Origin of the sequence: Arthrobacter sp. UYCu712 (genome assembly GCF_040547005.1) — a bacterium.
Lineage (GTDB): Bacteria > Actinomycetota > Actinomycetes > Actinomycetales > Micrococcaceae > Arthrobacter.
Window position 1 is genome coordinate 1 of sequence record NZ_JBEPOZ010000008.1, and the last position, 54,080, is coordinate 54,080.

Below are 54,080 nucleotides of genomic sequence, written 5' to 3' on the forward strand. Positions count from 1 at the left end.
TCGTTCGCGGCGAGCTGGAGCAGGCCGCGGGACTCGGGCTCGTCCATTTCGCCGTCGCCCAGGAACGCCCAGACCTGCTGGTCCGAGGTGTCCTTGAGGCCGCGGTTCGCCAGGTAGCGGTTCGACTGCGCCTGGTAGATCGCGTTCATCGGGCCGATGCCCATGGAGACCGTGGGGAATTCCCAGAACTCCGGCATGAGGCGCGGGTGCGGGTAGGAGGAAAGGGCATGCCCTTCCTTGGACTTCTCCTGCCGGAAGCCGTCCATGTCCTCTTCGCTCAGCCGGCCTTCCATGAAGGCGCGTGCGTACATGCCGGGGGAGGCGTGGCCCTGGAAGAAGACCTGGTCCCCGCCGCCGGGGTGGTCCTTGCCGCGGAAGAAGTGGTTGAACCCGACTTCGTAGAGTGTTGCGGCACCGGCGTAGGTGGAGATGTGGCCGCCGACGCCGATATCCGCGCGCTGGGCCCGGTGCACCATGACCGCGGCGTTCCAGCGCAGCCACGCCCGGTACTTGCGTTCGATTTCCTCATCGCCGGGGAAGGGCGCTTCCTGGTCCACCGGGATCGTGTTGACGTAGTCCGTGGTGGTGACCATCGGAACGCCGACGCTCTGTGCGCCCGCCCGCTGGAGCAGACTGCGCATAATGTACTGGGCACGTTCCGTGCCCTGTTCCTGAATCAGGGTATCCAGGGACTCCAGCCATTCGGCGGTCTCTTCCGGATCACGATCAGGCAGCTGGTTTGTCAACCCGCTGAGGATATGGGAGGTATCTTCTCCTGCAGCCACGTCCAACCTCTCTTTGAGCGCATTCATCGGCACCCTCAGCTCCGGCAGGGTAACTGCCTGGCGTGAACGCGACGTGTGCGACATATCGGTTACAACAGCCCGGTCATGTGCGCCGGGCAAGGTCCAATCACAACTAAGCCTGCCTGTATCAGCGGGGCGTTCGCCCTCGCAGGCGTAGTCGTCATCAGCCACTCTAGCCGTGAGTGCAGAGGGATGCGTAGCCGTCGGGTGGGGGCCACGTCGTATTTCACGGGCATACTGGTTGTGTGACGAAGCGCCGCCCAGCGGCCTCCGGATTGCCGTGTGTGACGCAGAATATGGCGGATCGCGCAGCCAACAGCTTGAAGCGCAGGCTCAAAGGGTGTTGGCTTGGAGTAATGGAAATCACTAGGTTCATTGAAATCACTACGCATAGGAGCAACACGTGAGCGAGGCCGACGCCGCCACTTCGGTAAATGTGGCGGAAAAACTGGGTTTCAAAACCGGGGATCTGATTCAGGAATTCGGTTATGACGACGACGTCGACTTCGACTTGCGTGACGATATCGAAGACCTCACTGGCTCGGAACTCTTTGATGAGGACGACCACGAAGTAGTCGATGCGGCCATTCTTTGGTGGAGGTCCGGCGACGGAGACCTCGTTGACACCCTCGTCGACTCGCTGACCACTCTCACTGAGGGTGGCGTTGTCTGGGTCCTGACGCCGAAGTCCGGCCGGGACGGTTACGTGTCCCCGGCTGACATCCAGGATGCGGCCCCCACAGCCGGTCTCCACGTCACCACCTCCGCCGGCGTCTCCCGGGACTGGAGCGCCACCCGGCTGGTCACGCGGAAGAACAAGTGACCTCAGCAAGCGTCACGGTTGCCGGAACCGTGCCCGCCGTCGGCGAGCCTGCTCCCGACTTCGAGCTGGTTAACCAGTTCGGCGAACCGGTCACGCTTACCGGCCTGCGGGGCCGGACAGCCGTTCTGGTGTTTTTCCCGTTCGCATTTTCCGGCATCTGCACAGGCGAGCTCTGCGAAATCCGCGACAACCTGGCTCTCTTCGAGGACGCCGACGCCGTTGTGGTGGGCATCTCGGTGGACAGCAAGTTCTCCCAGCGGGCCTATGCAGAGAAGGAGGGTTACACCTTTGACCTCCTCGCCGACTTCTGGCCGCACGGCGACGCCGCCACCAGGTACGGGGTGTTCGACCCCGAAAGCGGGATGGCCAGGCGCGGCACCTTCATCATCGATGCGAGCGGCATCGTTCGCTATGTGGTGGTGAACCCGCGCGGCCAGGCCAGGGACTTTGCCGAATACCGCGCAGCCCTGGCGGGACTCGCCGGGAGTTGACCCGGTGAGGCAGCGGCGACCCGGGATCGGCATGACTGGCTTCGCCAGCCTGCCGCCCGTCGCCGCTGCCGATCCCGCCCGGGACGAACTCGAAGTATTGCGGGAGATCCGGAGCATCCTGGCTGGACGCCGTTTCGCGTTATTGACCGGCGCCGGCCTCAGCACTGACTCCGGAATACCCGATTACCGCGGACCTGGCGCAGCACCCCGGGCTCCTATGACGTACCAGGAGTTCATCGGCGAAGCAGACAACCGACGGCGCTACTGGGCCCGCAACCACATCGGCTGGTCGCATCTGCGGCGCGCCGACCCCAACGGCGGCCATACCGCCGTCGCCCGGCTGGAACACCGCGGGCTGCTGACCGGACTCATCACGCAGAATGTGGATCGTCTCCATGAGGACGCCGGCAGCATCAATGTTGTGGACCTGCACGGTCGCTTCGACCAGGCGGTCTGTCTGGACTGCCACCGCCGATACAGCCGGAAGCTGCTGGCCGGCGTCCTGGAGGAGCTGAACCCCGGCTTCCTGGAACGGGCCATGGCGGCCGGCGTGGTGGAGATGGCGCCCGACGCCGACGCCACCGTGGAGGACTCCGGCCTGATCGAAACCTTTGTTGTGGCGCGCTGCCCGGCCTGCGGCGGAACCCTTAAGCCGGACTTCGTGTACTTCGGCGAAAACGTCCCCAAGGACCGGGTGGAACGCTCTTACGCCATGGTGGATGAGGCGGGCGCGCTGGTGGTGGCCGGCTCTTCGCTGACGGTGATGAGCGGGCTGCGCTTCGTCCGGCACGCGTCCAAGCACGGCAAGCCCGTCGTCATCATCAACAGGGGGCAGACCCGCGGCGATACGCTCGCCACCATCAAGCTCGATGCCGGGGTCAGCGAGTCGCTGACCTGGCTGGCCGACGAGCTTCCGCCGCTCTGAACCGCTCCTGGCTGATGCGGGGGTGGTTCATGGCGGTTCGAACTGGTTCGATTGGCGTTCCTCGTCCTGCATCCGGTACAGTAACTGTTCGTTGGTTGAAGCGCTGAAGCGCCAAAACCGAGGTTTGGGTCTTTAGCTCAGCTGGTAGAGCGCCACGTTTACACCGTGGATGTCATCGGTTCGATCCCGGTAGGACCCACCGTGTTACGCAGCCCCGTCACTTCGGATATTCCCCGGAGTGGCGGGGTTTTTGTGTGATCCCGGGCGTGTCGAGTTCCGCAAACTTCTTGAGCATTGTTCCTTCGAGATCCGTAGAGTTACAGTCAGGTCAAAGGGCCTGCGGGAGCTGAAGCTCCCTAGAATCTCCCCGGCTGCTCAAGCCGGCAGGAAGCCTGGGGGGCCGGCTGCCCCACCGGACCGTGCGGAGGTGTTCGGGGCATCGCCGGTATTCTTCGATGTCCCATTCGGAGTCGGTGACGCGGCGGACGTCGCCTGCCGGGACCCATGCCCAGTGCGAGTGGTCGTTATCGTCCCGCCAGGCCACGAGGACATGGGATGGGTTCCAGCGTTCGGCATGGGCGTATACATCGAGGGTTCCGCCGCCGGCCAGTGGGACTGATGCCATCACCTTCGGGTACTTGCCGTACGTCCATGAGTGGGTATCGTCCGGCCCGTGGTCCGGGTCAGGCATGAGGTACTCGTGTGTCACGCCGTCGAGGGTGAAGGATGCCATGGCTCAATGGTAGCTAGACGGCTAAACGCCCGCCTCGGCGTGGATCCGCGCGGTCCCGGCTTCAAGTCCGGGATCATCAGGCGGAAGCCGCAGGGGCACGCCAGTACCCGCATTTCGATGTACACGGTTGATGTTTTCCCAGACTCGGCCTCGCCGGGGGCCGGGCCATCGATCCGAACTTCGCCTACTGCGATTTGTTGCATGGACTGGCCGCAGTGGGTGTGCTGGCCGCTGGATGACGACATCGTTTCGTCCCGCCGCGAGGTTCGAGATCCCGATGAACTGGCTGACGTTGGCCAGCTGTTGATAGGACAGCCCGCAAGCGGTGCAGGTCTAGAAAACCTCCATCGTGCCCTTGGAGACTGGCCGTTGGGGCACGATGGAAGTGATGAGCAGTTGGCTGTAGGTGCCGCAGTGGAGGCACGAGATTGGGTGCTCCCGCGGGTCCGGGCCGACGGGTTTGCGACGTTCTGGGTTGTTCGACATGACTATGTTTGCTAACGCGGTGAGACACCAGGCCGAAGAGGTTTATTGCGGCTGCGGCGCGGCACTGTCGGGGTCCTCCGGAGGATTGACTCCGGTGGAGTCGCGGGGGGAGGACTCACCCGTCGGCCGGGCCGCCTGCGTCGGGTCCGTTCCGGTCTCTTCCCGTCCGGGCTCCGAGCCCTCCTGCTTGACGACGTCCTCGCCGCGGCGGGTGGTGCTTTCGCCGACGCCTTCGGGCGCCATCACGGCGTCCCTCGGGGTCTCATCAGACCCTGGCTGCGCGGGCTCCTTGAGCGGCGGCTCGCTACCGAAGGCGCGAGCTGTACCGGGGGCAGTTCCCTCTTCGCGGTCGGGCGCATCGGACGGATTCGTTGGTGACATCGTTTCCTCCTCGTTCTGATTGTGGCGGGTGCCCGGTTGGTGCCCGGGGCGTGTCGGCGGCCCGGGATGGCGGGCACACGAACTAAAAGCTGGTCGGATCCATGCGCAATCGGGTTCACCTTTGAATGTACGCACGGCCTCAAACGCTGTCCAGAGGATGACAGTCGGCGTCCGGGGCGCAACGTCGAGCCGAAGCGGCCGACTGCCGCGAGGGTCGGTGCCGGGACGGGGCTTTTCATCCCGCCCGCCGGTCGTAAGATGTGTGCCATGCAGTCGACTCTCGTGTGCCCCGAATGCTTCCACGGATGGTCTGCTCCCAAGACGCCACGGCTAAGGATGCTGCGTGGGCTCGGTCCGGCGCCGGCTCACAAATGCCTGGAGGTGATCGAGGCTGAGGAATCCGTCGGCGGAGTGGGCGGCCCCTGCTGGTGCCCAAACGACTTTCACCGGCAGAATCGTCCTGGCGGAGACCAAAACGCCCCCGCACCGGTCCGGGCGGAATGGTGAGGGGGCGATCCGGTAGACCGTCCCGCCGGCGACTTGGGTAGTGCAACCAGGCTTGGATAGGATCCACGCTTGGATAGGACAGCCAGCAGAACGCTTTAAGGTAGGACCGCTGCGACAACAAAGTCAATGGCACGCTGCAAGTCGCCAGCGTGCGGGGGTCGGTAAATTCAAGTCGAATGACGGGCTGACGACAAAGGGCTCCGAGGATGCGAAACCCCCGCGGCGGGTTCAGTGACGTCGGGGGGTTTCAGCTGCCCGGTCGCAGCTGGGGAGAGGCGACCGGACATGTCCACGGTACGTCTGGCATGGGTGCCGGTCAGTCAGTTTTGCTAAGGCCCGTCCTCCGCGACCGTACCTGACCTGGGTGCGCCAAAAATGCCCCCGCCATCGTCGTTGAGGCGACGGGTGCGGGGGCATTCTCTTAGGACGTCCCGCCCACATTGGGGGTAGGGCAGGACGGGCCCAACGTCGGTCCGAAGGGGTTTAAAAGTCAAGTCCGGCTATTGCGGGCCTCGCACCCGCCGCTTGGGCTTGCAAAAGGATGTGGCCCGGGGCAACTAAAAGTCGGGGGGCGGACCAAATCCCTTCCGGTCTCCGGAAGCCACGAAAGCGCCCCACCCCGTGAAGGGTGGGGCGCTTTCTTCTTTAGTCGGCTCCGTCCGGGTGAACCAGCGGAGCAGACGGTACTTCCGCAGCCGCTCGGTGACCGCGGGGCGGCTAGGTCGCGCTCCCGGCCGCGGATGAATCTCGTCCATGTCCTCAAGCACGTCGCGGATGGAGACCCCTTCGGCGCCCGCTGATATGTGAGCCGCACGGAACATGAAGGCAGCCACCACGAGACCTGAGATCCCTATGGCGAGGATGGCCGGCCACACCCAGGCGAAGTCCGGCCGCTGGTCGGGGGGAAGTACGCGGTATGCAGGCTCCCAGGACATCGCGCTGAATACCGCAGACACCGCTACGCCGATGCAGGCCCAGCCGAAGGCCGCGAATTCCCTTCGATGCTTCTGCGCTGAATCGATCCTTCTGCGAATTCTTGCCCAGTCTTTTTCGCGCACCATAAACGTCTCCTCCTTCGGCATGGCCAGACAACTGCCGGGGGCGGAGGGTCGTGGATGACCGGCTGGCGGGAGGGCCCCGGCGGCTGGGAAACCGGCGGGGACCCTCTGCGGCCGGGGATGTAACTACGCATCCCTCCATCAGCGCGGTGTCAGTGCCCAAAGCCACATCAGTGACTGCAGACGGGGCGGTCGTGGCGGTGCCGGTGCCGGCGAGGCGAAGCGCCGGATTGGCGGCCTCGGCTGACGTGTCGGCGGTGGTGGATGACGGGTACCGGAACACCGAGGATTCCTGCGGGCGAGGTTGCGGATCGGGGCGCCGGAGGCGAAGCGCCGGCTCTGCCTGGCCCGGGGACTGCTGCCCCGGCCGGGACTCACCGGTGCGTCCCAGCCCCCGGCCCACCCGGAACTCGGCGCCGCCGTGGCCGCCGGGGAAATCGCGTCCCGCTCCGCCTCGATCATCACCGCGGCCCTGGACCGGGTCCGGCACCTCTGCGACGAGGCCACCGCCGCCCGGATGGAACACACCCTGACCCGCACCGCGGCCGAGCACGACCCGGACTTCCTGGCCCGCGTCGCCCGCGGCTGGACCGAGGCCCTGGACACGGACGGCGCCGAACCGTCCGAGGAAGTCCTCCGCCGGATCCAGGGCGCCTTCATCCGCCCGCCCCGCCACGGCCTCCAGCACCTCGAGATCTACGCGACGCCCGAACAGTTCGAACACCTCCTGACCGTCATGAACACCGCCACCAACCCCCGCACCACCACCGCCACCGCCGGAACACGTGACGGGTCTGGTGCGGACGGTGAGGTCTCCGGGCACAGCCCTGCCGCCGATGCGCCAGAGGAGCCCGGGCTGCCGGTCCTGGATCTCCGCTCCCGGCCGCAGAAGCTGCTCGACGGCCTGGTCGGCGCCTGCAAGGTCGCCCTCGCCGCCGGAGGCCTGCCCGCCGCGGGCGGACTGCGCCCGCAGATCATGGCCACCATCGACCACCGCGACCTGCTCACCCGCCTCCAGGACCCATCCGGCACCACCGGCGCCGCACCAGATCCCGCAGAACCGGCCGATCCCGCAGATCCGGCAGGTACCGCGACTTCGGGAATCCGTCAGTCACCCCGCCGGCCGGGCGCGGGGACCGGGTCGCTGCTGTTCACCGGACCCGTCACCGCCGCCACCATCCGCAAGATCGCCTGCGACGCGGACATCATCCCGGTCCTGCTCGGCGGCGACGGCCAGGTCCTGGACATCGGCCGGGCCTCCCGGGTCTTCCCGCCGCACCTCCGCAAAGCCCTCACCGCCCGCGACCAGGGCTGCGCCTTCCCCGGCTGCACCATCCCCGCACCCTGGTGCGAAGCCCACCACATCGCCTACTGGTCCCGCGGCGGCACCACCGGCACCGAGAACGGAACCCTGCTCTGCTCCCACCACCACCATCTGATCCACAAAGAACACTGGACCATCCAACTCAAAACCGGGATCCCCTGGTTCAGCCCGCCACCACACCTGGACCCCCAACAACACCCCCGCCGCAACCACTACTTCCACCCCGCACACCCAGAACCATCCGTATAGCCGCGGCGCCCGGATGGCCGCCTCGCCAGCCCCACAACCGGCCCATCAATAACGTCGCAGCCCGGCCCTAATGTTGTGGGCATGGAACACGTGATGGTGAGGACGGGCCCGGATGGAAGGCCCCTGGCCGTGGTCCGCGGCGGCCGCGAATGGACGGTCGGGGCCGAGCCCGTCCGCTGGTTTGAGCGGGTGAGCTGGTGGGAGGCGGAGCGGCGGATGCCGAAGGGCCTGAGCCGCGTGGACGTGGAAGTCTGGCAAGTCCAGGCACGGTTGGGCCGCAATCACGGATCGGCCCTGACCACCATGGAACTGCTTCGGGACGGACTCGGCGGCGGCTGGAGACTGCGCGAATCGATAGCGGACGCGGCCTAGCCGGAAACATGACGGCGCGACTGACTCAGACATCCTCGGGGCAATGGGACGCGTGCTCCGGCGGATCCGGGACACGTGCTCCGGAGGACGGATCTAACACGGGGAATCCGGGCATGGAAAAGCCTTCCACCGCGACTATTGGGGGATGCCGCGGTGGAAGGCTTGTAACGAATATACCGTGATTGAACCGAAATGGGAAATATGTCGAGGTGCCTCACGAGTGCCGGAACTGCGGCGCACAAGGGCACAAAGTCCCTGACTTCGGCATCCGCACCCCGGCCTGGCACATTCCACCCCCGCTCCGGCCGGGCACCTAGGATGTCTTGATGACCACCACGAGTGCCCGCCGAATTGCCCGAGTCCGCCCCGTCTCCCATGTGTCCGAGGCCGAGCACTTTTTTGTCACCAACGATGCCCCGGACTTTGAAAGCGAATCAGGAAGGGTGTGGACGGTGACCACCACGCCGTTCCCCGGGTCGTTGGCAAACTCAGCCAGCGCACCCCGCGCCGGTTGGGAGATCGGTGCCCATGTTGAAGAAAGCACATTCACCTTCCTGGCGCCAAGCGCTCCCGCCAATGTCCTGGGCATGGCGCACAACACGGGCCAGGCGGGCCGAAATCTTCCTCCGCAGGCCTTCCACAAGGCTGCGACCAGCGTGGTAGGTCCGGGGGAGGCAATACAGCTGGGTCCCCGAGTGGGCCACGTTGACCCGGAAGCGGAACTGACAATCGTCGTCGGAAGCAGAGCCCGCGGACTGACACTCCGCAACGCCCGGACGGCCATTCTGGGATTCACTATCGGAAACGACGTCTCCGCCAGGGACCTGCAGAAATCCGACGAGTTGTGGATCAGCGCCAAGAGCCAGGACACGTTCACTCCGGTGGGGCCCTGGATCGTCACCGATCTCGACGATGCCGACCTGGCGATCGGCATCAACCACAACGGGACACATCTCAAGGCGGCCAGTTCGGCGGATCTCGGCTGGAATGTGGAGGAAATCCTGGTCTACCTGACTTCGTTCATGACCCTTCACCCCGGGGATCTGGTGCTCACCGGCTTCCCCGCCGAGTGTGCGCGCATCGCGCCGGGCGACACTGTAACCTGCCTCGTTCAGGGGATCGGCGAGCTGACGAATCCCGTGGTGGCCGGAGCCTGACCCAATCCGCCGGTGAAAGAGGCTATCCCGCCGTTTCTCCCACCCTCAGGGCGCGCTCAGGGCGCGCGCTTTTCGGCACCAGCCATTATGATGGTTAGTGTTCAACGGACTGAACAGCGCCCGAATAGAGGCGCTGGCGAGATGCGCGCAATTACCTGAAGGAGAATCATGGTCGATTCCCGAGTTCCCCGGACCTCCGACGGACTGGGCAGCGCCTCACCCGCACCGGCGGTCATCAGGGCCGCCGCTGTGCTTGACGCGCTGGCTGATTCTGCGACCGGGCGCCTCACGCTCAGTGACCTTGCCAGGGGGCTCGGTATTCCGAAATCTTCAACGTCGAACCTTCTGCTTGCGCTCGAGGAGGCCGGGCTCATCAAGCGCCAAGGCGCCGAGTTCACGCTCGGACGCAAGCTGGTTGAGCTGGGTGCGGCATACCTCAGCCGCCTGGATGAGGTCCAGGAGTTCTATCGGTTCTGCGAACAGGCGCCAACCCTTTCAGGAGAAACGGTCCGCATCGCCATGCTGGACGGCACCAACGTCATCTACCTTGCCCGCTATGAAGGCCACCCCGCCGTCCGCCTCACGTCCAACATCGGCGACAAGATGCCCGTTTCGCTGTGCGCCGTGGGCAAGGCCCTGCTGGCCCGGCTGCATGACCACGACGTCGCCGAGATGTTCCCGGACGACGCCGAACTGCCGGTGCTGACGCCGAAGTCGATTCGCACCGGGGCTGAGCTCAAGGCACAGCTCGCCGTCATCCGGGAGCAGGGCTACGCATTCGAGGACGAGGAATCAACCACGGGGGTTGTCTGCCTGGCCGTCTCCGTGCCGACGCGCGGCGCACACGGCCCCAGCCTGGGCCTCTCAGTCACCGCACTGAAGGCCACCTTCTCGCAGGAACAGGGCGCCATGATGGTCAAAGAACTGAAGGAACTGGCCCGATCCCTCGGCAACCCCATGGGCTAGGGCCGCCGCCGTCACTCCGCCTACAGGGGCGCCCAAATTATAAATCCGATTACACATTGGTTAATCGATCAGCCTGTTGTACGCTGTTCAACATAGTGATCGACTCCTTAGGGGGTTGTTGCTAACCCACCAGGCCAACGGGGGTCTGGAGTGTTCTTGAGGAGTGCTTGTGACAACTCGTACTAATACACCGCTTGCTGATGCGGACGACGCCGTCGTCGATCCGGAGCAACTGCGAAGGGCAACTCTTGCCAGCTCCGTGGGCTCGGCCCTGGAGTACTACGACTTTTACATCTATGGGCTGGCTTCGGCCCTGATCTTCGGACCGCTGTTCTTCAAGCCGCTCGGCGACGACGGAGCATTGATCGCATCGTTCGCCACGTACGGGGTCGGATTTGCGGCCCGGCCGTTCGGCGGAATGATCTTCGGCTACATCGGCGACAAATTCGGCCGCAAGATGGTCCTCATCCTCACCATTGGCCTGATGGGCACCGCAAGCTTCGCCATCGGCCTGCTGCCGACTTTCGAGCAGGCCGGCATGCTGGGCGCCGTCCTCCTGGTGACGCTGCGCATCCTGCAGGGACTGGGCGCCGGAGCAGAGCAGGCAGGCGCCACCACGCTGATTTCCGAAGTCGCGCCGCGCCGCCGTCGTGGTTTCTTCGCCTCGCTCCCGTTCGTCGGGATCCAGCTGGGCACCCTGCTCGGCGCCGGAACCTTTGCCCTGATCGCCATGGCTGACAAGGCCGTCCTTGAAGGCTGGCTCTGGCGGGTACCGTTCCTCTCGAGTGTGCTCCTGATTGCGGTGGCCATCTTCATCCGGCTCCGGCTGAAGGAAACGCCCGTCTTCCAGGAGCTCGAGAAGCACAAGAACGTGGTCAAGAACCCCCTCGGGCAGCTGTGGAAGCACTCCAAGAAGAACGTGCTGATCGGCATCGGCCTGCGGATGGGCGAGAACGGTAATTCCTCGATCTACTCCGCCCTCCTCATCGCCTTCCTGGCGTCAAAAGACGGAATCTTCCCGGGTGACAAGTTCATCGGCCCGGTGGGTCTGCTGATCGCAGCCGGCTTCGCCGCCGTCATGGTGGTCACCTTCGGCGCGTTGTCGGACAGGTTCGGCCGGGTGCCCGTGTACCGCTATGGTGCGCTGTTCCAGGCTCTCTTCGCGCTGCCGGCGTTCTACCTGGTGACGCTGGGCAATGTCACGCTGGTCTGGGTAGTCATGGTGGTGGGCATCGCCCTTGGCGTCCAGTCCATGCTCGGCCCGCAGTGCCCGCTCCTGCCCGAACTCTTCGGCTCGCAGTACCGGTTCACCGGCGTGGCCATGAGCCGCGAACTCTCTGCCGTCCTGGCCGGCGGACTCGTTCCGCTGGTGGGCGCCACGCTCCTGACGGCCACTGATCACTCCTGGCTGGTGCTCGCGATCTACTCCCTGGTCCTCGCCCTCATCTCGTTTGTCACCACGTTCTTCACTCCGGAGACCGTGGGACGCGACCTCCTCCTCACCGAGGACGCAAGCTAGGCGCTCCTGCCGTCCCAGCCCGCGCTCTGCGGAACACTCCAGGCCGTGGCCTCTTCCACTCAGGAAGGGGCCACGGCCGTTTGTGTGACACGGGAAGCGCCTGGCGACGCGCAAAATTCCTGGTGCTACCGGAATGCCCGAGTCGGTGGGCAGTTTGCGCGGCGCCAGGCAGACGGCGTGTCGCCGGACAGCAAAGGGGCGGCCCCGCCGTTTCCGGTGGGGCCGCCCTGGGTGCTTGGTGCGGAGCGGGGCCTAGTAGAAGTGGACCGTGTCCACGAGGTGGGGGAGTTCGCCGCCGTCGAGGAACGTCCGCAGGTTGCTGCAGAAGCGTTCGGCGATCAGCCGGTTTTCAGCAGCGCTGAGGGCGGAGGTGTGCGGGGACACCATCACCTTGGAGTGGTTCCACAGCGGGCTGTCCTGCGGGAGCGGCTCCACGGCGAACACGTCGAGGCACGCATACGAGACCTGCCCGTTGTCGAGAGCCTCCAGCAGCGCCTCCTCGTCCACCACGGTGCCGCGGCCCACGTTCACAAAGACCGTTCCGGGCTTCATGGCCGCGAATACCTCGCGGTTGAAGAGCTTCTCCGTGTACGGCGTGCCGGGAAGGGTGTTGACGACGGCGTCCGCCGCAGCCAGCAGGCCGGCGAGGCCGTCGTTGTCCGTGACGTCCCGGATGCCGTCGATCGGCTCCACGGTCCGCTTGGTGCCGCTGACGGTCATGCCCAGCGCGCGCGCGATCCGTGCTGTCTCGAGGCCGATTTCGCCCAGTCCGGTGACCACCAGGTGTGAGCCGTTGACCAGGCGCGTGGGGGTGCGGAGCTCGGGCCAGTTCCGGACGGCCTGGTCCTGGGCCAGTTCCGCGCTGCGCTTGAAGCCGTTGAAGATTCCCAGGGCGGCGAACTCGGCGAGGGGCAGGGCGTGAACCCCGGCGGAGGTGGTGACCTTGAACTTCTGCAGCGTGGCGGCATCCAGTCCGGACGCCTTCACGGCACCGCCGGCTCCTGCCGCCATGGCATGGATCCACTCCAGGTGGGGATTGCTGCCGGCGATCCTGGCGAGGCCCGCCGGGCTTTCGTTGGGGAGCCCGTAGAGCACCTGCGCCTGGTTGAGCATGGCCCAGTAGCGCTCCTCCTGCTCCGGCGTCCGGCGGAAGCCCGGATCACCCGAGTGGTCCGCGGGAAAGCGCTCCGGCGGCAACAGTTCTGGTTCGTAGAGGACGGTAACGGAAGGATCTACTGCGCGGATGCGCTCCACCAGCTCAGCTTCGAGCGGGACGGCGATCGCGACGGTGGTTTTAGGCGTCATAGTGTTCATCATACTGAATGGAGGTTAGGATATTGAACAGATTTCGAAGATTAGCCACGACGAAGTGAGTACAGCATGGATATGGACCGGAAGGAAGCCGGCTTTGTGGGCCTGGGGTTTATGGGCGCGCCGATGGCAGCAAACCTGCTCAAGGCCGGCTGGGCAGTCACGGCCTGGAACCGCTCGCCGGGGGCGCTAGACGCGTTCGAAGCCCTCGGCGGCGCACGCGTCGCCGACGTAGACGGGCTCCGCGACGCACCGGTCATCATCTTCATGCTCCCGGATCTCTCCTACATCGAAGTCGCAGCCGCGGGACTCCTGGCCAGCTGGTCCGCAAACCCGCCCGCCGCCGGAACCGCCGTGGTCGTAATGAGCAGCGTCTCGCCCTCAGCGGTGAAGGAATTCGGGGCCCATGTGGCCAGGGCGAGCGGCGGGAACGCCGTCGTCGTCGATGCTCCCGTGAGCGGCGGCACGAAAGGTGCCGTGGAAGGGACCCTGGCCATCATGGTGGGGGCCGATAAAGGCGATTTCCAGCGGCTCCTTCCGCTATTCGGGGGGATGGGCAGCACGGTGCGGCGGCTGGGGCCGCTGGGCTCCGGGTCGCTGGCCAAGGCATGCAACCAGCTCATCGTGGGGACCACGACGGCGGCGCTCGCCGAGGCCGCGGAACTCGCCGAACGCTCCGGTATGGACGTCGCGGCCCTCTACGAGGTGCTTGCCGGCGGACTGGCCGGCAGCAGGGTCCTTGACGTTGTCGGCCCGCGGCTCGCCGCGAAGGACTACGAGCCCACCGGACCCGCGAAGTTCATGCACAAGGACCTTTCTTTCGTCCTCGAAAGCGCCGCCGCCGTCCATGCCGCCGTACCGATGGCGGAGGCCGGCGTGGACCTCTATGCGGAACTCAAACGCCAGGGCCTGGGGGAGAAGGACCTCGCCGTCGTGCGGCAGGCAATCTCGAATCTCAGCGGCATCGCCGGATGCAACAAAACAGCCAAGACCCAGTGAGGATCAGCGAACCATGAGTGGACTTTTTGACCTGACAGGCCGGACCGCACTGGTCACCGGCTCCAGCCGGGGGATCGGCAACGCCCTGGCCCGGGCCCTGGCCGACGCCGGCGCCACGGTGGTGCTCAACGGTATCAACCCCGAACGGCTCAAGGCCGCCGAGGCAGCGATGGCCGCGGACTATCCGCCCGGCCGGGTGCACAGCTGCGCCTTCGATGTCACGAAGGACACCGAGGCGGCCCGGGGCGTCACCTGGGTCGAGGAAAACGTGGGACCGCTGGAAATCCTGGTGAACAACGCGGGCATCCAGCACCGCGTCCCCATGCTGGAACTCGACGTCGCCGACTGGGAACGGGTGATCTCCACGGACTTAACCAGCGCCTTCCTGGTCGGGCGCGAGGCGGCCCGGCACATGATCCCGCGCGGCCGGGGCAAGATCATCAACATCTGCTCGGTCCAGACCGACCTCGCCCGGCCCACCATCGCCCCCTACATTGCGGCGAAGGGCGGCCTGCGGAACCTGACCCGGGCCATGACGGCCGAGTGGGCGGGATCGGGCCTGCAGATCAACGGCATCGCACCGGGCTACATCCACACCGAGATGACGCAGAACCTCGTGGACGACGAGCAGTTCAACTCGTGGATCCTGGGCCGGACCCCCGCGCACCGTTGGGGGACCGTGCAGGACCTGGCCGGCCCCGCGGTCTGGCTGGCCTCAGACGGCTCCAATTTCGTCAACGGCCAGACCATCTTCATCGACGGCGGAATGACGGTGGTGGTCTGATGGGCGGTGTAACAGTCCTTCCGGCGACAGCGGCCGCAGTGGTGGCCCACGCCGCGGGTGATCTGCGGATCGAGGACGTTCCCGTGTCCGCACCGGGGCCGGATGAAGCCGTTGTGGACGTGGCGTTCGGCGGCATCTGCGGCTCGGACCTGCACTACTGGCTGCACGGCGCCGCGGGTGAATCGGTGCTGAAGGCGCCGCTGATCCTCGGCCACGAAATTGTCGGCACCATACTCCAGGCCGCCGCGGACGGCACCGGCCCGGCGGCAGGCACCGCCGTCGCCGTGCATCCCGCCACACCGGGTCCGGGCGCCGAACGGTATCCCGAAGACCGCCCGAACCTCTCGCCGGGCTGCACCTACCTGGGCAGTGCCGCACGGTTCCCGCACACCGACGGCGCGTTCAGCCGGTACGCCACCCTGCCCGCCCGGATGCTCCGGCCCCTGCCGGCCGGCCTCAAGCTGAAGACCGCCGCCCTGGTGGAACCGGCCAGTGTCGCCTGGCACGCCGTCTCCCGGGCCGGCGACGTGGCGGGCAAGACGGCCCTCGTGATCGGCAGCGGCCCCATCGGCGCGCTGGCGGTTGCTGTCCTCAAACGCGCGGGCGCGACGCGGATCGTGGCAGTGGACATGCATGCCAGGCCGCTGGAGATTGCCCGCGCCGTCGGCGCGGACGAGGTTCTCAGGGGGGACAACACCGAGGCCATCGCGGCGGTGGCGGCGGACGTCGTCATCGAGTCCTCCGGCAGCCATCATGGCCTGGCGTCGGCGATCAAGGGCGCAGTGCGCGGCGGGAAAGTGGTGATGGTGGGGCTCCTGCCGTCCGGCCCGCAGCCCGTCCTGATCTCGCTGGCGATCACCCGTGAGCTTGAACTGCTGGGCTCTTTCCGCTTCAACGACGAAATCGACGAGGTCATTGGCGCGCTCGCGGACGGATCGCTGTTCGTGGACCCGGTAGTCACCCACACCTTCACCCTGGACCGGGGGCTGGAGGCGTTCGAGGTCGCCAGGAACTCCGCCGAATCCGGAAAGGTGCTGCTGGACTTCAGGCCGGCGCCGGAGCAGTGATTGGCCCCGGCGGAGGCGCTGCCTCCAGAGGCCCACGCACCTAGGGACGCTCGAGCGGCAGGAACACTCGGGGCTGGTTCTTCCAGCTGGCTTCCATCTCCGAGATCGTCTCGCGCATGATCTTGTTCGATGCTTCCCGGGCCGCGGTGGCTTCTCCGGCGGCAATCGCTTCCGCGAGCTCCACATGCCACCGCAGAGCCGTCTCCCGGGGATGGTCCGGCATGAGGCCGTGCACCGTGCGCCCGGTCAGCGTCTCGGCCACCTGGCCCACCATGTTGGCGAACATCTCGTTGCCGGATCCGGTGAGCAGGACGGAGTGGAAATGGATGTCCAGCTCCAGGAACCGGGGCACATCGCCGGCGTGGCCGGCGTCGCGCATCGCATGCGAAATCTCCACGAGTTCGCGCCGGATCTCCTCGGGGGCGTTGACCGCGGCCAGTTCGGCGGCCACGGGCTCGACGGCGGTGCGCAGCTCGGCGAGGGAGCGCAGCTGGGCCCCGCGTCCCGCACCGGCCAGCCGCCAGCGGATCACGAGGGGATCGAAGGGGTTCCACCGGTTGGCCGGCAGGACCCGGATTCCCACCCGTTTGATGGTCTCGACCAGGCCCAGGGACTGCAGGACGCGCACAGCCTCACGCACCACCGAACGGGAGACGCTGAGCTCTTCCTCAAGTTGCTCGGCCAGCATGACGTGGCCGGCGGGGAGATCACCCGCGACGATGCGGGCGCCCAGATGCTCGATGGCGCGGTGGTGGAGACTGGTTGACATAGTCGTAAGCATAATGCGGCGCGGACCATCCGGCCGCCGGTCCCGTCGCCGGTCCAGCTACTGGTCAGCCGCCGATCCGCCGCGCTTCCTGACCCGACCGGCGGGGGTATGCGCCGGAAATCATAGACTGTTTGTGACGCGCCGTTGTTCCGCCACGTGGGCGCTGCTTTCCCGTAGCCCGCGGAAATACATATGGTTTATTGACAGCCACTGTTGCCAAAAGCGTGTTCCGCATGAAGTGCGGGACGAAATGCACTCGTTGCACAAAAATGAATTGGAGTTTTGATGTCAGCACACATCGGTGTCACCGGCCTTGCGGTGATGGGGGCCAACCTCGCCCGCAACCTGGCCCGGAACGGCTTCACCGTTGCCCTGCACAACCGGTCCGTCGCGAAGACTGACGCTCTCCTGGCCAAGCACGGCCAGGACGGCGACTTCGTCCGCACGGAGACGCTCCAGGAACTCGTTGATTCGCTGGAGAAGCCGCGCCGCGTGCTCATCATGGTCAAGGCCGGCAAGCCGGTCGACTCCGTGATCGAGCAGCTCGAGCCGCTCCTGGAGGCGGGCGACATCATCATCGACGCCGGCAACTCGCACTACGAGGACACCCGCCGCCGCGAGGCCGCGCTCGCCAAGAAGGACCTGCACTTCGTCGGCATCGGCGTCTCGGGCGGCGAGGAAGGAGCCCTCAACGGCCCCTCGATCATGCCTGGCGGCTCCAAGGAGTCCTACGCGGCCCTCGGCCCGCTGCTGGAAAAGATCGCCGCGCACGTGGACGGCAAGCCCTGCTGCGCCTGGATCGGCACCGACGGCGCCGGCCACTTCGTCAAGATGGTCCACAACGGCATCGAATACGCGGACATGCAGGTCATCGGTGAAGCGTTCGACCTGCTGCGCTCCGGAGCGGGGATCGAGCCGGCCGAGCAGGCGACGATCTTCGAAGAGTGGAACAAGGGCGACCTCGCTTCCTTCCTGATCGAGATTTCCGCCGAGGTCCTCGGACACGTCGATGCCAAGACCGGCAAGCCGTTCGTCGACGTCGTGGTGGACGCTGCCGGCCAGAAGGGAACCGGCCGCTGGACGGTCATTTCGGCACTCGAGCTCGGCTCGCCGACGTCGGGCATCGCCGAATCCGTCTTCGCCCGCGCCCTGTCCTCCCAGACGGAGCAGCGCAAGCTGGCCCAGGAACTCCTGGCAGGTGCCGAGGCCGACATCGACGTCCCCGACACCTTCGTGGAGGACGTCCGCCAGGCACTCTACGCCTCCAAGCTGGTCTCCTACGCGCAGGGGCTGGACATGCTCACCTCCGCCGCCAAGGAGTACGGCTGGGACCTGAAGCTGGACGAGATCGCCTCGCTGTGGCGCGGCGGCTGCATTATCCGTGCGGAACTGCTCAAGGAAATCACCAAGGCGTACGCCGCGGAGGTGAAGCCGGCCAACCTGCTCTTCGCCCCGGCGTTCACCAAAGCCATTGCCGACGTCCTGCCGGCGTGGCGCCGCGTGGTTTCCACGGCGGTCCAGCTCGGCATCCCGGTGCCGGTGTTCTCCTCCTCGCTGGCCTACTACGACGGCCTGCGCCGCAAGCGCCTTCCGGCCGCCGTGATCCAGGGCCAGCGTGACCTCTTCGGCGCGCACACTTACGGCCGCGTCGACGCCGAGGGCACGTTCCACACCCTCTGGGGCGAAGACAAGTCCGAGATCGAGGCAGTGGACACGCATTAGTCCCCGCCACCTTCCGGCACGAACGGCCGGCGCTTCCCGATACTCTGGGGGCGCCGGCCGTTCGTGTTTTTGGCCGCACCCTGCCCAAGGAGTCCAGTCAATGTCCCAGCCCGTAGCGTTTGTCACCGGTGCCTCCACCGGGATCGGCTTCGAAACAGCGAGGAAGCTCGCCGCGGCCGGCTTCACGGTCTATGCCGGGGCCCGCCGCGTGGAGAAAATGGAGCCGTTGAAGGCCTATGGCGTTATGGTCGTGGCCCTGGACGTGACGGACGAGGCCTCGATGAGCGCCGCCGTCGGAGGGGTTCTTGCGGTGCACGGCCGGATCGATGTCCTGGTCAACAACGCCGGCTACGGTTCCTACGGCTCGCTTGAGGAGGTGGAGCTGGCCGAGGGCCGGCGGCAGTTCGACGTCAATGTGTTCGGCCTGGCCCGGATGACGCAGCTGGTGATTCCGGCCATGCGGGAGGCGCGGCGCGGGCGGATCATCAACGTGTCCTCGATCGGCGGAAAGATGTACGAGCCGCTCGGCGCCTGGTACCACGCCACGAAGTTTGCCGTCGAGGGCCTCAGCGATTCGTTGCGGATCGAGCTCAAGCCGCACGGCATCGGCGTGTCCATCATCGAACCGGCCGGCACGCAGTCCGAATGGGGCGCGATTTCCGCGAAGGGCCTGCTGGCGAGTTCCGCGGACGGGCCCTACGCGGCGCAGGCCGTGATGGTGGCGGCGGCGCTGGCCACCACTGACAAGGCCGGCCAGTCCTCGGGCCCGGAGGTGGTGGCGGAGGCGATCGTGCATGCCGCCACCGCGGTACGGCCCAAAACCCGCTATCCGGTCGGCCGGAACGCACGGACCATCCTGCTGCTGCGCCGCCTCCTGCCGGACCGGGCATTCGATGCCGTGCTCTGGAGCATCTACAAGCGGTTCCCCGCCTAGGACTGCCTAGATCCGGTACTCGATCAGGTATTCGGCCGGGTCGACGGCGGGTTTGGTCTCCCGCTGCGCGTCGCGGTGCCGCCAGGTCGCCGGCACGCCGGTGACGATCGACTCCGCCGGGGCGTCCTTGACGACGACGGCGTTGGCGCCGACGGCGCTGTCCCGGCCGATCGTGATGGGGCCCAGGATCTTGGCCCCGGCGCCGATGACCACGCGGTCCTCGAGCGTGGGGTGCCTCTTGATCTTGGCCAGCGAGCGTCCGCCAAGTGTGACGCCGTGATAGAGCATGACGTCCTCGCCGATCTCGGCTGTCTCGCCGATGACCACGCCCATGCCGTGGTCGATGAAGAAGCGCCGGCCGATGGTCGCGCCGGGGTGGATCTCGATCCCGGTGAGGAAGCGGGCCAGCTGGGAGATCAGCCGGGCCGGGAACCGCAGCGCGGGGTTCTGCCACATCCGGTGTGTCAGGCGGTGGAACCAGATGGCGTGCAGGCCGGAATAGGCGAAGAAGTTCTCAAAAGAACCTCGAGCCGCCGGGTCATGCGACCGGGCGGCGTCGAGGTCTTCCTTAAGTCTTGCGAAGAAGCTCACAAAGACCTTTCTGGGGAATCGTGTGACTACGGGCTGGGACTCAGCCGCGGATGTCGTCATAGAGCACGGTGGAGATGTAGCGCTCACCGAAGTCGCAGACAACAGCCACAATCAGCTTACCGGCGTTCTCCGGGCGCTTGGCGAGCTCCAGGGCGGCCCAGACGATCGCGCCGGAGGAGATGCCGCCCAGGATGCCTTCCTTGACTCCGAGCTCGCGCGCCACCCGGACCGAGTCCTCGAGGGTGGCGTCGATGACCTCGTCGTAGACGTTGGTGTCCAGGATTTCCGGAACGAAGTTGGCGCCGAGGCCCTGGATCTTGTGCGGGCCCGGGGCGCCGCCGTTGAGGATGGCGGAGTCCTTCGGCTCGACGGCGACGATCTGCACGTCGGGCTTGCGCGCCTTGAGGACCTGGCCGACGCCGGTGACGGTTCCGCCGGTGCCGACGCCGGCGACGAAGATGTCCACCTGGCCGTCGGTGTCGGACCAGATTTCCTCGGCTGTGGTGGTGCGGTGCACCTCCGGATTGGCCTCGTTGGCGAACTGCTGCGCCCAGATGGAGTTCTCCGTGTTGGCGACGATCTCCTGGGCCTTCTCCACCGCACCGCGCATGCCCTCGGAGCCGGGAGTGAGCACAATCTCGGCGCCATAGGCGCGGAGCATGACACGGCGCTCGGTGGACATGGTCTCCGGCATGGACAGGATGACTTTGTAGCCGCGGGCCGCGCCCACCATGGCCAGCGCGATGCCGGTGTTGCCGGACGTGCCTTCCACAATGGTGCCGCCGGGCTGGAGGGCCCCGGCCTTTTCGGCCGCGTCGATGATGGCGACGCCGATCCGGTCCTTGACGCTGTTTGCCGGGTTGTAGAACTCCAGCTTGACGGCAACGGTCGCGTCGAGCCCTTCAGTGAGCCGGTTCAGCCGGACCAGCGGGGTGCCGCCAACCAGCTGCGTAACATCGTCATAGATCCGTGCCATGGGTATATGTGCCTATCTGGAGAAGGGTGAATACTAAGGTCAGCCTAACGATGGCCTGCGGGGCCTAGCTAAGCATTAAGCCATGCAGAGTAATATTTCCTGGCCTTGGCGAGCTTCGGGTTGATGATCACCTGGCAGTAGCCCTGTTCCGGATACTTCGCGTAGAAGTCCTGATGGATGGTCTCCGCTACATGGAACTCCGGCAGCCGGCTGACCTCCGTCACGATCGGGTCGTCCCACAGCTGCTGGTTCCGTTCGATCGCCTCTTCAAAGAGGATCTTCTCCTCCGTGGTCTCGTAGAACATCGACGAGCGGTACTGCGTGCCGACGTCGTAGCCCTGGCGGTTGAGTGTTGTGGGGTCGTGCAGCGCGAAGAACATGTCCAGGATGACTTCCGCCGGGATCACGTCCTCGTCGAATGTCACCGCCACCACCTCGGCGTGGCCGGTGGTTCCGGAGCAGACGGCGTAGTAGTCGGGATGGCGGTCATGGCCTCCGGTGTAGCCCGAAACGACAGCGCTGACACCCTTGGTTTTCTGGTAGACGGCGTCGAGGCACCAGAAGCAGCCTCCGCCGAGGACAAAAGTTTTCATGCTCTCTTCAATGGTTGAAGTGCCCCGATGATTCCCGAGGCCGGTGGCCCGGCCCGCCGATAGGGTAAAAATGAGGGTATGGAACCTGTAAACACCGACGTTTCAGCCGGACCTTCCGAAGGAAACGGCGCTGGCACCAACAGTGATGACACTGGGGGAAACGGCGCCGGCGAAGCGTCCGGGGTACCCACGCTGGGCATGATCCTGCTCGCCGTGGAGGAGTTGTGGCCCGAATCCCTCGCTGAGGACTGGGACGAAGTGGGCCTCGTGGCGGGCCACCCCTCGGCCGAAGTGTCCAGGATCCTCTTCGCCGTCGATCCGACCCTCGAAGTGATCGAGGAAGCCATCGAGTGGGGCGCGGAACTGCTGATCACGCACCATCCCCTGCTGCTCAAGGGCGTGACGTCCGTCGCCGCGACCACCGCCAAGGGACGGGCGGTGCACCGGCTGATCGAGTCCGGAACAGGCCTCCTGACCGTGCACACCAACGGTGACTCCGCGGTCGGCGGCGTCTCCGATGTGCTGGCCGACGCCCTCGGCCTGCAGAACGTTGCCCCGTTGACCCCGGCGGCCGCCGGCCTGCCGGAAGAAGGTATCGGGCGGGTCGGAGACCTCGAAGAAGTACTCACGCTGGGCGACTTCGCCGCACGCGTCTTCGGCATCCTGCCCGCGGTCGCCGGGGGCGTGCGGGTTTCCGGCGACAGGGACGGGCTGGTCCGGCGCGTTGCCGTGTGCGGCGGCGCCGGCGATTCCCTGTTCGGCGAGGTGCGGGCCAGCAACGCCGACGTCTACCTGACGGCCGATCTGCGGCACCATCCGGCGTCGGAAGCCCGCGAGGCGGCCGTCAACGACCGGCCCTACCTGATCGACGTTTCGCACTTCGCCAGCGAGTGGCTGTGGCTGCCCGCCGCCGCCGAGGCACTGGGCAATGTGCTGGGCGACCAGGGCCATGACGTCGAGATCCGGGTCAGCACCACCAACAGCGACCCGTGGGACTTCATTCTGACTCCGGGCGGGGACTAGAGTCTAAGGAGCGCCGGGAAGGTGCCCGGCTCCGGCCGGATTGGATTTAGCGGAGGTAAATAGTGGCCAAGGCAGCACCGGCGGAACAGTTGAAGTTGCTCGAATTGCAGGGACTTGATGCCAGGCTCAAGTCCCTGTCCAACCGCCGACGAAGCCTTGAAAGCGACTCCCGGATCACCGATCTTGAAGCTGCCCTCGGTGTGGCCAACGGTGAACTCGGTGCCGCGAAGGTGGCCGTCCACGACGCCGAACTCGAGCTCAAGCGCTCAGAGGCCGACGTCGAGCAGGTAGCCTCCCGGATTGGACGCGACGAAGCGAGGCTCAACAGCGGCACGGGCCTGTCCAAGGACCTCGTTGCCCTGCAGCGCGACCTCGTGTCCCTCAACAAACGCCGCTCCGACCTCGAAGATCTCGAACTGGAGGTCCTGGAACGCCTGGACTCGCTGCGCCTCCGCCAGGCTACGCAGCAGCAGATCGTCAATGACATACAGGGTTCCTTCGGCGTCATCCGCGCCGAACTGGATGAGCAGCTGGCCGAAATCGCCGCCGAGGCCACGGTGGTGCGCGGCAAGCGTGCCGAATTCGCCGCTGACCTGGATCCGGGCATGCTGGCCATTTACGAGAAGACCCTGGCCAAGCGCGGCGTGGGTGCGGCCCGGCTGTTCCACGGCACCTCCGAGGGCTCCGGCATGCAGCTGAGCCCCGGCGACCTCGCGGAGATCAAGGCCGCGGCGGAGGACGACATCGTGTTTTGCCCGGACTCCGGCTGCATCCTGGTCCGCTCCGCCGAGTGGAGCGGGCCTAACCAGCCAACTGACTAGCAGCAAGGGCCGTTCTGGGCACTCAAAACGCCCCAGCTGCGAGCTAGTTGGGCAGGATGATGTTGAGGGCGTGCGGCTTCCGGGCCGTGCCCTCGACAAGTTCCGCCGTCCATTTCTCGGCCGCCGCCTTCTGCAGCTGCACGGGCGTTTCCGGAGCCTTGCCCCGGCGGGTCAGCAGGTGCCGCGCCAGTTCCCCGCGGGTGTGCTTGGCGAAGTGGCTGACCACCTTACGCACGCCGTTGACCTCGGTAAAGACGTTTACCGCGACCGTCTGCGCCGGCGGGGGAGTCCACGCCGCCGCGTAGGTGCTGGAGCGGCAATCCACCAGGAGCTCGCCGGCCGTTGCGGCCAGCAGGGCATCGTTGAGCTGCGGTTTCCAGAATGACGCCAGGCGTCCGACGTCGGGAAGCGCGGTTCCCATCGACAGCCGGTACGCGGGCACCCTGTCCGCGAAGCGGATGGCGCCCCAGAGCGCTGAAATGACCAGCACGGAGGCCTCCGCCTTCCGGCGCTGCACCGCGGTCAGGGAGTCATAGCCGAGTGCGTCGTACAGCACCCCGGAATAGACCTGGTGTGCCGGCGCCGCGGGTTCGGCGTGCAGCCGCGTATTGCGCTCGACGTCGGCCCGCAGTGAGGCGCCGACTCCGAGCAGCGCCAGGGCGTCCACATGGGCGCTGACCGTGCCGAGCGCTTCGAGCACCTTGGCCCGGTAGCTGTTGAGCGCGGGGAAGCTCAGGGAGGCCCAGTCGACGGCGTCGCCGCCAAGGGCGGGGGTCTTGCCTTCGGAGGGCGGCAGCAGAATCAGCACCGTCCAATCTTACCGGCGCCGGTCCTGCCGGACGGCGCTCGGTGCCCTGACGGTGCCGGCTGAGCCGAAGTTCCTGCCCACTGACGCAGGGCCGCGGGACTGCCGATGCTGACCGCTTCCGGTGTGCCTAGGCTGCCTTGACCGGTGAAACCTGCGCGGAGGGCGACCGGGCTGCCTGGGTTCCGCGGGCGAGGAACGCGGCTGCCGCTACCGGGGCCGCGGCAGTCATCGCCGCCGTCACTGCGCGGCGGACCCGGGAATTTCACGCTGATCTCCGATGAGGATCGGCCGGACGGGCCGATCGTGCCCGGGGTCGGGTGGGGATTTTCAGAGCACCTGGTCCGCACGGCCGGTGACCTCGCGACCGCCCTGGGACCGCACCTTGTGTGTGCCTTTGTGGACCCGGCCAGCTACCTGACGGAGTGGGACCCGGAGGGCGCGCGGACAGCTCATTCGCTTCGCGCTCACCCGATACCAGGGTCACTGAGGTGGACGGCCAGGTCCACCCGCCCTCGGGCGCCGGCATGGGGATGTTCACGGGCTGGGCCGGTGCGGTGAAGATAGCGAGGCCCTGGAGTGCCCTAAAGCAGGTCGACCGTCGCGCCAACAACCCGCTGCAACCGCCCGTCGCCATGATCGATGCGGGCCAGGGCATGGAGTCCCGTGACCGTATTCAGCAGCATGCTGGCTACGGCGCCGGCATCCAGGTCGGAGCGCAGTTCGCGAGGCAGCCCCGCTGGTGGGGGTCGGCAAGGTCGGTCTCCACCAGGAACGTCAACGCACTGCGGAGGCGTTCCCTGACCGGCCCGGAGGCCTCCAGCCATGAGGCAAGAACGGCCCTCTGGGCTTCGAGGTAATGCTGCAGTGCGAGGTCGTAGAGTTGCCGCTTGCCACCGAAGGCGTTGTAGAGGCTTCCCTTGCCGATGCCGAGCGCATCGGCGAGCCCCTGGGGTGTTGTCGAGGCATAGCCCTGACGCCAGAAGACGTCCATTGCCTGAACGATGGCTACCTGCCGACCACTCAGATGATGTTGACAATGTCCAGGTATAGGGCGGCCAGGCCGGCGTCGCCCTCCACCGAAACCTCTGCATCGCGCCAGGATGAGCGCCTGGTTCCCCAGTCCGGGAGGGAGATGGCGGGAGCCGTAATGCGGGCAGCAGGAGTCCCGGTTCCGGGCTCCGAGAGGCCGCGGGAATCGATCCACCAGCTGCCGCCGCCAGGGCCGGTCAGCGTCAGGGTGAGACCTGCATCGAGGCCCGGCACAGGAGCCATGGCCGTCTGGTTGCTCAGGACCGCTGTCATCCAGGTGAGCACAGCCTTCATCCGTTTGCTGTCAGAGGGTGGGGTGGGCAGCCCCAGCGCCGGAGCCATGTCGTGGCGAAGGTGCGTGTGGAGATCGAACACGAGCGCCCCGCCCACCAGCAGCGCCATGGGGTATTTGCCCAGCTCGTTGAGCTGCATGGGGACGTTCCGCAGCGGCGTGCGCCGGACCAGGCTGAGCATGCGGTCCGCCGTCCGGGTCGAGGTGGTGAACTCGGCCATGACCCGCTCCCTGCTCCAGCTCCGGCGAATTTCCACCGGGCCCTCGTTGGCTGCTTCGAGGCTGGGCTTGCGGGAGGAGAGGACGCCGGCGGGGATGTACATGTTGTGGGCAGTGGAGCCTATATGCGCCACCATGTCCGCGATGCTCCAGCCGGCCGCCTTGCTGGGTGCGTTCCACTGGGCATCGGTCAGTCCGCCCACGAAATCGAGCATCGCGGCCGTTTCTGCGCGGTATGCATCCTGGAGATTTTTGAAGTCAGGGGTGGGGAGAGTGTGTGTCATGACGGGTCTGCCTTCTTGAGGTGGGTCTGGATGAGGGCAGCTACGGATGGCCTTGCGGATGGCGAAATGGCAGCGGAGTGGGTTATAGGGTGCGCACCGCTGCTATTGCGGTGTCGTACAGGTCGAACATCGGCGTTGCTCCCTCGCGCCGAAGCCACTCCTCCATGGCGGCCTGGAGGCAGGTGATGGCGGTGCCCACGATCGCCCTCGCCTCGAAAGTCCTGTCGCCCGAGTCGGGGATCTTCGGCTCAATCAGAGGGGCCAGCAGGTCGGTCCACCGCGCCTGCTTCTCAGCATGACCGGCCCGGAGCGCTTCGTTGTCGAACAGCATCGAGATGATTTCAAGCCGATGCTGCGGGGTCGCCTCTATCTCGTCGAGAACCTGGAATGCGTAGCGCAGGGACACCCAGGCGTTTTCATCTGCAGGGCGACCGCTGAGCCTTTCGGCAATGACGTCCCCCTGCTCCGACAGGCCGCTGAGCGCGAGGTCCTCCTTGGTGCGGAAGTAGTTGAACAGAGTGCGCCGGGACACTCCCGCCGCCGCGGCGACCTCATCGACGGTGGTTTCGTTGTATCCCTTCTCGGCAAACAATGTCATCGCGGTCTGGGCAAGGAGCGATCGGACGACCGCCCGGGTCTGCAGGCGGAGGGGAGAAGGCGTTGTAGGCATGCACTGATAGTACAATGGTGCAGTTTTAGAAACAACTTGCACTTTGTGCAGAATCTTGCATAGAGTGTGTCAATGAAAACTATTGACTACAGCACACAGACCGTCATCGTCACCGGCGCCAGCTCCGGCCTCGGAGCGGAATTCGCCCGCCAGCTCGCTGCCCGCGGCTCCAGCCTCGTCCTGATCGCCCGCCGCGAAGACCGGCTGGTTGCCCTCGCAAAGGAACTGACCGCCAAGCACGGCGTCAAGGTCACCACCATTGCCCGCGAACTGGACAGGCCCGACGCCGGCCGCACACTCCGCGCAGAACTCGAGTCCCGGGGGATCTTCGCAACAGGCCTGGTCAACAACGCAGGCTTTGGAACGCACAACCCGTTCGGCGAGGAAGACCCGGAACGCCTCCAGCAGCTCATCACCCTGAACATGGCCGCCCTGGTGGACCTCAGCCACGCCTACTTCGACATCTTCGCAAAGCAGGAGACGAGCATCCTCATCAACGTCGCCAGCCTTCTCGGCTTCATGCCCACGCCCTACCTCAGCGTCTACGGCGCCTCCAAGGCCTTCGTGCTCAGCTTCACCGAATCCCTCTGGGAAGAGGCTCGCGGAACGGGCCTCCGGGTCCTCGCCATCTCACCCGGTGCCATGGCCACGGAATTCTTCGACGCCGCCGGCAGCCAGGCAGCGGACTACGGAACCCGCCGCGCGCGTCCTGAAGACGTGGTGAAGGCGGCCATCGACACCGTGGACAAGCCTAGGCACCGCCCCTCGGTCATCACCAACGGGCGTCCCCTGGCCATCGCCGCCCGTTTCCTCCCGCGAAGCGCCGTCGTGCACTTCATGGGTGCCACCATCCGCCGCAGCAAGCACTCATCCACCCCCCCAACAATCCGTCCAGCACCCCCGTTAGGAGCATCATGAACACAGCAAGCACCGTCATCCTGGAACGCCCCACCCCCAAAATCGCCACTATCACCTTCCACAATCCGCCGGCCACGGTCCGGGGACCCGCTCTACGCCAACCCCTGGACCCTGCACACCGGGCGCGATCTGCTTACCGACAAGCAGAAAGACAGGCTGGAGGCATTGTTCGTTGCGGACGGCCATGCCGAAATCGAAGCGACCTGGAAAATCTACCAGCGCGTCATCACCGCCTACCGCGAACCTGACGGCAGCCAGGGGAAACAGCTCATGCAAGCACTGATCGACGCCGTCACTGCCGGCGTTCCCGAGGCGCTGACCGAAGTCATTCCGCTTGGCCGGACGCTGAAACGCCGTGCAGGGGACATACTCGCGTACTTCGACCGGCCCGGCACCAGCAACGGGCCCGCAGAAGCACTTGAACTCGGCCACTGCCTGCGGTTGCCTGCGGAGGGGCCGTGTGAATGCGAACTGATGCTCTCATGCCCTAAGTTCCTCACGACCAGCGAATATGCCCCCGAAACTCCGGGCACGGCTGGCGCGCGAGGAAGGGCTCGTCAACGACGCGCAGATTCGCGGGTGGCAGCCAGAAATCGAACGTCACCAGGCAACACAGCGCCGCATCAGGGACCTTCTCAGCAAACTAGATGAACACGCTGATTCCATGGGAGACAAGTCCCGTTCAGCGGGGGAGTCGCTGCAGGGGACTTCTTGCTGCCATCAAGGTGTGGTCCGCGGATGGCGCAGAAATCCAGGGATGGCCCCGGTCCGGTGACGGACCGGGGCAGGGGGCGCTGGCTAGAGGCTCGCCAGCAGGCCCTTCATCTCTTGGATTTCGGCTGTCTGTGAAGTCACGATTGCCTTGCTGAGTTTGATGGCATCGGGGTTCTTGCCCTGGCCGCTTTCGGTCGTGGCCATCACCACGGCGCCTTCGTGATGGGCAATCATCTGGGTCAGGAACAGCTTGGCCGCTTCGGTGCCCTGGGCGGCGTCGAGCTTCTTCATGTCCTCATCGCCCATCATCCCGTCACCCATGCCATGGCCGCTGGCCATCTGGGCCGGTTCGTTCCAGCTCTTGAGCCAGCCCGTCATCTGCTCAATTTCGGGGGCTTGGGCAGCTTTGATCTTGGTTGCGAGAGCGGTGACCTGCCCGTCCACGCCCTGTTTCTTGAGCATCATGTCGCTCATCTCCACGGCCTGGGTGTGGTGCGGGATCATCCCCTGCGTGAACATGGTGTCCGCCGTGTTGTGGTCCGAGGAGGCCGGGGCTGAGCCCGTGGACATCCCCATCCCGGTTTGGCCCATGCCCGGCATGGAGCTGGCAGGTGTACTTCCGGAGGTCCCCGCGCAGCCCGCAAGGGCTATGACGGCGGCAATTCCTAGGGCAGAAATGGTCAGAGTCTTCTTCATGGAGTTCAAGTCCTTCAATCATCAAATCGGCGTTGTTGCACGACTGCGGATAACACGCTCATGCCCGGCCTGAACAGCCGGCAGGTGCGTATCGGGTAAGCGGGGCGCGCCGGGCAGGACACGGCGCAGCGTGGCCGCTTACGTCCGGCTGACGGAAAGTTGGCCCGGAGAAGGACTTCGCGGAATGAACCCGTACCCGGTGTCGGAAACGCCGGTAATGGTTCCGCCGCTCGAGGGGAGGGGCGTTGTGCCCGGCGGCCGAGCTGCCAGGGTCGTGGTCCCGGGAGAGGGGACGCAGTTCCCGCCCATGGCGGAGATCATCGTGCCCCCGCCGGTATCGGCGCATGACGGTCCTGCTGCGTGCGTGATACCCGGAGCTGCTGTGGTCGTCCCCGGGACCGCGGTGATGTCCGCGACGTGGCCGGGGTGCGCCGGCATGGCATGCAGCGCCCCGGTCTCATGCCCGGTGGCCACCGCTGCCATGGCGTGCGTGCCGGTCATGATGTGCATGCCAAGTATGCCGGCGACGATCGCCAGCAATCCCGCGAGAAGGGCACCCCGGCGGAGAAACGCCGTGGCACGCCGGGCCGAGATGGCCGTCATGGTGCTCCTCCTTCCGTGCGGTCTGGATGGCTTCAACATTACCGGCCAGGGACGGGCCGTGGTGGCGCCGGGTTCAGCGGACGTCGGCGGGATTGAGTTTCAGCCGGCGCAGCAGCTGGGCGTTCAGGGCGACGACGATGGTGGAGACGGACATCAGCACGGCGCCAGCAGCGGGGGAGAGGACGACCCCGGCGAAGGCCAGCACTCCGGCGGCCAGCGGGACGGAGATGATGTTGTAGCCGGTGGCCCAGATAAGGTTCTGCCACATTTTCCGGTAGCTGGCCCGGGACAGGTCCAGCATCGACAGGACGGCCCGGGGGTCGTTGCCGGCCAGGACCACGCCGGCGGATTCCATCGCGACGTCGGTGCCGGCGCCGATCGCTATGCCGACTTCGGCCCGTGCCAGCGCGGGGGAATCGTTGACGCCGTCACCGACCATGGCGACCTTGAGTCCGCGGGACTGGAGTTCGGCGACCTTCTTGTCCTTATCGGCCGGGAGGACTTCGGCGAACACCTCATCGATCTTGAGTTCTTCCGCGACAGCGCGGGCGACCTGCCGGGCGTCGCCGGTGATCATGGCGACCTTGATGCCGCGGTCCCGCAGGGCTTCGACGGCCTGGCGGGACTCGGTGCGGATGGCGTCCTCGAGACTCACGGCCCCGAGGATCCTTTGCCCGTCAATGATGTGCAGGACGGCCGCGCCGCGGTCGATCCAGGCCCTGGTGGCGGCGGCCAGCGCCCGCGGTTCTTCCGCTTCGAGGCTCCGGAGCAGGGCCGGGCCGCCGACCTGGATGGTCCTGCCGTCGACCGTGGCGCGGACACCGCGGCCGGTCATGGACGAAAATCCGGAAGCCACGGGAATCTTCAGGCCTTGATTTTGTGCGGCCCGGACGATGGCCCGTGCCACCGGGTGCTCGCTGTCTGCTTCAACGGCCGCGGCCAGTGCCAGGAGATTGTTCCGGTCCACACCCTCGGTGGCCGCGACGTCCTTGAGTGCGGGTTCGCCCTTGGTGAGGGTCCCGGTCTTGTCGAAGAGTACGACGTCGACGGTCCGCATCCGCTCCAGCGCCATCCGGTTCTTGATCAGGACACCGGCCCTGGCCGCCTGCTCGGTGGAGATGGCGATCACCAGGGGGATAGCAAGGCCCAGGGCATGTGGGCAGGCGATCACAAGCACGGTGACAGTGCGGGTGACGGCGTCCGGGATGCTGCCCAGCAGCGACCAGACGATGAATGTGATGACGCCGGCGCCGGCGGCGAAGTAGAACAGGAAGGCGGCGGCCCTGTCGGCCAGGGCCTGGGCCTTGGAAGAGGAGGCCTGCGCCTCGGCGACCAGCCGCTGGATCCCGGCCAGGGCCGTGTCATCCCCGACCGCGGTGACCTGCACGCGGACGGTGTTGTCGGTGGCCACGGTGCCCGCGATGACTTTATCCCCGGGTGAGCGGAGGACGGTTTTAGATTCACCCGTGATCATCGATTCGTCGAACTCGGCCTGGCCGTCGACGACCATGCCGTCGGCCGGCATCCGGGATCCCGAGCGGACCAGAACGGTGTCCCCTGCCACGAGTTCGCTGACGTTGACGGTTTCCGTGCCCTCTGCGGTGATCCGGTCCGCCTCGTCGGGCAGGAGTGCGGCGAGAGCGTCGAGCGCACCCCGTGCGGAGCCGAGGGCGCGCATCTCGATCCAGTGCCCCAGCAACATGATCGCCACCAGCAGGGCCAGCTCCCACCAGAAGTCCAGGTCAAAACCGCCGATCCCGAGGCTGGTCACCCAGGAGGCGATGAACGCGACACTGATTGCCATGGCGATCAGCAGCATCATGGCCGGTTTCCTGCTTTTCAGCTCCTCCAGGCCACCCTTGAGGAAGGGTTGGCCGCCGTAGAAGAAGATCGCGGTGCCCAGCACCGGCGGGATCCAGGCCGAGCCGGGGAAACCCGGGGCCGTGTAGCCGAGCAGATCCGCGAACATCGGGCTGAAGTAGACCACCGGCACGGACAGGGCCAGCGTGAGCCAGAACCTCTTCTTGAACATCGCAACGCTGTGCCCGGCATGCTGGCCCTGGGTGTGCACCATGTGTTCGTCGTCCATGCCGTGGGCATCAGGTCCATGTGCGACGGCGGACCCGCTGCGGGGAGCGCTTGGCGCGTCCTGGCGGGCGATCGGTCCGTTGTGGTGGTCGTGGTCCATTGATGTGCTCCTTAGGAATTTCGTCCGGCGCAGGCTCTGGAGGCAAGACCCCACAGGTGCGCCGCAGGGATTACTGGCCGGGCGTGAAGCTGTATCCGGCGCCGGTTACGGCGGCCCGGACCGTGTCTGCGCTGGCGGTCCCGGCTACCGCCAGGCGGGATGTGCCCCCGGCGACGAGCTCGACGGTCGCGGATTCCACTCCGTCCACGCATGCGACGGCCTTTTCGACGGTCTGGACGCAGTGCCCGCAGGTGAGTCCCTCAAGCGAGTACACGGGCCCGCGGGCCGCGGGCGGCGTCGTTGTTCGGGCCCCGGTCGAGCAGCAGCCGCAGCCGCACTGCTCCGGGGCGGCGAGGAGAAGCTCGGTCCGGGTCTCTGTTCCGCACATGTCAGCTTGTTCCTTTACGGGAAGGAGTATTGGGGTGCTGGGGTTGAACGGCTGTGACGGCCCCGGGAAATTCCGCGGAGCCTGGACAAACCACTTCACTGACAACACCCCAACCATACCCCCAGGGGGTATATCCGGCAAGCGGGGTCCGGCGTTATGTTCCTCTCGGCCGTGGTGCCGGCGTGCGGTGACGTGCGAAACCCCGTCGACGGTGAACCCCTGCGATCGCCGGCCGGCCGCGCGATCCAGACCTACGGATCGAACAAGGGCTAAGCCGCTGCCGTCGCATGGTCCCTGCCCGCACGGGTTCTCGTAGCCTCCAGACAACGGACTAGGTGACCGTGAGCTGGGCGTACATGCCCGCGGCATAGTGGCCGGGGAGGTTGCAGACCAGTTCATGGCGCCCTGGCGGCAGCGTCACGGTAGCCCAGCCTGACGCGCCGGGCAGGATTCCTTGCCCGGTGCCCTCGGCGCAGGTATTGGACGCTTCCCCGAGACTGCCCGCCTCATCGATTTTGGCATCGCCGCCAATCGGACGGGTGCCGGGAATTTGGCCCTCAGGAAGGGGAAGGACGACCAGTTCGTGGCTGATGGTGCCCCCGTTGGTGACCAGGAAGGACACCGTGCCGTGGGCCACGGCGCTTCGGTCTGGCGTCATCCGCATGGCGCCGCCCATCATGCCGTTGGGCCGGCGCATCATGGGCCCGCCCATGTTGGTCAGTGAAACGCTGACGACCGGACCGGGGAGATTCGGAGCCACGCACCGGGCCCGGGACAGAGAACCGGTGCCCTCGGGATTCACAAGACCGCCCACGACGCCGACCGCCACTAGCGAGAGGGCAGTCAGAGGAATCACGGATGCGATCCCGAGGAGGACCTGGCCCCGGCGGGAAAGAGTCTTCAGTCCTGGCGCCTGAGCGCCGTGCGCCTGGCGGTGAACTCCTGCTCCGGACCACGAGTATAACGACGGTGACCACCCCGCCCCAGAAAATCAGCATCAACAAGGCCATGGCCACCCACGCGCCGATGCCCCAGCCGTTTCCATACCAGCCATCCATCATGATCAGACCTCCTCCCACGACGCTAGGGGCTGCCAGGCCATGCGAACAGAGAGACGTACGCCCCGCTGAGTATGTCAAGTATTTTTGGCCCGCTAGGACGGCTATGTCTGCCCCGACTGGTCAGGATTTCCTGCTTAGTCTGACCAGTCGCAGGATGATCCCGGCTGCGAACATGAGGACGCCAAGCGTCACGGACAGTGGAGGGAGGGTAGCGACCAGGGCCACGCATGCTACGGCGCCAAGGACTTGGAGTGCTTTGGGGTATCGGCGGTCTGTTTCCGGCTGCGTAAATGCGGCGATGTTGGCGACCAGGTAGTAGATGAGAACGCCGAACGAGGAGAAACCGATCGCACCTCGCAGGTCGGCGACGGAGATGATCGCGCAGATGACCACGGCCAGGGTGGTCTCGGCCCGGTGGGGAACTTTGTAGCGGGGGTGGACGGCGGAGAGCCAGTGCGGCAGGTCGTGTTCGCGGGCCATGGCCAGGCTGGTCCGCCCGAGCCCGGCGATGAGGGCCAGCAGGGCGCCCAGGGCCGCGATCCCTGCCCCGGCTCTGACGACGGGGCCGGCCCATGAAATGGTCCCGGTTTCGACGGCGGCGGCGAGAGGCGTGGGGTTGGCCGCCACTGCGTCGGGGCCGATGGCCGCAAGCAGGGTGACGGCAATGATGGCGTAGATGATGATGGTGATGCCCAGGGCGATGCCGATGGCGCGGGGGATGGTCCGTGTGGGGTCGCGGACTTCTTCGCCCATGGTCGCGATCCTGGCGTAGCCGGCGAAAGCGAAGAACAGGAGCCCGGCGGACTGCAGGATCCCGTACCAGCCGTGTGCCAGTAGGCCGTCCCCGAGCATCTTGGCCGGATCCTGGGAGGAACCTCGCCAGCAGGCGGCAACGCCAATCGCGAGGGCTGCCAGCACCAGGACGACGAGGATGCGGGTTAGGCCGGCCGTCCGGGTCACACCGTGGTAGTTCACCGCGGCGAGAACGATCACGGCGGTGATGGCCACGGGACGTTCCCACCCTGCCGGGGCGGCATAGGCGGCAAACGTCATGGCCATGGCTGCGGCGCTGGCGGTCTTGCCGATCACGAATCCCCACCCTGCCAGGAATCCGGGCCAGGGTCCGAGGCGTTCGCGGCCGTAGACGTAGGTTCCGCCTGATGTCGGGTAGACGGCGGCGAGCTGGGCGGAGGATGTGGCGTTGCAGAAGGCCACCACGGCGGCAACGACCAGGCCGATCAGCAGCCCTGATCCAGCCGCGGCCGCGGCCGGGGTGAAGGCCGCGAAGACGCCGGCTCCGATCATCGAGCCGAGACCGATGACGGAGGCATCAAAGGTGCCCAGCCGGCGGGCGAGGGCCGGGGGGTTACTCATGGAGGTCCTCCTGCGGGGTTGCGGGGAGGATTTCTGCAGCGAGTTCGGCAATGGACCTGCGGCCCTCGGCCAGTGCGTCAAAGCCCGCCTCGGTGGCCCGGTAGACACGGCGGGGCCGGCCGCCGACCGCGTCCTGGTGGGAGACCAGCAGGCCGTCCTGCTCCATCCGGTGCAAGGTCGGATACAGGGTTCCGGGAGAGATGGAATAGCCGTGGCTTGCCAGCGCTTCGGACATCCAGGCGCCGTGGATGTCTTCCCCGGTGGCGTGGTGGAGGATATGCAGCCGCACTGCCGCACGCATCAATTCACGCATCGAACTCCCAATACGGATAGCGATATCGCAAGGCGATATCGATTTCGTAGATTACAGCATCTCCAAGCTGAGTCCCCGGTCGGCTCCCCAAAACTGGATGTTGTGGCCCCGTCGTTCAGACCGTCACTTGACCGGCGCCAAGTGTCCACATGATTGAAGGGAACCAGGACGCGACCGAGGAACTGGAAGCCCAGGGCAGGACCGTCGTGGAGGACGCCGGTCACTACGCCACCGAAGAGAACCTGTACGTCTCGGCCGGGAAGCGGGCAGACAGGGAACCCGAAGTACGAACGCTACGACGGCGGCAGCCAGGTCCAGAAAGGCCCGATGACCGAGGAACAGAAAGCCGAGCGGAGGACCCGGATAGCGAATAACCGCGAGATGGAGTCCGCTACGAAGCCAGGAGGGAATTCGTGAAGACCCCGCTCTCCCGCAAGAGCGCACCGAAAGGCTGGCAGTACTTCACCGTCCACGCCATCACGCAGCACCCCGAGACGGCCAGCGGCTACGACGGTAAGGTCGGCCACCGACCGGTGGGGCTGGAACCCGTTGCGGGACCACACCGCCAAAACCACCGCACACGGGGATCACTTCCTGGTCTAGCCGAAATCCAGGCATCTACCGGACCGGTTCCTGCTTCCATTCTCCCACCGGAGAGCCTAAATACATCCCGGCGGTCTACGGTCCCCGGGGACCGTAGAATGGACAGCGGATGGGTTGACCAGGCGGCCGCGCGTCACGCAAGTGGCTCGAGGAACGTCCGGGCTCCGCAGGGCAGGGTGGTGGGTAACGCCCACTCGGGGTAACCCGCAGGCCAGTGCCACAGAGAATAGACCGCCTGCGTGCCGTGTGTGCTTGCACAGGCGGCAGGGCAGGTAAGGGTGAAACGGTGGTGTAAGAGACCACCAGCTTCCCGGGTGACCGGGAAGGCTAGGTAAACCCCACCCGGAGCAAGGCCAGACAGGGTACGTTTGAGGGCTGCCCGCCCGAGTGCCCGGGTAGGCTGCTGGAGGGCGTCGGCAACGGCGTCCGTAGATGGATGGCCGCTACTCCCGCGCCGGCAACAGCGCGGGAACACAGAACCCGGCGTATCGGTCAACCCATCCATCCACCACGCCGGATTTCCGCTATCCCAGCCCCAGCTGTTTTGACAGCTCCCACGGGTTGTCGGTGAAAATGCCGTCGGCGCCATCGCGGCGCAGGCGCGACGCCGTGGGTTCGTCGTTGACCGTGTAGGGCCACACCGTCAGCCCGGCCGCCTTCAAAGTCCTCAAGTAGTCCGCGCTCACGCCCTTCTCCGGCCCCACATGGTCGATGCCGCTGGCACGGATCGCGGCAGGATCGGGCTCCTCTTCCTTGCGCAACAGATACAGCACTTTCAGCCCGGACTTGGCCAGCGTCCGGGCGGACTGGTAGCTGAACGTCTGCACGATCACTTTGTCCTGGACCTCGCGGCTGAGAAGGTTCGCGGCGAACGCAGCCAGGTCGATCCCCGGATCCTTGATCTCCGGGACCAGGAGGTTCCGCCCGGCGTACTCGTCCAGCATGGCTTCCCACGTGGTGGGGGTGCCTTCGGTGCCGCCCGGCGGGGCCTTGATGCGCGCCGCCATCCACTGGTCCGGACTCAGCTCCGCCGGCCGGCCGGTGACACCGGTCATGGTCCGGTCCACGGTGTCGTCGTGCAGCGGAACGAGGGTCCCGTCCTTCAACCGCCGCAAATCCGTCTCGATCGGGAACCCGGTCCTGCTCACGGATTCGAAGGCTTCCGCGGACGATTCCGGGTTCACCAGCGCGCCGCCCCGGTGCGCGACCAGGGTGAAAGCCGACGACGGCGGCGCAGACGCCGGGCCCGACGTCGTTGCCGGCCCCGACGTCGGGTCCGGTACCGGCGGTGGCGTTGCGGTGCAGCCGGAACAGAGGCTCAGCCCCAGCAGCAATGCCCCAAGCTTGAACATCGCCCCAGCGTAGCCGGTAGCGCGCCGGTGTGAGTGATTTCACGCCACCCCGGGCGCCGGGCGCTGCGTTGCCCACCTAGAATGGATAGCGAACGTAGAAGTTCTGCCGCCGGGTCTGCGTTCGCAGCCGGTGGCCTTTTCTTTGCGCTCCACGCAGGCGCCCGGGGTGGACCGAATCCCCGCCGGCACCGAGGTTCCGGACACCCTCCGGCAGCCGACTTCCGCATACGGCGCCGTATGCGGTGGATTCTAGGAAGGTATTTCTGTGAGCCAGACGTCAGATTCTTGTCTTGATACGTGGATGGGCCGTGAGGCACTCGCCGAGGCCATGATTCCGGTGATCGGCCGGCTGTACCGGGAAAACAACGTGGTGACCTCCATCCACGGCCGCAGCCTGATCAACAAGTCCACCATGAACATCCTCAAGGCGCACCGCTTCGCCCGCCGGATGAGCAAGGAAGAACTGCGTCTCGAAGAGACCGCCCCGCTGCTGGACGCCCTGACCAAGCTGGACCTGGGCGCGGCAGCCATCGACATCGCCCGCCTCACGGAAAAGTACCGGGCCGAGTGCGAGGGCGTCAGCCTGGATGAATTCCTCCGCGCGGAACTTGCCGAAGTTGTCGGCAAGCGCGGCGGCGACGACCGCACCAGCACCGACGTCGTCCTCTACGGCTTCGGACGCATCGGCCGGCTCCTTGCCCGCCTCCTGATCGAAAAGGCCGGCGGCGGCCACGGCCTGCGCCTCCGCGCGATCGTGGTCCGCCGCGGTTCGGACAACGACCTGACCAAGCGCGCCAGCCTGCTGCGCCGGGACTCCGTCCATGGCTCCTTCGAGGGCACCATCAAGGTGGACCACGAGAACGACACGATCACCGCCAACGGCGTCCAGATCCAGGTCATCTACTCCGACAACCCCGCCACGGTCGACTACACCGCCTACGGAATCCACGACGCGCTCGTCGTCGACAACACGGGCCGCTGGCGCGACGCCGAGGGCCTGTCCCAGCACCTGCAGAGCAAGGGCGCCTCCCGCGTGCTCCTCACTGCACCGGGCAAGGGCGAACTGAAGAACGTCGTGCACGGCATCAACCACGGCACGATCGCCGATTCGGACACGATCGTCTCGGCGGCCTCCTGCACCACCAACGCCATCACGCCGGTACTCAAGGCGATCAACGACCGCTACGGCGTGGTCCACGGCCACGTCGAGACCGTCCACTCCTTCACGAACGACCAGAACCTGATCGACAACTTCCACAAGGGCGACCGCCGTGGACGTTCGGCCGCGCTGAACATGGTCATCACCGAGACGGGTGCCGCCAAAGCCGTCGCCAAGGCCCTGCCCGAACTGCTCGGCAAGCTCACCGGCAGCTCCATCCGCGTCCCCACCCCGGACGTGTCGCTGGCCATCCTGAACCTGAGCCTGGAAAACGGGACCACCAAGGACGAGGTTAACGACTACCTGCGGGAAATGTCGCTGCACTCCGATTTGCGCAAGCAGATCGACTACATCGATTCGCCCGAGGTTGTCTCCACGGACTTCGTCGGCTCGCGGCGCGCAGGCATCGTCGACGGCCTGGCCACGATCTCGAACGAGAAGAACCTCGTCCTGTACGTCTGGTACGACAACGAATTCGGTTACAGCTGCCAGGTGGTCCGTGTCATGGAGGAGATGGCCGGCGTGAACCCGCCGACCTTCCCCGCCAAGGATGCGGCCTCGCTCCTCGCCGCCGCCGGGCTGCCCGCCCAGGTCTGACCCGGAGTCTGCACCGCACTCCGGACGGGGTTTCGTGTTCCCTTTCCCGGCCAGTCCTCTGGAATCGGCCGGGAAAGGGAACCACAATGGAGCCATGGAACAGAACCCGGTAGTAGAGCACGAAACGACCCTGGAGCACGCGCTGGACGTGGCCCGCCAGAACGTCAAGGAAGCCAAGCGGCTGCACGATGACGCACGCGCCAAATATGAGACCGGCGACATCGACGAGGCACGCGTCCGGCAGCTGGAGGAACTGCTGAACCTTGCCGAAGCGGACCTCCGGCGGGTGGTCAAGGAGCAGTAACCGCACTGTTCCTCCACGCTGTGCATAACGGGCCCGCCGTCGGTGCCCCGCCGTAGCCTTCTAGGGTGGACGAACTTAGCCGCCAGGAGACACCGCCGTGACGGTCACCTGGCGTGCGTTCCGGCAATCCCGACGGCGGTCCCGCCAGGCCTGGACGATCCTGGCCGGCGCGGCCCTCGTTGTGACCGGCGGGCTGGGCTGGTTCTTCACCACCGGCCAGTTCGCCGCCGTTGAACCGGCCGCAGGGCCCACCGCGGCACCCGTCCTGGCGGGGGAATGGATGAAGGCGGTTTCCCAGCCGCGCCCTGTCCCGTCGGGAACCGCGGGCGCCGCGCTGGAAACCCTCCCCGTCAAGGGCCGTGCGGCCAAGGATAACTACGACCGGGCCGCCTTCGGCCAGGCCTGGTTCGATGTGGACCGCAACGGCTGCGACACGCGGAACGACATCCTGCGCCGCGACCTGGCGGACACCCAATTCACCGACGGATCCCGCTGCCGGATCGCCGCCGGAACATTCCAGGACCCCTATACGGGCCGGCTCATCTCCTTCCGCCGCGGCGCCGGGAGCAGCAAGGCCGTGCAGATCGACCACGTCGTGGCGCTTGGCGACGCCTGGCAAAAGGGCGCCCAACAGCTGACGGCCCAGCAGCGCCAGCTCCTGGCCAACGATCCACTCAACCTGATCGCCGCGGACGGCCCCGCGAACCAGGACAAGAGCGCCTCCGACGCCGCCACCTGGCTGCCGCCCAACAAGTCGTTCCGCTGCCACTACGTCGCCCGGCAGATCTCCGTCAAGGCGGCGTACGGGCTGTGGGTCACGGCAGCGGAGAAGGAAGCCATGAAAAGGATCCTCACGTCGTGCCCCGGGCAGCGGACGATCGTTACGTAGACTGCAGCATGGACATTGTGGAATACGTAACGCCGCTGCTCGGCAGCTGGCAGGGAAAAAACGGGCTCCGGCTCATGCCCGCGGACGATTTCAAGGACTTGGCGGCCACAGCCACAGTCGAGGTGACCGCGGCGCACTTCGCCAGCGTCGCCTAAACCTGGTTAGAAGGCGCGAGCCCGCAGGAAGGACTGTTGCTTCTGGCCGGCGGAGCGTCCGACGAGGAGCCGGCCACGGCGGTGTGGGTGGATTCCTCGCATACGGGCCGGGCCATGATGCAGTTCTCCGGGACCGTCGGCGGGGACGGTGTCCTCCGGCTCAACGGCTCCTTCGCGGCGCCGACCGGCCCGGACTGGGGCTGGCAGATCCACATCCACCCGGGTGAGGGCGCAAGCACCATGCACAACATCGTCCCGGGCGAGGACCCGTATCAGGTGGTGGAGCTGGCACTCGAACGGTAGGGTACCGGAATGGACATCATCCTCGTACCCGGATTCTGGTTGGACGCCTCGTCATGGGAGGAGGTCACCCCGCCGCTCACCGCGGCCGGGCACAAGGTCTACCCTCTGACGCTGCCGGGCCTGGAGTCGGCCGATGCGCCGCGCGCCGGCATCGGCCTGCGCACCCACATCGACGCCGTCGTGGCGAAGATCGATTCCTTCGACGCGCCGGTGGTGCTGGTGGGCCACTCCGGCGGCGGCGCCATCATCCACGGCGCGGTCGATGCCCGCCCGGACCGGGTGGCCCGGGCCGTTTACGTGGACAGCGGCCCGCTGGGCGAGGGCGGTGTCATCAACGATGAGCTCCCCGATGAAGGCGGCGAAGTGCCGCTGCCGCCGTGGGAACTGTTCGACGACGAGGACCTCGTCGACCTGAATGACGGGCTCCGGGCCATGTTCCGCGCCCGTGCGATCCCGCAGCCCTTGGGTGTTGCCCAGGACCGGCAGCAGCTCCAGGATGAACGCCGCTATGACGTCCCGGCCACCGTCATCGCCTGCGAGTTCCCGTCGTCGATGCTGGCCGAAATGATCGGGGCCGGCCACCCGTACGTGGCCGAGCTCGGACGGATCCGCGACGTCGAATACGTTGACCTGCCCACCGGGCACTGGCCGCAGTTCACCAAGCCGGCCGAGCTGGGCGCCGCCATCCTGGCCGCCGTCGACCGCGCGCCGGGGAGCTGACCGGGGGCGGGTCGTCCCTGCCCGGCCGTGTCAGTGGCCGAACGGGTCCGGGTCCACACCCGGCATCCAGGTCAGCCCGGGCACACCCCAGCCGCTCTTCTTGGCCAGCTTCATGGCCTTGCGGCCGTAGCGGTCGATCAGCCGGTTGACGTAGAGCTTGCCGTCGAGGTGGTCGTACTCGTGCTGGATCACCCGGGCGAACCACCCGGTGGCCTCGAAATCGACCGGGTTGCCGTCGCCATCGAAGCCTTGAACCCGGGCCCACTCGGCGCGCTTCAGCGGGTACTGGCCGCCGGGGAAGGAGAGGCAGCCCTCTTCGTCCTCGTCGGGATCCGGCAGCGCGCCGGACACCTTCGATAGGGTCAGCACCGGGTTTACGACGACGCCGGAGGCCGGCGCGCCGTCGTCGTTGGCGAATCTGTAGACGAACAGCCGCTTGCCCACCCCGACCTGGGGTGCAGCCAGGCCGACGCCGTTGGCGGCGTCGTTGGTCTCGAACATGTCCGCGATCAGGGTGCGGAGTTCGTCGTCAAAGGCGTCGACTTCCGCGGCCCGGCGGTGCAGCACGGGCTCGCCCCAGATCGTGACTGGCAGAACGGTCATGTCAGGTGTATTCCTCTAAATGCTTGCCGGCAGGTCAGCCGGCGATGGTGCGGCCGACGACGTCGCGCATGATTTCGTTGGTGCCGCCGAAAATGGTCAGGAGCCGGGCGGCGAGGTAGGCCTGTGCCACCGGGTATTCCATGATGTAGCCGTACCCGCCGTGCAGCTGGAGGCACCGGTCCGTGATGGACTTGGCGCGCTCGGACGCCCACAGTTTGGCGCGGGCGGCCGAAGCCGCGTCGAGTTCCCCGGCGTTGAAGGCGAGGATCGCCTGGTCCACGTAAGCTTCGGTGACCTCCACCTCGGTGAGGATGTCGGCGAGCTCGAAGCGGCTGTTCTGGAAGTCGATGATCCGTTCGCCAAACGCGTTGCGTTCCTTCGTGTAGCGGACGGTCTCCTCATACATGGCCCGGACGACGGCGGAACTTGCCGTTGCGATGGCGAGCCGGCCCTGGGGGAGCTGCTCGGCCGCGTACTGCAGGCCCTTGCCTTCCTCTCCGACGAGGTCCGCGTGCGGCACCCGGACGTTGTCGAAGAACAGCTCCGCGGTGTCCGAGGCCTTGAGGCCCATCTTGTCCAGCTGCTTGCCGGTGTTGTATCCCCCGCCTTTGCGGACCATAAAGAGGGAGAACGAGTCGTGGTTACCCCGTCCGGTGCTGCCGTCGGTGCGGGCCAGGACCAGGGACGCGTCGCCGGAGATGCCGTTGCCGATGAACGTCTTCTGGCCGCTGATCAGCCAGTCGCCGCCGTCGCGGACAGCCTTGGTGCGGATGCCGCGCAGGTCGGAGCCGGCGCCGGGCTCGGTCCAGGCGATCGAGGTGACAGTCTCGCCGGACACCATGCCGGGCAGCCACCGGCCCTTGAGGTCATCGGAGCCGTAGGCGAGCAGGTGGGGGAGGACCATGTCGTCGTGCAGATGGAAGGCCAGGCCCACGGCAAGGTGGTTGCTCTTGGCGAATTCCTCGTCCAGGACGGCCCGGTAGCGGTAGTCGTCCATGCCCAGGCCACCGAATTCCTCCGGAACCGCGAGACCCAGCAGTCCCTGTTCGCCGGCCGACTTCCACAGTTCCCGGGACATCATGTGGTCCTTGTCCCACTGGGCGTAGTGCGGGGCTATCGCGCGCGCGTTGAATTCGGCGGCCATGTCGCGGAACATCTCGTGGTCTTCTTCAAAGAGCTTGCGCTTCATTGAGGGTCCTTCCATTGACAGATCCTGGGACGAGACTGGACAGACAACAAAGGCCGCACCGGATTTCCGGTGCGGCCTTTGTCTAAGGTCGGACAATACTGCCGTCCTATATGAGGGTGAGCGACGGGGGTTGAACCCGCGACCTCCTGGACCACAACCAGGCGCTCTGCCAACTGAGCTACGCCCACCATGTGCCCCGCCACGCCTTCCGGCGAACCGGCTGGCTGAAAAGGCAACGACAAATAGCTTACCTGCTGTTCGGGGCTGCTTGCGCCACTTTTCCGGTTTTCGGCAAAAATTTTCGTCGAAAGTGGCGCAGATTACCCCGGGGTTACTCCGCGGGCGCTGCTTCTGCGGTTCCCATGACCTTCCGGGCGATCCGCTGCGCGGTGGTGCTATCCGGTCCGGGTGCGGGAACGAATACGGCCTCGCGGTAATAACGCAGCTCGTCGATGGAATCCTGGATGTCGCCGAGGGCGCGGTGGCCGCCGAGCTTGGCGGGGGACTGGAAGTAGGCCCGCGCATACCAGCGCCGGGACAGCTCCTTGATGGTGCTCACGTCGATGACGCGGTAGTGCAGGTGTTCCACCAGTTCCGGCATGTCCCGGACCAGAAACACGCGGTCGGTGCCCACCGAGTTCCCGCCCAGCGGCGCCTTCTTGGGATCCGGCACCCACTTCTTGATGTAGTCCAGCACAATCGTCTGGGCTTCGGCCATGGTCTTGCCGTGCGCCAGTTCCTCGAGCAGGCCGGAGCGGGTATGCATGTCACGGACGAAGTCGCTCATCTGGGCAAGCGCGGCGTCGTCCGGCTTGATGACGACGTCGACGCCGTCCCCCAGGATGTTGAGCTCGGAGTCGGTCACCAGGGCGGCCACCTCGATGAGGGCATCGTTCGTGGTGTCCAGGCCGGTCATTTCGCAGTCGATCCAGACGATGCGTTCGTTTGTTATAGGCACGCGCCTAGCCTACCGTTTCGTCGCCGTGGAGCCGTCCGGTGCTAGGATTTCGGGTACGCGGCCGTCGGAATTTTTCGTCATCGCGGCATGCCCCGGGCCGGATCAGACGACTGGCTGTGGGCGGATTCACGCCCCACAACAGATTGGACGATCCTGAGATGACGGCGCCTGTACCTGCGGCGGGGATAGCGGCCGCCGGTACGTCCCGCACCGCCCGGACGCCGGCTGTTGCCGACGTGGACAACGCCCGTTCCCCGCTCCTGGCCGGGTTCATCGGATCAGTGTTCATGGCGATCGGTTCGCTCGGCGTCGGCTGGCTCGCGCCGGCTTCGGAACTCCGCCGGGTGCCGCTGTTCATCTGGATGCGGACCGAGGCCGTCGGCGTCGGCCTGTGCATTGTCCTCCTGGCTGTCGGCGGGATGCTGCTGGTCAGGTCCTGGCTGCGGCTGGGCCAGCGGGTGCGTGTCTGGGGCGCCGAGGCCCGCAAGGCGACGCTCCAGGCCGTGGTGCTCTGGGGGCTTCCGCTGATGTTCTCCGTCCCGCTGTTCAGCCGCGACGTGTACGCCTACATCGGCCAGGGCCGCCTGATGGTGGAAGGCTTCAACCCCTATGAAAACGGCATCTCGGCGCTCTCGAACTACTTCCAGCTCGGCGCCGACAAGATGTGGACCGAGGCGCCCGTCCCGTACGGCCAGCTCTTCCTCTGGATCGAGCAATTCGTCGTCTGGTCCACCAACGTGCACCCGGAAGCGAGCATCATGCTGTTCCGGCTCGCCGCGCTGGCCGGCATCGTCCTGTGCGTGATCTACGTGCCCAAACTTGCCGAGCTGCATGGCGTCAACCCGCACCGTGCGCTGTGGCTGACCGCCGCCAACCCGCTGTTCCTCACCAACTTCATCGCGAGCGTCCACAACGACGCGCTGATGATCGGCCTGGCCCTCGCCGGGCTCTACTACTGCGCGACGCGCCGGGTGATCCTCGGCCTGGTGCTGGTGACCCTGTCCATCTCGGTCAAACCCATCACCATCGTCTTCCTGCCGTTCATCGGCCTGCTGTGGGCGGGAAAGAACGCCAGCTGGCCGCGTAAGTTCGTCTTCTGGGGGCTTACCGCCGGAATCAGCCTGGCCCTGCTCTACGCCATGAGCCTGGTCAACGGCTTCGGTTTCGGCTGGATCAACGGCCTGTCCGCACCGGGCAGCATCTGGATCTGGTATGCCCCGGTCGGCCTGCTCGGCCTCATCGTTGCCTCCATCTTCAACGCCTTCGGACTCGACGGCTGGGGGCTGGCCAAGTGGGTGTACGACGCCGGCAAAGTGCTTGCGCTCGGGATCGTCGCCTGGCAGATCTTCCGGGGGGACCACGACCGCCTGATGCGCCGCCTGACGCTGGCGTTCGCCGCCGTCGTTGTCCTTGCCCCGATGATCCAGTCCTGGTACGTCGTCTGGCTCATTCCGCTGTTCGCCGTCACGGGCATCCGCGACGACTGGCAGGTCAAGGCCCTGTACTTCATCGTGTCCTTCTTTATGGTCTACGCGATCTCGGACCAGCTGGAAGTCTTCCCGTACCTGCAGACCGCGGACCTCGGGCTCGCCCTGGCGCTGGCACGCAATGCCGCGGCCATCATCGCGCTGCTCTTCGCCCTGTACCTGATCTTCCTGGACCCGAAGACGAAGCTGCTGTTCAGCAAACCGGAGGAACCGGTCACCACCCGCCCTGTCATTTAGGGTTTTCCCGGGCGCTGCACGTCAGGGCAGCTTCCGGAGGGCTTCCGTGCGCGAGAGCGCACTCAGCTCCGTGCGGTGCCGCTCCACAAACGCACGGACCCAGTCCGGATCCGTGTCCGAGTAGTCCCTTAGGGCCCAGCCGATCGCCTTGCGGATGAAGAACTCCGGGTCGGCCAGATTGGCCCCGATGACGTCACCGAGCAGGGCGGTGTCCGTGGCGGATTTCGCGCCGAGCTGCGCCGTGATGGCGGAGCGCCGGATCCAGAAGTCCCCGTCCGTGCTCCATGAGCGCAACACGGGGGACATGTCCTCCCGGTGCGCCTGCAACAGGGCACAGAGCCGGTGGGACACGCCGTCGACGAGGTCCCACCACGCGCCGCTGCGGATGATCTCCTCATACACCGGCAGCATGCCCAGTTGCCGGGCAGCCGGCCTGAGGCCGGTGAGGTCGATGGCCGCATACCGCTCCTCGCGCCAGGCGGCGTCACGCCAGAGCTCCAGCACGGTCGCCTTAAGTTCCTCCAGGGAACCGGGCGGCAGCTGCGCGGCGGCGGCCTTGACCATCCGGCGGACCTCCGGGACACGCACGCCCAGCGAGGGCATCTCCGATTTCATGTAGGCCTGCGCCCCGGCTGCGCGGACGGGATCGGCCGCGGCCTGCAGCCGGGAGCGGATGTCGGCGATCAGTTCAGCAGTGGCCATGAGGCCACTTTAGCCACGGCCCGGCTGGCCCTAGAGTTGAAGCCATGTCAATGATCAAGAGTCCAGCCGAGATTGTCCTGATGCGCGCGGCAGGCCGGGTGGTAGCGAACACGCTGGCGAAGGTCCGGGACGCGGCCGCCGTAGGGGTCTCCCTGAAGGATCTGGACGGGCTGGCCGCGGCGTCGATTTCCGACGCCGGAGCGACCCCCGCCTTCCTGAACTACCGGCCGCGCTGGGCCTCGGTCCCGTTCCCCGGCGTGATCTGCACGAGCGTCAATGACGCCGTCGTGCACGGCATTCCCAACGACTACCGCCTGCAGGACGGCGACCTGCTCAGCGTCGACTGCGGTGCGTTCCTCGAAGGCTGGTGCGGCGACGCGGCCGTCAGCTTCATCGTGGGGACGGCAGACCCCGTGGACCATGCCCTGATTGAGGCGACGGAAGCCGCCCTGGCCCGCGGCATCGAAGCCGCCCGGATCGGGAACAAGATGGGCGACCTGGGCTACGCGATCGGCGGGGCGTCACGCCGCGCCGGCTACGGACTGCTGGCAGACCACGGCGGCCACGGGATCGGCAAGACCATGCACGCCGAACCCGATGTCCCCAATGACGGCAGGCCCGGCCGCGGCATCAAGCTGACGGAGGGCCTGGTGATCGCCATCGAGCCGATGCTGATCCTCGGCGGCAAGGACGACTACTTCCACGACGACGACGAGTGGACCCTCCGTTCGGTGAACGGCCGCCGGGCGGCCCACAGCGAGCACACCGTCGCCATCACGGCGGACGGACCGGTCATCCTGACCCTGCCGTAGGGACCTGACGTCTCAGCGGCGTCCGCGGGGCTTGACCCGCTGGCGGTGCGCGGCGAGCCGGAGCTGGATGATGCGGACGGCGCCGGCGATGGCGACCAGGACGCCGCCACCAACGGCGGCGATGAACAACGCGATGCCCTGCGCGACGTCTCCCTCGAGCCCGAAGAACTTCACCCGGACGTAGTCCTGGTTCTGCAGGATGAAGGCGATCAGCACGATCAGCACCACGAGAGCGCTGGCGACAGCGGCCCAGACCATTCCGGCGCGGGTAACCTGGTGCGGTTCGGCCCCGGCGGCGGGGCCGGCGGTCTCGGCTTCGCGGTCCGGGACCAACACGGCTCCGTCGGCCGGGGCCCGCGGGCTGTAGCTATCCTCGGCGTATCCGCCGGCGCCGGCGGTTCCGTGCTGTGGGGCCGTCACCGGATTGCTGGGATCGGATTCCCGGGGTGTCTGGGTCATGGCGGCCATACCTTTCAAGAGTCGTCCCGACGCGCGGGACGAGCGGCTCGACGCCGGAGGGCGCCGTTCGCGGCAGGGCGCCGGTCATCCGATCCCCGCCTGTTCCCCTCAATCATAAGCCTGCTGACGATAGCCGTGCGCAAGCCATCAAGGGCGCTGCAACATGTCGGCGCCCGGAACCGGTCGAGGAATGGTAAGGCGGATTCGATGAGTCCGAGGATGTTGTCTTCGCTGTCCTTGAAGAACGAGGCACGCTGGCCGTCCACTTCGGCGACTCCGTCCACGGTCTTGAACCCCGGCAGGTCGTAGTCCTCGAACGCGACGCCGGTGCCGCGGAGTGCCGTCATCTCCGCGGTCAGGTCCGCCGCCCGGAATCCCATCTGGGTGTGGCCGCCGCGGCTCGTGTTGGGGGTGGGATAGCCAAAGAATGATGTCCCTCGGCCGGCCTCGTATCGGATGCCGGCTGTGTTTTCCTCGGCCGGGGTCAGGCCCAGCTTCTCCTGATACCACTTCTTTGCCCGCTCCAGATCCAGCGCGGGCGGGGTGGTGTGCACACTGGTTTCGCCCAACATCTTCGCCTCCATGGTGGAAGGATATCGGCCGATCGGCCTAAGCCGAATATTAGTCCGGGGCAGTGTGCGCCGGAAGACGAGTCCGTGGCTGTTGGCACCCGGGATCCGACGGTATAGCGTCGCAGCCAAGGGAATTCCGGCGAAGGAGGCGCGGCCGTGACCATCGTGGATAACGCCGTGTACGTGGACGGCCACCGGACTGCCGACCCGGGAGGCCTGGACGAGACGTACTTCGTCCTGCGGCAGCGCCAGGGCATGGCCTGGATCGGGCTCTACCGGCCGGAAGCGGAGGAACTCCGTTCGGTTGCCGAAGAATTTGACCTCAACCATCTGGCCGTGGAGGATGCGCTCGCCGGCCACCAGCGCGCGAAGCTCGAACACTACGGCGAGACGCTGTTCCTGGTGCTGCGGCCGGCCCGCTATCTCGACGACTTGGAAAAAGTCGAGTTCGGCGAGATCCATGTCTTCACCGGGGCGGACTTCGTTGTCACCGTCCGCCGGGCCGAGTCTCCGGACCTGGCCCGGGTTCGACGCCGGATGGAAGCCGATCCGGAATTCCTGGCTCTGGGACCTGACGCGGTCCTCTACGCGATCCTTGATCAGGTGGTCGACGAGTACGAGCCGGTCGCCGCCGGACTGGAGAACGACATCGACGAAATAGAGGACGATCTGTTTGCGGCTGATCCGGGCGTGTCGCGCAGGATCTACGAGCTCTCACGGCAGGTCATCACGTTCCAGCGGGCCACGGCGCCGCTGACCGCAATCCTGCAGTCTTTGATGGGGGAGTCGAAGGACCGCCAGCCCGGCCCGGAGCTGCAGGACCACTTCCGGGATGTCCTGGACCATGCCCTGCGGCTGAGCGACCGGATCACGGCTTTCCGGGCGTTGTTGCAGAATGCGCTGGCGGTCAATGCAGCCCTCGTGGCGCAGCGCCAGAACGACGAAATGCGGTTGCTGACCGAATCGAGCTTCGCCCAGAACGAACAGGTCAAGAGGATTTCCTCGTGGGCTGCGATCTTGTTCGCTCCGACCCTCATCGGCACCATATACGGAATGAACTTCCGGACCATGCCTGAACTTGACTGGGTTTTCGGCTACCCGATGGCCCTGGGCCTGATGATGGGGATGGGCCTGGTGCTGTTTTGGACGTTCAAACACAACAAATGGATCTAGGGTGCCGACATGGGAAGAGGCCCTGACCTGCGTCATGCAGGTCAGAGCCTCTTTTGAGTGCCCCAGGAGGGAATCGAACCCCCGACCGGCGGATTACAAGGTTGGCGTTTCAGCTGGCAATGTCCTGACGCTTCGCCCCTTCCGCCCCTTTGAAGATGCCCCCTTGGAGATCGCCGCGTGAGCGCCGCAATGACGCGAGCCTCCGTCGGCGATCTCCTCACGACTGAGGACGAGCTCGACGCGCTGCCAGCTCACTCCGTACTCCTTGCCGACCCGCAGGGGCTCAGCCCCCGCGAGGACGACCGATTACTTTCCATGCAAAAACGCCCGGGCGACAGCGGCGGTATGGACTTCTGGTTCCTTGCCCAGGACGGAATGTTCAGCGTGCTCTCCTCTGACGAGGTTGTGCACCGCTTCCACCTGGGCCCGTTCCTCGTCCTCTGGCTCCCTTCGGTTGAGCCGGTCATCGAGGCCGCCGCTTAAACCCACACGAACTTAAAAGTAAATGCCGGCCGGATGCTTGAACATCCGGCCGGCTATGGCAACCAGCTCCCGGCTACGGAACTCTGGCTGCGGCATCAGTCTATCTTCTGCTGCCCGCCTTTTCCATACCCAAAAAGCTGTGCTGCCTGCATACCGAGGCGGTACGGCTACCCCGCCTGGCAGCAGCCACACAACACGCTAAGCCCGCGACTCCATGGGCTGATTACTGGGTTAGAGCCAGTTCCAATGTCGCGTGTGCAGGCAGGGTGTTCACCCGGAAGAGCAATCCCGTGGAATCGAAGAAGTGCCAGCGCCTACAGTGGACCCAGCCGGGTCGCCAGATCTGCACACATACCGCCCTCCACTGTTCCTGGTGGAGGATGCCGCCACTGCCCACGAGTAATGCCGTGGGCCAGATGACGATCCGACCGACGACCGACGTGACCGACGCGGTGTCCAGAAGTTCTGATTTCTGTCTGAAATGCCCTGCCATCAACACACCCATGTGTTTTTGGCCGGGCTATCAGGCAGAAGTCTCACCTCCCAACTCCCTCTGCTCCCTCTGCGGTATCAGTAAAACCGCAGGTCAGGTGGCCTGCAGAGCAGGCCCAAGGCCTGCAAACCTTCCAGAATATAGAGAGGAAAACCCGGCCGGAACCGTGTAAAACACGTAGCGACCGCAAACACTATCCCGGGGGAACAATTGAACACGCACGACACGCTCGAATACTGGACAGCCTGCATGAAAGCCGCCGACCTTACCGAGAAGACCATCCGCGAGCGCCTGATCTTCATCCGGCAACTGGCGCGCGGCGTCGGAGATCTCGGTACGGTGACCAGGAAAGAGCTGATCGTGTGGACGGCTGCTCAGAACTGGTCCAATTCGACGCGTGTGCATCGCCGCTCGGGGCTTCATACGTTCTTCGCTTGGTTGCAGGACGAGCAGCTGCGCGCCGACAACCCGGCGTACCGGTTGCCCAGGGTGGCCACGAGGAAGCGTGAGCCCAATCCGTTCACGATCGCGGAGATCAACACACTGCTGTCGGGTGGGATCTACCGGAAGACCCGGGCTATGGTCGCGCTGCACTACTACCTCGGCCTGCGGGTATCGGAGATCGCGGCCGTGAACGGCTCTGACGTGGACTGGGAGACCCGGACGCTATCCACGGTCGGGAAGGGGCGTAAGGACGCGACGCTGCCCGTCCCGCTGGCCGCGTGGCCCCTGTTCCTGGACATGCCCCGGACCGGGTACTGGTTCCCGAACCGGACAGCCAACCGAATGTACGCCGCGGGCGAGGGACACATCACGGGCAACTCCGTGTCAGGCATCATCGGGGAAGCGATCAAGCGGGCTGGACTCAAGCACCGCCCCCACGACCTACGAGCCGCCCTGGCCACCGAGATGCACGAGGCCGGCGTCAGCGACTTCGTCGTCCAGCGGAGCATGCGGCACTCGAACATGGACACCACGACAATCTATCTCAAGCTTCGGCCCGAAGGGATCCGGCACGGCTTCGATCAGCTGCCGGCCATCACACTACCTGACCGGTCCGGCCGCCGGCGCCTGGCGACGGCGGCCTAGCACGGTCAGCGCGTGGCGGGCCGTTACCCTGAGACCATGTTGCAGAATCTCATCTCCGCTGCCGAACAGGCCGCCGCCCCAGCCCCGGACTACACGCCCGCCATCATTGGACTGAGCGGAGTCGTGATTGGCGGAATGATCCAGACCATAGCCCAAGTCTTCAAGGAACGATCCGCCCGCGTGGCCCAGACGCGCAAGGACGTAATGACATTCGTTGCGGCCGGATATCTCTTCGTGGACCGGCTTGGCCAGGTAGTCGACCTGTTCCCCAAAATGAACCAGGAGCAACGCAACTCGAGCAGTGAATCGATCACGCTCAACCAGAGGGCAGCGCACGCTGCCGGGATGATGGTGGCTGGAGCGGCGGACCAGCGGGTCGCCAGCTACTCCGTGGTAGTCCTAAACACAATGTTGGAATTCCGTGAAGGCGTGGACTCAATAATGGATGGTCGCAAGCCAACTGCTGAAGAAGCGTGCCGGACGTACCCGACCCTCGCTGACAGCCGGGCTGCGCTCAATCTCCTTCTCAACATGGTCCACCCTCGGGAATACGAAATTCACCTGCGGTTCAAGTCCGTTGCGGCAGTGAATCGTGAGACGGCCAGGGAAGAAGCCAAAGCCGAAAAGGCAAGAAAAAAGCGCCCCCTAGGAGCTGAACGCTCCTAGGGGGCGACCCTGTGCCCCAGGAGGGAATCGAACCCCCGACCGGAGGATTAGAAAGCCTCTGCTCTATCCCCTGAGCTACTGGGGCCCGGCGCACCAAGTGTAATCCCCTGTCATGCAACCCAACAAAACGCGGCCTCACTTCTGTGCAGTTCAGTGCTGCTCGAACGTTGCAGGTGCTGCGTTGCGGAGCAACGACAACCCTGTTAGCTTTAGGTGCAATATTATTGCAGGAACCGAGAAAGGGGCCGGATATGACATCAATCGAACCAGCGGTGCATTACATCCATAGTGAGTTCGTGGGGCTCGTGGAACCACTTCACGAGGCCTTCGCCGGAAGCGCCGAACTGATCGACAACTATCTTCCCGCGAATCTGCGGACTCATGAGCACGGGTGGCTCCGGTCCGCCAATATGCGGGCGGCAGTTCGGGACGCACTCGATGCGTCGGATCTGGGGGATTGGGACGTTCGCGGGAACCTGGCTCTAAACGGACAGCTGATGCTGGTCAACGGGGCAGGGGACATCATCGTCAGGATGTTGAAGGATGGTAAGCCGCCCGTCCGTTCAGTGCCAGGTGCCGGGCACAATCGGGCGCGTAGGATGTATTGGTCGAATTCTCTGATTGAAGACGTCGGTGACGATGCCCTTTTCGGTAAGCGTGCACACCAGATGCTGGGGCTTTGGCACGAGAACGGGGACGGGACCTTCGAGATCCGAGCAGTGCGTCCCGTGGGGGCAGTCAAGTACGGCTCGAAGACGCCGATCGACCTGTGCCTGGAACTGGCCCCTGCCCAGTCCACCTTTGAGAGCCTGGCCTTCGACGTAGAAGACGACGACAACGAAGACCTGCTCAATATTCACATTGCAAATGAGGAGAACGACAACGATGCAAGCGGCCACGCGGGGTAAGCGCATTACCACTCTGCGACACCTTCTTGGCATTAATCAAACGGAACTCGCCTCCGTTTCGGGCATCAGTCAATCCCAAATCTCCTTGATGGAGAAGGGAGAGCGCTCTGTAACGGACGCGGCTGTGACCGTGCTGTCCTCAGCCACCCGAATGCCAATGTCTTATTTTGATATGGAACCTGCTGATCCGAGATTTGCCCCGACCTTCCGCAAGCTGGCCTCTTCTTCAGCGGCGAGTAGGGACGCCGCTATCGCTCGCTTTGGCGAGGCTGAACGTATCAGCTCAGCCCTGGGTGATGCCCTCGATTTCGCGGTGCCGAGCCTGCCACTAGCTGAAGATGACCTGAGCGGGGACGACATCGAGTACTTTGCAGATGCCACTCGCCGAGCTCTGAGACTAGAGGCCGGGGACCCGGTCCGGAATCTTACCCGGGCCATGGAACGCCAGGGAATTGCGACTGTTCCCTTAGTCGAAGATGGAGACCCGTCGAACCTCATGTCGGGGCATGATGGAATATCTCGGCCGAACCCGGAATCGCAGCGGCCTGTCATCGGTTACATTCCGGGCCAGCCGGGCGACCGCGATCGCTTCACGAAGGCCCACGAACTAGGGCATTTGGTCCTTCACTCCCGCCGGCCGTGGGTGCTCGACAAGATCAAGGAGCGTGAAGCGCATCGATTTGCGGGCGCACTCCTCTTCCCCGATGTGGCAGCCAAGGAATCGATCCAAGATGAGCTGTCACTCAATGGATACCTGGCGCTCAAGGCTCAATGGGGTCTTTCCATTGCTGCCCTGATCAGCCGCGGCTATTCGCTGGGTAACCTATCTGAAGCGCGGCGGAAATCGCTAATGGTTCAGATGTCGTACAAGGGTTGGAGGAAATCGGAACCTGTCCATGTAGGGAATGAGAAACCATTGCTTCTTCGACAGGCCCTGGTCGCCAAGTACGGGAGGTCGCCGTACATGAGGGCTGCCAATGATCTGGGGATGCGTCCGGACTTTCTGAGAGAATGGATCCCCGGCATCGAGCAAGAGGGCGATGAATCTGCGGTGGAGCCCCTCGACGTTTCATCAAACGTCCGCAGGTTGTTCGGATAAAGACGTAGGTGCTGTATCTCGCCCCAGCGAAATGTGCGGGACACACCCATAAGGACAAACGGCCCCCACCTTCCCGAAGGAAGATGGGGGCAGCTTGTTTGGGGCTTAGGCGCGAGGGGTTTGC

The 54,080-nt window shown here is 65.9% G+C and carries 59 protein-coding genes, 3 tRNA genes, 1 other RNA gene and 1 pseudogene (1 of these 64 running past the window's edge); 34 read left to right on the top strand and 30 right to left on the bottom strand.

Translation table 11 applies throughout. From position 1 onward, the window contains the following. On the bottom strand, nucleotides 1–812 hold an 812-nt coding region (locus ABIB51_RS09715), incomplete at its 3' end, for a pyruvate dehydrogenase E1 component-related protein (RefSeq protein ID WP_502916105.1). A gap of 397 nt (nucleotides 813–1,209) precedes the next feature. Here ABIB51_RS09715 and ABIB51_RS09720 point away from each other — a divergent pair. From ABIB51_RS09720 to ABIB51_RS09735, 4 genes are all read left to right on the top strand, one after another. Further along, nucleotides 1,210–1,629, top strand: a complete 420-nt coding sequence (locus ABIB51_RS09720) for a DUF3052 domain-containing protein (RefSeq protein WP_354187744.1) — start codon at nucleotides 1,210–1,212, stop codon at nucleotides 1,627–1,629. After that, nucleotides 1,626–2,120 (top strand): peroxiredoxin, encoded by a 495-nt coding sequence (locus tag ABIB51_RS09725; protein ID WP_354187745.1) that lies wholly within the window; start codon nucleotides 1,626–1,628, stop codon nucleotides 2,118–2,120. Before ABIB51_RS09720 ends, ABIB51_RS09725 begins: the two co-directional genes overlap by 4 nt. Nucleotides 2,121–2,151: 31 nt before the next feature. Continuing rightward, complete coding sequence (locus ABIB51_RS09730; RefSeq protein WP_502916106.1) at nucleotides 2,152–3,045, top strand: NAD-dependent protein deacetylase; 894 nt, start codon at nucleotides 2,152–2,154, stop codon at nucleotides 3,043–3,045. 126 nt (nucleotides 3,046–3,171) lie between these two features. Then, a tRNA-Val gene (locus tag ABIB51_RS09735) sits at nucleotides 3,172–3,244 on the top strand. A gap of 129 nt (nucleotides 3,245–3,373) precedes the next feature. Here the strand turns inward: ABIB51_RS09735 and ABIB51_RS09740 are convergent. The 3 genes from ABIB51_RS09740 to ABIB51_RS09750 all read right to left on the bottom strand — a co-directional run bounded on the left by ABIB51_RS09740 (nucleotide 3,374) and on the right by ABIB51_RS09750 (nucleotide 6,213). Then, entirely contained in the window at nucleotides 3,374–3,778 is a 405-nt protein-coding gene (locus ABIB51_RS09740; RefSeq protein ID WP_354187747.1) for a hypothetical protein, read from the bottom strand. Between the two features lie 528 nt (nucleotides 3,779–4,306). Continuing rightward, nucleotides 4,307–4,645: a hypothetical protein gene (locus ABIB51_RS09745; protein ID WP_354187748.1), complete on the bottom strand. Its 339-nt coding sequence runs from the start codon at nucleotides 4,643–4,645 to the stop codon at nucleotides 4,307–4,309. 1,064 nt (nucleotides 4,646–5,709) lie between these two features. After that, entirely contained in the window at nucleotides 5,710–6,213 is a 504-nt protein-coding gene (locus tag ABIB51_RS09750) for a hypothetical protein (RefSeq protein WP_354187749.1), read from the bottom strand. Nucleotides 6,214–6,514: 301 nt separating this feature from the next. On the opposite strand from ABIB51_RS09750, the gene ABIB51_RS09755 reads away from it, so the two are divergent. The 5 genes from ABIB51_RS09755 (at nucleotide 6,515) to ABIB51_RS09775 (ending at nucleotide 11,797) form a co-directional block, all read left to right on the top strand. After that, nucleotides 6,515–7,783, top strand: a complete 1,269-nt coding sequence (locus ABIB51_RS09755; RefSeq protein WP_354187750.1) for a DUF222 domain-containing protein — start codon at nucleotides 6,515–6,517, stop codon at nucleotides 7,781–7,783. Between the two features lie 81 nt (nucleotides 7,784–7,864). Beyond that, nucleotides 7,865–8,155, top strand: a complete 291-nt coding sequence (locus tag ABIB51_RS09760; RefSeq protein ID WP_354187751.1) for a hypothetical protein — start codon at nucleotides 7,865–7,867, stop codon at nucleotides 8,153–8,155. Nucleotides 8,156–8,481: 326 nt separating this feature from the next. Then, on the top strand, nucleotides 8,482–9,312 hold the full coding sequence (locus tag ABIB51_RS09765; RefSeq protein WP_354187752.1) for a fumarylacetoacetate hydrolase family protein: 831 nt from the start codon (nucleotides 8,482–8,484) through the stop codon (nucleotides 9,310–9,312). A gap of 168 nt (nucleotides 9,313–9,480) precedes the next feature. After that, nucleotides 9,481–10,278 carry an IclR family transcriptional regulator gene (locus tag ABIB51_RS09770; protein WP_354187753.1) on the top strand — a complete coding sequence of 266 codons (798 nt, stop codon included), beginning with the start codon at nucleotides 9,481–9,483 and terminating at the stop codon, nucleotides 10,276–10,278. Nucleotides 10,279–10,441: 163 nt separating this feature from the next. Next, nucleotides 10,442–11,797: an MFS transporter gene (locus tag ABIB51_RS09775; protein WP_502916107.1), complete on the top strand. Its 1,356-nt coding sequence runs from the start codon at nucleotides 10,442–10,444 to the stop codon at nucleotides 11,795–11,797. Between the two features lie 252 nt (nucleotides 11,798–12,049). Here the strand turns inward: ABIB51_RS09775 and ABIB51_RS09780 are convergent, their stop codons facing one another. Beyond that, a complete protein-coding gene (locus tag ABIB51_RS09780) occupies nucleotides 12,050–13,114 on the bottom strand; it encodes a D-2-hydroxyacid dehydrogenase (protein ID WP_354187755.1) in 1,065 nt (354 codons plus the stop codon). A gap of 69 nt (nucleotides 13,115–13,183) precedes the next feature. Between ABIB51_RS09780 and ABIB51_RS09785 the strand changes: the two genes are divergently transcribed. From ABIB51_RS09785 to ABIB51_RS09795, 3 genes are read left to right on the top strand one after another with little or no spacing between them, the layout of a single operon-like run. Further along, nucleotides 13,184–14,107, top strand: a complete 924-nt coding sequence (locus ABIB51_RS09785; protein WP_354187919.1) for an NAD(P)-dependent oxidoreductase — start codon at nucleotides 13,184–13,186, stop codon at nucleotides 14,105–14,107. A gap of 13 nt (nucleotides 14,108–14,120) precedes the next feature. Beyond that, nucleotides 14,121–14,891 (top strand): SDR family oxidoreductase, encoded by a 771-nt coding sequence (locus ABIB51_RS09790; RefSeq protein WP_354187756.1) that lies wholly within the window; start codon nucleotides 14,121–14,123, stop codon nucleotides 14,889–14,891. Continuing rightward, nucleotides 14,891–15,958 carry an L-idonate 5-dehydrogenase gene (locus ABIB51_RS09795; protein WP_354187757.1) on the top strand — a complete coding sequence of 356 codons (1,068 nt, stop codon included), beginning with the start codon at nucleotides 14,891–14,893 and terminating at the stop codon, nucleotides 15,956–15,958. The genes ABIB51_RS09790 and ABIB51_RS09795 overlap by 1 nt, the downstream gene beginning before the upstream one ends. 40 nt (nucleotides 15,959–15,998) lie before the next feature. Here ABIB51_RS09795 and ABIB51_RS09800 read toward each other — a convergent pair whose 3' ends face one another. Then, on the bottom strand, nucleotides 15,999–16,727 hold the full coding sequence (locus tag ABIB51_RS09800; protein WP_354187758.1) for a FadR/GntR family transcriptional regulator: 729 nt from the start codon (nucleotides 16,725–16,727) through the stop codon (nucleotides 15,999–16,001). A 285-nt stretch (nucleotides 16,728–17,012) separates the two neighbouring features. Here ABIB51_RS09800 and gnd point away from each other — a divergent pair, with 285 nt between their 5' ends. Then, on the top strand, nucleotides 17,013–18,449 hold the full coding sequence (gene gnd, locus ABIB51_RS09805) for an NADP-dependent phosphogluconate dehydrogenase (RefSeq protein WP_354187759.1): 1,437 nt from the start codon (nucleotides 17,013–17,015) through the stop codon (nucleotides 18,447–18,449). A 100-nt stretch (nucleotides 18,450–18,549) separates the two neighbouring features. Further along, the gene (locus ABIB51_RS09810; protein ID WP_354187760.1) at nucleotides 18,550–19,383 is read left to right on the top strand and encodes an oxidoreductase; all 834 of its coding nucleotides are present in this window, start codon (nucleotides 18,550–18,552) and stop codon (nucleotides 19,381–19,383) included. A gap of 6 nt (nucleotides 19,384–19,389) precedes the next feature. Here ABIB51_RS09810 and epsC read toward each other — a convergent pair whose 3' ends face one another. From epsC to msrA, 3 genes are all read right to left on the bottom strand, one after another. After that, on the bottom strand, nucleotides 19,390–19,974 hold the full coding sequence (gene epsC / locus ABIB51_RS09815; protein ID WP_354187761.1) for a serine O-acetyltransferase EpsC: 585 nt from the start codon (nucleotides 19,972–19,974) through the stop codon (nucleotides 19,390–19,392). A 40-nt stretch (nucleotides 19,975–20,014) separates the two neighbouring features. After that, nucleotides 20,015–20,950 (bottom strand): cysteine synthase A, encoded by a 936-nt coding sequence (gene cysK / locus ABIB51_RS09820; RefSeq protein ID WP_354187762.1) that lies wholly within the window; start codon nucleotides 20,948–20,950, stop codon nucleotides 20,015–20,017. A gap of 68 nt (nucleotides 20,951–21,018) precedes the next feature. Continuing rightward, a complete protein-coding gene (gene msrA / locus ABIB51_RS09825; RefSeq protein ID WP_354187763.1) occupies nucleotides 21,019–21,543 on the bottom strand; it encodes a peptide-methionine (S)-S-oxide reductase MsrA in 525 nt (174 codons plus the stop codon). A 78-nt stretch (nucleotides 21,544–21,621) separates the two neighbouring features. On the opposite strand from msrA, the gene ABIB51_RS09830 reads away from it, so the two are divergent. Beyond that, nucleotides 21,622–22,566 carry a Nif3-like dinuclear metal center hexameric protein gene (locus ABIB51_RS09830; protein WP_354187764.1) on the top strand — a complete coding sequence of 315 codons (945 nt, stop codon included), beginning with the start codon at nucleotides 21,622–21,624 and terminating at the stop codon, nucleotides 22,564–22,566. 62 nt (nucleotides 22,567–22,628) lie between these two features. After that, entirely contained in the window at nucleotides 22,629–23,387 is a 759-nt protein-coding gene (locus ABIB51_RS09835; RefSeq protein WP_354187765.1) for a zinc ribbon domain-containing protein, read from the top strand. Between the two features lie 43 nt (nucleotides 23,388–23,430). Here the strand turns inward: ABIB51_RS09835 and ABIB51_RS09840 are convergent, their stop codons facing one another. From ABIB51_RS09840 to ABIB51_RS09855, 4 genes are all read right to left on the bottom strand, one after another. Continuing rightward, nucleotides 23,431–24,195, bottom strand: coding sequence for a YaaA family protein (locus ABIB51_RS09840; RefSeq protein WP_354187766.1), 765 nt, complete (start codon nucleotides 24,193–24,195; stop codon nucleotides 23,431–23,433). A 688-nt stretch (nucleotides 24,196–24,883) separates the two neighbouring features. Continuing rightward, entirely contained in the window at nucleotides 24,884–25,186 is a 303-nt protein-coding gene (locus ABIB51_RS09845; protein WP_354187767.1) for a TetR/AcrR family transcriptional regulator, read from the bottom strand. Between the two features lie 29 nt (nucleotides 25,187–25,215). After that, nucleotides 25,216–26,019: a maleylpyruvate isomerase family mycothiol-dependent enzyme gene (locus ABIB51_RS09850; RefSeq protein ID WP_354187768.1), complete on the bottom strand. Its 804-nt coding sequence runs from the start codon at nucleotides 26,017–26,019 to the stop codon at nucleotides 25,216–25,218. A gap of 82 nt (nucleotides 26,020–26,101) precedes the next feature. Then, complete coding sequence (locus ABIB51_RS09855; RefSeq protein ID WP_354187769.1) at nucleotides 26,102–26,689, bottom strand: TetR/AcrR family transcriptional regulator; 588 nt, start codon at nucleotides 26,687–26,689, stop codon at nucleotides 26,102–26,104. A 72-nt stretch (nucleotides 26,690–26,761) separates the two neighbouring features. Here ABIB51_RS09855 and ABIB51_RS09860 point away from each other — a divergent pair, with 72 nt between their 5' ends. Further along, on the top strand, nucleotides 26,762–27,607 hold the full coding sequence (locus ABIB51_RS09860) for an SDR family NAD(P)-dependent oxidoreductase (RefSeq protein ID WP_354187770.1): 846 nt from the start codon (nucleotides 26,762–26,764) through the stop codon (nucleotides 27,605–27,607). 69 nt (nucleotides 27,608–27,676) lie between these two features. Further along, nucleotides 27,677–28,027 (top strand): annotated as a pseudogene (locus ABIB51_RS09865) (transposase); the annotation flags it as partial. Nucleotides 28,028–28,405: 378 nt separating this feature from the next. Here the strand turns inward: ABIB51_RS09865 and ABIB51_RS09870 are convergent. The 7 genes from ABIB51_RS09870 to ABIB51_RS09900 form a co-directional block, all read right to left on the bottom strand. Then, nucleotides 28,406–29,017: a DUF305 domain-containing protein gene (locus tag ABIB51_RS09870; RefSeq protein ID WP_354187771.1), complete on the bottom strand. Its 612-nt coding sequence runs from the start codon at nucleotides 29,015–29,017 to the stop codon at nucleotides 28,406–28,408. Nucleotides 29,018–29,155: 138 nt separating this feature from the next. Then, entirely contained in the window at nucleotides 29,156–29,620 is a 465-nt protein-coding gene (locus ABIB51_RS09875; RefSeq protein ID WP_354187772.1) for a hypothetical protein, read from the bottom strand. Between the two features lie 73 nt (nucleotides 29,621–29,693). Continuing rightward, nucleotides 29,694–31,808: a copper-translocating P-type ATPase gene (locus ABIB51_RS09880; RefSeq protein ID WP_354187773.1), complete on the bottom strand. Its 2,115-nt coding sequence runs from the start codon at nucleotides 31,806–31,808 to the stop codon at nucleotides 29,694–29,696. Between the two features lie 70 nt (nucleotides 31,809–31,878). Then, the gene (locus ABIB51_RS09885) at nucleotides 31,879–32,196 is read right to left on the bottom strand and encodes a heavy-metal-associated domain-containing protein (RefSeq protein ID WP_354187774.1); all 318 of its coding nucleotides are present in this window, start codon (nucleotides 32,194–32,196) and stop codon (nucleotides 31,879–31,881) included. Nucleotides 32,197–32,527: 331 nt separating this feature from the next. Next, a complete protein-coding gene (locus ABIB51_RS09890) occupies nucleotides 32,528–33,052 on the bottom strand; it encodes a sulfocyanin-like copper-binding protein (RefSeq protein ID WP_354187775.1) in 525 nt (174 codons plus the stop codon). A gap of 325 nt (nucleotides 33,053–33,377) precedes the next feature. Continuing rightward, nucleotides 33,378–34,631: an APC family permease gene (locus tag ABIB51_RS09895; RefSeq protein ID WP_354187776.1), complete on the bottom strand. Its 1,254-nt coding sequence runs from the start codon at nucleotides 34,629–34,631 to the stop codon at nucleotides 33,378–33,380. Continuing rightward, nucleotides 34,624–34,944 carry an Rv3488 family transcriptional regulator gene (locus tag ABIB51_RS09900; RefSeq protein WP_354187777.1) on the bottom strand — a complete coding sequence of 107 codons (321 nt, stop codon included), beginning with the start codon at nucleotides 34,942–34,944 and terminating at the stop codon, nucleotides 34,624–34,626. Before ABIB51_RS09900 ends, ABIB51_RS09895 begins: the two co-directional genes overlap by 8 nt. A 149-nt stretch (nucleotides 34,945–35,093) precedes the next feature. Here ABIB51_RS09900 and ABIB51_RS23195 point away from each other — a divergent pair, with 149 nt between their 5' ends. Both ABIB51_RS23195 and rnpB read left to right on the top strand, forming a co-directional pair. Then, complete coding sequence (locus tag ABIB51_RS23195; protein ID WP_502916108.1) at nucleotides 35,094–35,318, top strand: hypothetical protein; 225 nt, start codon at nucleotides 35,094–35,096, stop codon at nucleotides 35,316–35,318. A gap of 339 nt (nucleotides 35,319–35,657) precedes the next feature. Further along, nucleotides 35,658–36,051: RNase P RNA component class A (rnpB, locus tag ABIB51_RS09910), an RNA gene on the top strand. A gap of 20 nt (nucleotides 36,052–36,071) precedes the next feature. On the opposite strand, the gene ABIB51_RS09915 is transcribed toward rnpB, so the two are convergent. Next, nucleotides 36,072–36,899 (bottom strand): glycerophosphodiester phosphodiesterase, encoded by an 828-nt coding sequence (locus tag ABIB51_RS09915; protein ID WP_354187778.1) that lies wholly within the window; start codon nucleotides 36,897–36,899, stop codon nucleotides 36,072–36,074. Between the two features lie 265 nt (nucleotides 36,900–37,164). On the opposite strand from ABIB51_RS09915, the gene ABIB51_RS09920 reads away from it, so the two are divergent. The 6 genes from ABIB51_RS09920 to ABIB51_RS09945 all read left to right on the top strand — a co-directional run bounded on the left by ABIB51_RS09920 (nucleotide 37,165) and on the right by ABIB51_RS09945 (nucleotide 41,026). Beyond that, a complete protein-coding gene (locus tag ABIB51_RS09920) occupies nucleotides 37,165–38,655 on the top strand; it encodes a glyceraldehyde-3-phosphate dehydrogenase (RefSeq protein WP_354187779.1) in 1,491 nt (496 codons plus the stop codon). 94 nt (nucleotides 38,656–38,749) lie between these two features. After that, entirely contained in the window at nucleotides 38,750–38,959 is a 210-nt protein-coding gene (locus tag ABIB51_RS09925) for a TolC family protein (protein ID WP_354187780.1), read from the top strand. Nucleotides 38,960–39,056: 97 nt separating this feature from the next. Further along, nucleotides 39,057–39,848 (top strand): HNH endonuclease family protein, encoded by a 792-nt coding sequence (locus ABIB51_RS09930; protein ID WP_354187781.1) that lies wholly within the window; start codon nucleotides 39,057–39,059, stop codon nucleotides 39,846–39,848. 8 nt (nucleotides 39,849–39,856) lie between these two features. Then, nucleotides 39,857–40,003, top strand: coding sequence for a hypothetical protein (locus ABIB51_RS09935; RefSeq protein WP_354187782.1), 147 nt, complete (start codon nucleotides 39,857–39,859; stop codon nucleotides 40,001–40,003). A 36-nt stretch (nucleotides 40,004–40,039) separates the two neighbouring features. Further along, nucleotides 40,040–40,306, top strand: a complete 267-nt coding sequence (locus tag ABIB51_RS09940; protein WP_354187783.1) for a hypothetical protein — start codon at nucleotides 40,040–40,042, stop codon at nucleotides 40,304–40,306. A gap of 9 nt (nucleotides 40,307–40,315) precedes the next feature. Continuing rightward, nucleotides 40,316–41,026: an alpha/beta fold hydrolase gene (locus ABIB51_RS09945; protein ID WP_354187784.1), complete on the top strand. Its 711-nt coding sequence runs from the start codon at nucleotides 40,316–40,318 to the stop codon at nucleotides 41,024–41,026. Nucleotides 41,027–41,056: 30 nt separating this feature from the next. Here the strand turns inward: ABIB51_RS09945 and def are convergent, their stop codons facing one another. From def to orn, 4 genes are all read right to left on the bottom strand, one after another. After that, nucleotides 41,057–41,629 carry a peptide deformylase gene (def, locus tag ABIB51_RS09950; protein WP_354187785.1) on the bottom strand — a complete coding sequence of 191 codons (573 nt, stop codon included), beginning with the start codon at nucleotides 41,627–41,629 and terminating at the stop codon, nucleotides 41,057–41,059. Between the two features lie 34 nt (nucleotides 41,630–41,663). After that, nucleotides 41,664–42,833, bottom strand: coding sequence for an acyl-CoA dehydrogenase family protein (locus ABIB51_RS09955; RefSeq protein WP_354187786.1), 1,170 nt, complete (start codon nucleotides 42,831–42,833; stop codon nucleotides 41,664–41,666). Nucleotides 42,834–42,933: 100 nt separating this feature from the next. After that, nucleotides 42,934–43,006, bottom strand: a tRNA-His gene (locus ABIB51_RS09960). Nucleotides 43,007–43,149: 143 nt separating this feature from the next. After that, the gene (orn, locus tag ABIB51_RS09965) at nucleotides 43,150–43,776 is read right to left on the bottom strand and encodes an oligoribonuclease (protein WP_354187787.1); all 627 of its coding nucleotides are present in this window, start codon (nucleotides 43,774–43,776) and stop codon (nucleotides 43,150–43,152) included. A 158-nt stretch (nucleotides 43,777–43,934) separates the two neighbouring features. On the opposite strand from orn, the gene mptB reads away from it, so the two are divergent. Continuing rightward, nucleotides 43,935–45,500, top strand: a complete 1,566-nt coding sequence (mptB, locus tag ABIB51_RS09970) for a polyprenol phosphomannose-dependent alpha 1,6 mannosyltransferase MptB (protein ID WP_354187788.1) — start codon at nucleotides 43,935–43,937, stop codon at nucleotides 45,498–45,500. A 21-nt stretch (nucleotides 45,501–45,521) separates the two neighbouring features. Here the strand turns inward: mptB and ABIB51_RS09975 are convergent, their stop codons facing one another. After that, nucleotides 45,522–46,202, bottom strand: a complete 681-nt coding sequence (locus ABIB51_RS09975; protein WP_354187789.1) for a DNA alkylation repair protein — start codon at nucleotides 46,200–46,202, stop codon at nucleotides 45,522–45,524. A gap of 44 nt (nucleotides 46,203–46,246) precedes the next feature. On the opposite strand from ABIB51_RS09975, the gene map reads away from it, so the two are divergent. Next, nucleotides 46,247–47,014 (top strand): type I methionyl aminopeptidase, encoded by a 768-nt coding sequence (gene map / locus ABIB51_RS09980; protein WP_354187790.1) that lies wholly within the window; start codon nucleotides 46,247–46,249, stop codon nucleotides 47,012–47,014. 12 nt (nucleotides 47,015–47,026) lie between these two features. On the opposite strand, the gene ABIB51_RS09985 is transcribed toward map, so the two are convergent. Continuing rightward, entirely contained in the window at nucleotides 47,027–47,473 is a 447-nt protein-coding gene (locus ABIB51_RS09985; RefSeq protein WP_354187791.1) for a LapA family protein, read from the bottom strand. 14 nt (nucleotides 47,474–47,487) lie between these two features. Continuing rightward, entirely contained in the window at nucleotides 47,488–48,057 is a 570-nt protein-coding gene (locus ABIB51_RS09990) for a VOC family protein (RefSeq protein WP_354187792.1), read from the bottom strand. Nucleotides 48,058–48,201: 144 nt separating this feature from the next. Between ABIB51_RS09990 and ABIB51_RS09995 the strand changes: the two genes are divergently transcribed. From ABIB51_RS09995 to ABIB51_RS10010, 4 genes are all read left to right on the top strand, one after another. Next, entirely contained in the window at nucleotides 48,202–49,218 is a 1,017-nt protein-coding gene (locus ABIB51_RS09995) for a magnesium and cobalt transport protein CorA (RefSeq protein WP_354187793.1), read from the top strand. 177 nt (nucleotides 49,219–49,395) lie between these two features. Then, on the top strand, nucleotides 49,396–49,701 hold the full coding sequence (locus ABIB51_RS10000) for a hypothetical protein (RefSeq protein ID WP_354187794.1): 306 nt from the start codon (nucleotides 49,396–49,398) through the stop codon (nucleotides 49,699–49,701). 742 nt (nucleotides 49,702–50,443) lie between these two features. Then, entirely contained in the window at nucleotides 50,444–51,283 is an 840-nt protein-coding gene (locus ABIB51_RS10005) for a tyrosine-type recombinase/integrase (RefSeq protein WP_354187795.1), read from the top strand. Nucleotides 51,284–51,295: 12 nt separating this feature from the next. Then, complete coding sequence (locus tag ABIB51_RS10010; protein ID WP_354187796.1) at nucleotides 51,296–51,949, top strand: hypothetical protein; 654 nt, start codon at nucleotides 51,296–51,298, stop codon at nucleotides 51,947–51,949. Between the two features lie 12 nt (nucleotides 51,950–51,961). Here the strand turns inward: ABIB51_RS10010 and ABIB51_RS10015 are convergent. Beyond that, a tRNA-Arg gene (locus ABIB51_RS10015) sits at nucleotides 51,962–52,034 on the bottom strand. 166 nt (nucleotides 52,035–52,200) lie between these two features. On the opposite strand from ABIB51_RS10015, the gene ABIB51_RS10020 reads away from it, so the two are divergent. Then, nucleotides 52,201–52,857: a hypothetical protein gene (locus ABIB51_RS10020; protein WP_354187797.1), complete on the top strand. Its 657-nt coding sequence runs from the start codon at nucleotides 52,201–52,203 to the stop codon at nucleotides 52,855–52,857. Further along, the gene (locus ABIB51_RS10025; RefSeq protein WP_354187798.1) at nucleotides 52,835–53,956 is read left to right on the top strand and encodes a helix-turn-helix domain-containing protein; all 1,122 of its coding nucleotides are present in this window, start codon (nucleotides 52,835–52,837) and stop codon (nucleotides 53,954–53,956) included. The genes ABIB51_RS10020 and ABIB51_RS10025 overlap by 23 nt, the downstream gene beginning before the upstream one ends. 105 nt (nucleotides 53,957–54,061) lie before the next feature. Here ABIB51_RS10025 and ABIB51_RS10030 read toward each other — a convergent pair whose 3' ends face one another. Further along, nucleotides 54,062–54,080, bottom strand: partial view of a hypothetical protein gene (locus tag ABIB51_RS10030; RefSeq protein WP_354187799.1) — the final stretch only. Its footprint extends 368 nt past the window's final position; only the last 19 of its 387 coding nucleotides appear in the window; the start codon falls outside the window, past its right edge; it ends in the stop codon at nucleotides 54,062–54,064.

Excerpts from the sequence above, each read along its gene's own strand:
- ABIB51_RS09925 (WP_354187780.1), top strand. The coding sequence starts at position 38,750 with ATGGAACAGAACCCGGTAGTAGAGCACGAAACGACCCTGGAGCACGCG.
- ABIB51_RS09935 (WP_354187782.1), top strand. The coding sequence starts at position 39,857 with ATGGACATTGTGGAATACGTAACGCCGCTGCTCGGCAGCTGGCAGGGA.
- ABIB51_RS10025 (WP_354187798.1), top strand. The coding sequence starts at position 52,835 with ATGCAAGCGGCCACGCGGGGTAAGCGCATTACCACTCTGCGACACCTT.
- ABIB51_RS09770 (WP_354187753.1), top strand. The coding sequence starts at position 9,481 with ATGGTCGATTCCCGAGTTCCCCGGACCTCCGACGGACTGGGCAGCGCC.
- ABIB51_RS09795 (WP_354187757.1), top strand. The coding sequence starts at position 14,891 with ATGGGCGGTGTAACAGTCCTTCCGGCGACAGCGGCCGCAGTGGTGGCC.
- ABIB51_RS09810 (WP_354187760.1), top strand. The coding sequence starts at position 18,550 with ATGTCCCAGCCCGTAGCGTTTGTCACCGGTGCCTCCACCGGGATCGGC.
- ABIB51_RS09745 (WP_354187748.1), bottom strand. The coding sequence starts at position 4,645 with ATGTCACCAACGAATCCGTCCGATGCGCCCGACCGCGAAGAGGGAACT.
- map (WP_354187790.1), top strand. The coding sequence starts at position 46,247 with ATGTCAATGATCAAGAGTCCAGCCGAGATTGTCCTGATGCGCGCGGCA.
- ABIB51_RS09750 (WP_354187749.1), bottom strand. The coding sequence starts at position 6,213 with ATGGTGCGCGAAAAAGACTGGGCAAGAATTCGCAGAAGGATCGATTCA.
- ABIB51_RS09765 (WP_354187752.1), top strand. The coding sequence starts at position 8,482 with ATGACCACCACGAGTGCCCGCCGAATTGCCCGAGTCCGCCCCGTCTCC.
- ABIB51_RS09730 (WP_502916106.1), top strand. The coding sequence starts at position 2,152 with ATGACTGGCTTCGCCAGCCTGCCGCCCGTCGCCGCTGCCGATCCCGCC.
- msrA (WP_354187763.1), bottom strand. The coding sequence starts at position 21,543 with ATGAAAACTTTTGTCCTCGGCGGAGGCTGCTTCTGGTGCCTCGACGCC.
- ABIB51_RS09845 (WP_354187767.1), bottom strand. The coding sequence starts at position 25,186 with ATGGACGTCTTCTGGCGTCAGGGCTATGCCTCGACAACACCCCAGGGG.
- ABIB51_RS09880 (WP_354187773.1), bottom strand. The coding sequence starts at position 31,808 with ATGGACCACGACCACCACAACGGACCGATCGCCCGCCAGGACGCGCCA.
- ABIB51_RS09830 (WP_354187764.1), top strand. The coding sequence starts at position 21,622 with ATGGAACCTGTAAACACCGACGTTTCAGCCGGACCTTCCGAAGGAAAC.
- ABIB51_RS09985 (WP_354187791.1), bottom strand. The coding sequence starts at position 47,473 with ATGACCCAGACACCCCGGGAATCCGATCCCAGCAATCCGGTGACGGCC.
- ABIB51_RS09945 (WP_354187784.1), top strand. The coding sequence starts at position 40,316 with ATGGACATCATCCTCGTACCCGGATTCTGGTTGGACGCCTCGTCATGG.
- ABIB51_RS10020 (WP_354187797.1), top strand. The coding sequence starts at position 52,201 with ATGACATCAATCGAACCAGCGGTGCATTACATCCATAGTGAGTTCGTG.
- ABIB51_RS09990 (WP_354187792.1), bottom strand. The coding sequence starts at position 48,057 with ATGGAGGCGAAGATGTTGGGCGAAACCAGTGTGCACACCACCCCGCCC.
- mptB (WP_354187788.1), top strand. The coding sequence starts at position 43,935 with ATGACGGCGCCTGTACCTGCGGCGGGGATAGCGGCCGCCGGTACGTCC.
- ABIB51_RS09915 (WP_354187778.1), bottom strand. The coding sequence starts at position 36,899 with ATGTTCAAGCTTGGGGCATTGCTGCTGGGGCTGAGCCTCTGTTCCGGC.
- ABIB51_RS10005 (WP_354187795.1), top strand. The coding sequence starts at position 50,444 with ATGAAAGCCGCCGACCTTACCGAGAAGACCATCCGCGAGCGCCTGATC.
- ABIB51_RS09895 (WP_354187776.1), bottom strand. The coding sequence starts at position 34,631 with ATGAGTAACCCCCCGGCCCTCGCCCGCCGGCTGGGCACCTTTGATGCC.
- cysK (WP_354187762.1), bottom strand. The coding sequence starts at position 20,950 with ATGGCACGGATCTATGACGATGTTACGCAGCTGGTTGGCGGCACCCCG.
- ABIB51_RS09885 (WP_354187774.1), bottom strand. The coding sequence starts at position 32,196 with ATGTGCGGAACAGAGACCCGGACCGAGCTTCTCCTCGCCGCCCCGGAG.
- ABIB51_RS09780 (WP_354187755.1), bottom strand. The coding sequence starts at position 13,114 with ATGATGAACACTATGACGCCTAAAACCACCGTCGCGATCGCCGTCCCG.
- def (WP_354187785.1), bottom strand. The coding sequence starts at position 41,629 with ATGACCGTTCTGCCAGTCACGATCTGGGGCGAGCCCGTGCTGCACCGC.
- ABIB51_RS09740 (WP_354187747.1), bottom strand. The coding sequence starts at position 3,778 with ATGGCATCCTTCACCCTCGACGGCGTGACACACGAGTACCTCATGCCT.
- ABIB51_RS09850 (WP_354187768.1), bottom strand. The coding sequence starts at position 26,019 with ATGACACACACTCTCCCCACCCCTGACTTCAAAAATCTCCAGGATGCA.
- ABIB51_RS09875 (WP_354187772.1), bottom strand. The coding sequence starts at position 29,620 with ATGACGGCCATCTCGGCCCGGCGTGCCACGGCGTTTCTCCGCCGGGGT.
- ABIB51_RS09900 (WP_354187777.1), bottom strand. The coding sequence starts at position 34,944 with ATGCGTGAATTGATGCGTGCGGCAGTGCGGCTGCATATCCTCCACCAC.
- ABIB51_RS09785 (WP_354187919.1), top strand. The coding sequence starts at position 13,184 with ATGGACCGGAAGGAAGCCGGCTTTGTGGGCCTGGGGTTTATGGGCGCG.
- ABIB51_RS09860 (WP_354187770.1), top strand. The coding sequence starts at position 26,762 with ATGAAAACTATTGACTACAGCACACAGACCGTCATCGTCACCGGCGCC.
- ABIB51_RS23195 (WP_502916108.1), top strand. The coding sequence starts at position 35,094 with ATGATTGAAGGGAACCAGGACGCGACCGAGGAACTGGAAGCCCAGGGC.
- ABIB51_RS09790 (WP_354187756.1), top strand. The coding sequence starts at position 14,121 with ATGAGTGGACTTTTTGACCTGACAGGCCGGACCGCACTGGTCACCGGC.
- ABIB51_RS09870 (WP_354187771.1), bottom strand. The coding sequence starts at position 29,017 with ATGAAGAAGACTCTGACCATTTCTGCCCTAGGAATTGCCGCCGTCATA.
- ABIB51_RS09855 (WP_354187769.1), bottom strand. The coding sequence starts at position 26,689 with ATGCCTACAACGCCTTCTCCCCTCCGCCTGCAGACCCGGGCGGTCGTC.
- ABIB51_RS09975 (WP_354187789.1), bottom strand. The coding sequence starts at position 46,202 with ATGGCCACTGCTGAACTGATCGCCGACATCCGCTCCCGGCTGCAGGCC.
- ABIB51_RS09955 (WP_354187786.1), bottom strand. The coding sequence starts at position 42,833 with ATGGAAGGACCCTCAATGAAGCGCAAGCTCTTTGAAGAAGACCACGAG.
- ABIB51_RS09760 (WP_354187751.1), top strand. The coding sequence starts at position 7,865 with ATGGAACACGTGATGGTGAGGACGGGCCCGGATGGAAGGCCCCTGGCC.
- ABIB51_RS09800 (WP_354187758.1), bottom strand. The coding sequence starts at position 16,727 with ATGTCAACCAGTCTCCACCACCGCGCCATCGAGCATCTGGGCGCCCGC.
- gnd (WP_354187759.1), top strand. The coding sequence starts at position 17,013 with ATGTCAGCACACATCGGTGTCACCGGCCTTGCGGTGATGGGGGCCAAC.